Consider the following 54406-nt stretch of genomic DNA (forward strand, 5'->3'; position numbering starts at 1 on the left):
CCGGCCATCTGCACCAGGTGGCCCATCGTGGACTCACCCGAGTACGCCTGCCAGTTGGTGTTCGTCACGAAGCTGACCGCGGTGTTCCAGGCGACGTGGTCCGTCACTCCGGGAAAGCCGAGGCTCAGCAGTAGTTTGTCCTGCAGGCGCTGGAAGGCGTAGAGGAACAGGATCGAGACGGCCGAGAAGGCGAGCACGCCGCGGGCGTAGACGTTCCACCGCTGCTCGGCGTCCGGCCGGACACCGACGAGACGGTAGATCACTCGCTCGACGGCCAGGTGCCGCGTGCCGCTGTAAACGCGGTACATGTAGTCGCCGAGCGGCCTGTGCGTCAGCACCAGGGCGACGACGAGGGATCCGATGAACACGATCCCGGCCGTGGTCGGCGACATCAGAAACGCTCCGGGAACAGCAGGGCCGCGATCATGAAGATCACCAGGACGGCGGCCACGACCAGACCCACGGCGTTGACAGCGCTCACAGGCGCTCCACCGCCTTCACCACCAGCCCGCAGATCGCGAATATCGCGACCGTCAGGACGACGAAGATGACGTCAGCCATCTCACTTCCTCAAATCCGGATGCTTGCCTGACCGCCGGACAGACGGCCATGAATCAGCAAAGCGCCGGATTCAAGAAGTGTTGATGTTCCTGATGCCTCCCATACGACGGGTGCCGGAACATTTACGCCGTCTCTACGCGGCCGTTCGGGGACCAAGAGGGGTCGTGCTGTCCCGAAGACACGACCCGGCTGGCGGCGATCCATCAACGCCGCGTCAGCTTTCCGCGGCCCGGCGTCGAGATTCCGTAGCGATGGCGTTCCCGCTGGTCGCGCGGGTTCTAACGTCGCCTTCGTAGAAGTCCTCTGGAAGGCATGACATGCTCGAAGATCCGTTATATGTGCCGGTTCGCCGCAGTACGTTCTCCCTGGCGCTGCGCCTGTTCCGGACGGCCGCGGGCAAGCGGACGGCGGTGGCCTTCACCTCGCCGCTCCGGCTGAAGAAGGTGCTGGGCGGCGACCAGGACTGGATCCGTCTGAGCGAGCCCGCGCTGCGGAGCATGATCAATGATCTCAGCGGAATCGGCATCGTGATCGACCCCGCCGGCACGACGAGCCGGCCGATCTCCAGGACCGCGTGATGTGCATCCTCCAGCAGAACCTCACCGACCAGGATGACCGGTTCGGGCAGCCGCCGACGGCCGGGAACCCGCTCTCCGGCGAAGAACGGGGATCCCGGCGCTCACCTGCGCGTTCCCCGAGCGGGAAGCTTATGGCGCCGCTATGACGTCGTGCAGGGGTGCAGTTTGGGATTGTTATGACGCCATCATGATGTCATGATGGCGTCATGGATCTAGCGCCTTATGTCGATCACCTCCGGCGCGAACTCGCGATGGTCGCCGGGGCCGGCGGCGAGGAAGCCCGTGCTCTGGCCGAGCGCCTCGCCGCGACGCTCGAATCGGCCACCCGGCTCGCGCTGCTGGAGGCTCTGTCCGCCGCAGCGGACGAGATCACCCAGGACCTCGCACCCGGCTCGGTCGAGGTGCGCCTACGCGGGCGCGATCCCGGTTTCGTCGTGACGCCACCACCCCAGAGCGCCCGCTCGTACGAGGGGGAGGGGGAGATCGGGCAGGTCGAGAGACCGCCCGCCCCGCCACCACCGCCGGACGCCGACGAGGGCGGGACGTCCCGGATCTCGTTGCGGATCCCCGAGCACCTCAAGCCGCGTATCGAGGAGGCGGCCACACGCGAGGGGTTGTCGGTCAACGCCTGGCTGGTCCGCGCCGTCGCCGCCGCGCTCGACTCCGGCAACGCGGCCCGCCGTTCCGGGCGGCGGCCGGCGCAGCAGACCGGCAACCGCTACAGCGGTTGGGTGCGCTGATGGCCGGCGACAAGAAAGCCGGAGTGTGGACCTTCGAGACGGCACGCCCCATCCTCGCCGTCCTCGACATGGCGACCGCCACCGTCCGGATCAACGCGAGCGACCGCACCGACACCGTCGTCGAAGTCCGCCCGAGCGACGAATTCAACGACGCCGACGTCGAGGCCGCCCGGCACACCCAGGTGGACTACGCCGATGGCAGGCTCCTCGTGCGGGCCGACAAGGAGCACGCGGGCTCCGCCTCCGGCTGGGGCCTTTCGCTCGGCAAGCTCGTCGAATCGCCCACGAACTGGGCGCGTTCGCTGCTGCTCGGCCCGGGCTCGGCCGACGTGACGATCGACCTGCCGGCCGGCTCCCGCCTCGACGCCAAGACGGCGGGGACCGTCCTGTGCCGGGGACCGCTCGGCGAGGTGACGCTCACCACCTCCTATGGCGACATCCGGATCGAACAGGCCGGTCGGCTACGGGTGAAGAGCACCCACGGCGAGATCTCGGTCAGCCGCGCGTCCGGGCATGCCGAGGTCACCACGACCCACGGCGGCATCCACATAGGCGAGGTCGACGGCACCGCCGCGGTCAAGACCTCCCACGGCGCCGTCCGCATCCGCGAGGTGACCGGCGAACTGCGGCTGAACAGCGCCCACGGCGACATCACCGTCGACCGCGCCCTGGCCGGCGTCGCCGCCAAGACCGCGTACGCCAGCGTGCGGATCGGCGAGGTGGTGTCCGGCTCGGTCGTCATGGAGACGACGGGCGGCGGCCTGGATCTCGGGATCCGGGAGGGCACCGCCGCCTGGCTGGACGTGAGCTCCACGTACGGCACCGTGGACGTCTCCCTCGACCCCAGCGACGCCCCCGGCCAGACGGACCGGATCGTCGAGGTGCGGACCCACACCACCTATGGCGACGTCGTCATCCACCGTTCCTGACAACCGAGGAGAATCCCATGCCAGACGCGATCGTGGCCGAGGGCTTGGTCAAGAAATACGGCGACGTGGCCGCCCTCGACGGAATGGAGCTGACCGTCCCCGAGGGAACGGTGTTCGGGCTGCTCGGCCCGAACGGCGCCGGCAAGACCACCACGGTGCGAATCCTCACCACGCTGCTCAAGCCGGACGCCGGTCGCGCCACGGTGGCCGGGTTCGACGTCGTCCGTGACGCCCACCGGCTGCGTGCGCACATCGGCGCCTCCGGCCAGTACGCCGCCGTGGACGACCACCTCACCGGCGCGGAGAACCTGGAGATGGTCGGCCGCCTCTACCACCTGGGCACCAGGAGCAGCAGGCAGCGCGCCCGCGAGCTGCTGGACCGCTTCGACCTGGCCGACGCCGCCGACCGGCCGGTGCGAGGCTACTCGGGCGGCATGCGACGCCGGCTCGACCTGGCCGGCGCGCTGGTCGCCAACCCGCCCGTGCTGTTCCTCGACGAGCCCACCACCGGCCTGGACCCCCGGGCCAGGATCGGGCTGTGGGATGTCATCGCCGAGCTCGTCGCGGGCGGCACGACGGTGCTGCTCACCACCCAGTACCTGGAGGAGGCCGACCGGCTCGCCGACCGCATCGCGGTGGTCGACCACGGGCGCGTGATCGCGCTCGGCACGGCCGACGAGCTGAAGGACCAGGTCGGCGGCGACCGGATTCAACTGTCGGTGACCAGCACGGCGAACCTGGAGAGCGCCGCCAGGACGCTGGCGCCGCTGGCCGTCGGGGACATGCAGATCGACGCCGCCGCCTTGCAGGTGACGATTCCGGTGGCCGGCGGCGCGGCCACGCTGACCGAGGCGCTCGGCCACCTGGCCGCCGAGCGGATCACCGTACGCGATGCCGCCTGCGCAGGCCGACTCTGGACGACGTGTTCCTGAGCCTCACGGGACACCAGGCCGACGAGAACATCAAGGAGACCGTCCGATGAACACCCTGCGGCTGGCCGTCGCCGACGGCGTGACGATCACCAAGCGCAACGCCCTGAAGATCCGGCGAGCCCCCGACCTGCTGGGCGGCGTGGTCATGCTCCCGATCGTGTTCGTGCTGCTGTTCACCTACGTCTTCGGCAGCATGATCAGCCTGCCCGGCATGTCGTACGGGGAGTACCTGCTGCCCGGGATCTTCGTCATGACGATCGTCACCAGCGCCCAGATCACCGGCTACACACTGACCCAGGACCTGCAGAGGGGCATCTTCGACCGGTTCCGTACCCTGCCGATGTCGCCCTCGGCGGTGCTGACCGGCCAGACCGTCAGCGACGTGATCATGAACTTCACCAGCATCGCCACCATGGCGATCGTCGGACTGCTCGTCGGATGGCGCATCCACAGCTCGCCCTTCGAGGCCGCCCTCGGGTTCCTGATGCTGCTGCTGTTCGCGTACGCCTTCTCCTGGGTGACGGCCACGGTCGCGCTGGCCCTGCGCACGCCCGAGGTCTTCAACAACATCGCCACCATCCTGTCGTTCCCGCTGGTCTTCCTGTCCAACGCCTTCGTCGACAGCACGCGGCTGCCGGGGCCGCTGAAGCCGATCGCCGAATGGAACCCGGTCTCCACACTCGTCCAGGCCGCCCGCGAACTGTTCGGCAACACCAGCCCGGCCCTCCCGGTGCCCGGCGCCTGGCCGCTGCGGCATGCGGTGCCGGTGTCGCTGCTGTGGTCGGTCCTGCTCCTGGTCGTGTTCGTGCCGCTGGCCACGCGGCTGTACAAGAGAGCCGTCAGTCGATGAGCCACGCGATGGGACACGTCCCCGACCGGGAGCGTGACAGGGCGGTGGAGCTGGTCCAGCAGGCGTACGCGGACGGCCGGCTCGGCCCCGCCGAGCTGGAGCAGCGGCTCGAACTGGCGCTCACCGCCGTCTCCTCCCACGAGCTGGAGCCGGTCGTCGCCGACCTGCCGGACGAAGCGGTCCGCATCGCCGCCACTGGCGGGCGCATCACGCGGACGGGCGACTGGCACGTCCCGCGCCGGCTGCGCATCGACTCCGAGTACGGCAGAGTACGGCTCGACCTGTCCCAGGCCCACATCCCGTATACGCGAATCGACATCGAGCTGTGGCTCGCGTACGGCGGCGCCACGATCACCCTGCCCCCCGGCGCGAGCGCGAACGCCGACGGGGTGCGCATCGGCTGGGGCAAGATGACCTGCAAGGCGGCGGGCCGCCAATATCCCGGCAAGCTGCACGTCCAGATCACCGGTGAGCTCCCTTACGGCCGCCTCACCATCCGCACCGCGCGGAGATGACTCGGCAGGCCCCGCCGACGCGAAGCGCCACTAGCCGACGTGGACGTGGGGCCTGCGCTCGAGGTCCGGCTCCGCCTTGCGCAGCACCTCGCGGGTGAGCGGGGGTACGTCGCCGCCGCCGAACACCAGGTAGCGCAGCATGGCGAGCACCGGGTTCCCCTCGGCCCAGTGGAAGTAGATGTGCGGCACCGCACCGGTGCGGTCGCGGAGGTGGAGCAGGAGCGCGGCCAGCGAGTTCGGCACGGCGGAGCTCTCGATCCGCAGGATCCTGTGCCCGTAGCGCTCCTCGCCCCGGACGTGCAGTTCCGTCTCGAACTCCGAGGCGTCCGGCACGGTGACCTCGACGAACATCACCGGTTCGTCGCTGCGCAGCCGGTGGTTGATCCACTGCTCGCGGAGCTTGTCGTTGTACTCGTCCTGGTCACGTTGATGGGGCTCGTTGGCGATCAGGTGGATCAGGCCGCCGGCCCTGTTCACCCACTGCTCGGCCAACGGGTCCAGGTCGACCTCGGTGACCCGTAGTTCCGTGGAGCGGGTGGCGCGGGAGATCACCGAGGTGATGATGATCGCGGCGATGAAGAAGGAGGCGATCTTCACGCCGTCCGGCCGCTCGACCACGTTGTCCACCAGCGTGTAGGCGAGGACCGCCGCGATCAGCCCGAAGCCGATCGAGGCGGCCGTCTGGCCCTTCCTGAACGCCGACAGCGTCACCGCGACCGCCGCCGACAGCATCAGCACCAGCACCCCTGTGGCGTACGCGCCGCCCTGGGCGTCCACGTCGGCGTCGAAGATGATCGTGATGGCGAACGCGATCGCCGAGAAGACGAGCACCAGGGGCCGCACCGCACCGGTCCATTCCGGCGCCATGCCGTACCGGGGAAGGTAGCGCGGCACCAGATTGATCAGGCCCGCCATCGCCGAGGCGCCCGCGAACCACAGGATCGCGATCGTGGAGACGTCGTACACGCTGCCGAACCACTCGCCGAGGAACCTGTGCGCCAGATAGGCCAGCGCGCGGCCGCTCGCCTTGCCGCCCTCCCCGAACTCCTCGTGCGGGATCAGCATGGTCGTGACGAAGCTGGAGAAGATCAGGAAGACGCTCATGACGAGCGCGGCCACGGTGAGCAGCCGCTTGGTGCCCTTGATCCGCTCTCGTACGTCGCCCCTGACGACCGGCATCACGGCCACGCCCGTCTCGAAGCCCGACATTCCCAGCGCGAGCTTCGGCATCACCAGCAGCGACAGACCGATCATGGCCAGCGGACCGCTGTAGCCGGCGTCCAGCGCGTGCGTCCAGTCGACGACCACCTGGGGCGCCTGGAGCACGTGGATGATCGAGGTGACCACGACGACGGCGTTGAGCCCGAGGTAGACGAGGACGAGGATCACCGCGATGCCGATCGCCTCGGTGAAGCCCATCAGGAACACCCCGCCGAGCAGGGCCAGCAGGAACAGTGTGACGGGCACCCGCTGCCCCTCGAGCCAGTGCGGCGCGAACGGGTTCTCCAGGATGTGCGCGGTGGCGTCGGCGGCCGACAGCGTCATGGTGATGACGAAGTCGGTGGCCGCGAACCCGAGCAGGGCCAGGACGAACAACTTGCCCCACCACTGCGGCGCCAGCTTCTCCAGCATCGCGATCGAGCCCTGGCCGTACGGGCTCTCGGCGGCCACCCGGCGGTAGACCGGCAGCGCGCCCAGCAGCGTGAGCGCGACCAGGAAGACCGTGGCGAGCGGAGACAGGAACCCGGCCGCGAGCGCCGCGATCCCCGGCTGGTAACCGAGCGTGGAGAAGTAGTCCACACCCGTCAGGCACATCACCCGCCACCACGGGTGCTTCGTGTGCGGCCCGTGCTCGATCTCCTTGCGATCGGTCTGGAGACCCTCCAGCAACCAGGCGCGCACCGGACCCGCCGGCGTGGCGACAGAACGTGCCAACCTGGCCACCTCCGGCATCAAGGACGCGTAAAGCAACGGATGCACACTACTGGCGCATTCGCCGGCATCAGCGGGGACAGGGCGTCAAGAAGACGTCAAGAGCGGAAGTCGTTCGATCACAGAGCGTGACGGCAGGGCGCTCCCGGCTTCGACGTTCGAGGAATGTCAACCAGGCGTCAGATTCGGCGGCCCGCCGTAGGAATCGCGTCAGGATCGCCCGCCCATCGGCCGACCCGTGCTTAGCGTGTCGTGTGTCCCATTTCCGGGTTGTTTGCCCGTCCGGTGCGGCAGAGCGTTCAGGAGGCGTTGTGCGGTGAGATCTCTCGACGACGTCGACAGGTCGCTGCTCCAGGCGCTTGCACGAGACGGCCGCGCTCCGGTGCGGGCCCTCGCCCGAGACCTCGCGCTCGGCGACAGCACCGTCTCCGTCCGGTTGCGCAGGCTGCGCGACAGTGGAGCGCTGGCCGCCGTCCGCGTCGAGGTGGACCCGGCGGCGTTCGGCCGCCCGATCCAGGCCGTCGTACGCGTCCGGCTGCGCCACGACGTGAGATGCGGAGCCTACGAGCGGCGGCTGCGTGAGATGCCCGCGGTGTTGAGCGCGCTGGTCCTGCTCGGCGACGCCGACGTCGAGGTGCGGGTGGCCTGCCGGAGCATGGACGACCTCGAAGTGGCGGTGGCGACGCTCCGCGAGGCGGGCGCCGACACCACCTGCACCCAGATCGTGACCCGTACGGTCACCGGACTCGGCCAGGCGCTCCTGGCGGAGAGAAGAACGAAATGAGCCTGCTGATCACACCTTCGCCTGCGACGGAGACGGCCGACGGCCCCTGGCCGGCCGGTGCGCGCTTCGGCGCCGACGGGCGTGCGGAGGTCGGCGGCGTCGACCTGACGGAGGTGGCCGGGCGCTTCGGCACCCCGGCGTACGTCATGGACGAGGCGGACGTGCGTCTGCGCTGCCGCGCCTACCGCGCCGCGCTGCCCCGGGCCGAGGTCGCGTACGCCGCCAAGGCGTTCTGGTGCCGGGCCATGGCCGCCTGGGTCCGGTCCGAGGGGCTCGCCCTCGACGTGTGCTCGGCCGGTGAGCTGGCCGTGGCGAGGGCCGCGGGCTTCCCGGCGGACCGGATCATCTTCCACGGCAACGCCAAGACCCCGGCGGAGTTGCGCGCCGCGGTGGACGAGCGCGTCGGCCGCATCGTCATCGACGATCTCACCGAGATCAACCGCCTCGCCGCGCTCGTTCCCGCCGGGATGCGGCAGAAGGTGCTGGTGCGGGTGATTCCCGACATCGAAGCCGGGGCGCACGCCGCCATCCGCACGGGCGGGGAGGACCACAAGTTCGGGCTGTCGATCGCGGCCGGTGTGGCGAGGGAGGCGGTCAACCGGATCCTCCGCCAGCCGCGCCTGGAGCTGGTCGGCCTGCACTGCCATCTGGGGTCCCAGATCGCCGCCGCCGAGCCGTACGAGCAGAGCGCGCGTGTGCTGGTGGAGCAGCTCGCGCGGATCCGCGACGCGCACGGAGTGACGCTGCCCCAGCTCGACCTCGGCGGCGGTCACGCGATCGCGTACACGAGCGGGCAGGCCGGCCTGGCTCCCGCACGGCTCGGCTCACTGGCGGCGACCGTCGAGAGGCGCTGCGCCGGGATCGGCCTGCCGGTGCCGCGGCTGATCGTCGAACCCGGCCGGGCCATCGCCGGGCCCGCCGGCGTGACGCTCTATCGGGTGATCGCGGTCAAGAAGGGGCTGCGCCGTACGTACGTCGCGGTCGACGGAGGCATGAGCGACAATCCCCGGCCCGCGATGTACGGCTCGCGATATGAGATGCGCATGATCGGCCGGGCGACGCACGAGGGCGAGCGCGACTTCACGGTGGTCGGCCACCACTGCGAGAGCGGGGACACGCTGGCCGAGGCTGTCGCGCTGCCCGCCGACATCCGCCCCGGAGACGTGCTCGCCGTCGCCGCCACCGGCGCCTACAACCACTCGATGGCCTCCACGTACAACATGACCGGGCGCCCGCCGGTCGTCGCCGTGAGCCGGGGCAAGGCGCGCCTCGTCGTCCGCCGCGAGGGCCTCGACGACCTGCTGCGCCGCGACGTCGGCCTCTGAGAACTCATGGGGAAGATCGTGCACGTCTCGTCGGCGGAGCGCGTCCTGACGGCCGCGCTCCTGGTGATCGTCGCCTGCGCGACCAGCGCGATCGTCAGCGCGCTCCTGACCCGCGAGGCGGACGCCCACGCCGACGGCCATCGGCGGGTGACCGCCCAGGTCGTACGGGTGCTCCGGACCCCCGTCGCCGCGGCCCGGTCCGCTCCTCTGCCCGCTACGGTGGTGGAGGTCGTCTGGACCGGCCGGGACGGCCGTTCCCACACCCGTTCGCCGTCGGCGACCCTGTGTATCCGCTCGAACCGTGATTGATCAGGTGAACGTCCATGTGGTCTCAGCGACCTGCCCCTCTCCTGGGTCGGCGGGCGGCCAGCTCGACTCGGACGAACAGGACGGCCAGCACGGCCAGCACGACCGACGGGGCCACGAGCCACAGCCAGCGCTGCGCCCACCAGCCGGCGGTTGGCTGCGCCGGCAGGGTGCCACCCAGCCCTTCGTAGGCCCAGAGCACCACCAGGTAAGCGGTCATGTGCCAGAGAAAGATGGTCAACGCGCACACGTTGAGTGCCACCACCGGCTTCCAGACAGCCGGCCGGCGCAGTAGGCGCTCGGCGGCCGGCGTGACCAGGATCAGCAGCCCGAGTTGAAAGACGGCCAGGGCGGCGATGGCGGCGTTGGTGGGGAAGAGGTTGGATTCGGTGCCGACGGTGCTCACCATCGAGAGGGGGTAGCCCGCTCCCACCGTCAGCGCGACCAGCGCGGCCAGTCCGGCCCCGGCAACCGCCAGCCGCTGCGCCGGCGGACGCCGCCCCAGCTCCCAGCTGCGCCACGCGTAGCCGAGTTGATGGCAGAACAGCCACACCAGCGCGGCGGTCGCCCAGCCCGCCCAGTCCAGGCCGGCGCCGCGGTGCGCCACGCTGCCGAGGGCGATCAGCAGCACGAGCGCTACCAGGACCCAGGCTCCGTAGCGGGCGTGCAGGCTCGTGGTGATCGGCACTGCGGCGATCAGCAGGCCGTACACGCCCAGGAACCACAGCGGCGTCAGGTAGCCGGGGAACCACTCCCACATCCACCGGTGCGGGCCGGGCAGGGCGGACGCGATCAGCTCGCCGGCGAGCCAGACCAGAGCCCAGACCGCAGTCGGCCAAAGCAGCCGGCGCAGCCGGTCTCGGACGAACTGACCGGCGGTCGTCCCGCGCGTCTGGGCCCGTTGCCAGCCGACCAGGTTGGCGTACCCGCCGACCAGGAAGAACACCGGCATGATCTGCAGCACCCAGGTGGCCAGCCAGCCACCAGGCACGGCATGGATGGGGTTGGGCATGGTGAGGCTGCCGTCGGCGGTGCGGTGGGTGACCGAAAATGTCCAGTGCCAAAGGGTGACCACCACGATGCACAGCGCGCGGGCGGCGTCGACCACCCGGTCGCGGGACGCCGGCGTGGCCGCCACCAGCCGGTCCAGCGTCGACCGCTTGTCCGCGACCCGGCGGGTCTGCCGGTCTTGGCGCCTGGGGCTCAGCGGTAAAGCTCCTCGATGTCGGCTGCGAAGTCCTTGTGGACCAAGGCACGCTTGACCTTCAGGGTCGGGGTCAGATAACCGTTCTGTTCGGTCAGGTCGACGGGAAGGATCCGGAACCTGCGGATCGATTCAGCCCGGCTCACCGCCGTGTTGGCCTCGTCCACGGCCGTCTGCAGCGTGGCCAGCAGATCCGGATCGTCGCGAAGCTCGGCCGGGCCGGCCTGCTCGGGCCTGCCGACGGCCCGCTTCCATGACGCCAGCGCCTCGGTGTCCAGGGTGATCAGCGCGGCGGTGTACGGCCGCCGGTCGCCGACGACCACCGCCTGGCTGATGAGCGGATGGGTGCGCAGGCGGTCCTCGAGCGGCTCGGGGGCGAGGTTCTTGCCGCCGGCGGTGACGATGATCTCCTTCTTGCGGCCTGAGATCGTCAGGAACCCGTCCTCGTCCAGAGCGCCGACGTCGCCGGTGCGCAGCCAGCCGTCGGCGGTCCGGCTCTCCCTGGTCGCCTGCTCGTTGCGCCAGTAGCCCTGGAACAGGATCGGGCCCTTGATCAGGATTTCGCCGTCGCCGGCGATCCGGATCTCGACCCCGGGCAGGGGTGGCCCCACCGTGCCGATCTTCATCGCGTGGGGCAGGTTCACGGTCGCGGCGGCGCTGGTCTCGGTCAGCCCGTAGCCCTCCAGCACGGTGACGCCGATTCCCCGGAAGAAGTGGCTCAGCCGTGCGCCCAGCGGTGCTCCGCCGGAGATCGCGTAGCCGACTCGGCCGCCGAGCGCGGCCCGCAGCCTCCGATACACCAGCCGGTCGGACAGGCGATGTGCCAGGCGCAACCGCCGGCTTGGCCGCCCGTCGTCCAGCGCCTGGCTGTAGGCCACGGCGGTCCGGTCGGCCCAGGCGAAGATCCTGCCCTTGCCCCCGGCCCGGGCCCGCTGCTGAGCACCGTTGTAGACCCGCTCGAACACCCTGGGCACCGCCAGCAGGAACGACGGTTTAACAGCGGCCAGGTCCTCGGTCAGCCTGGACTGGTCGGCGCTGTGCGCCAGGCAGATCCCCTGCTCCACGCAGGCCACCTGGATCACCCGCGCGAACACGTGCGCCAGCGGCAGGAACAGCAGGGTCGAGGCGTTCTGGCCGAAGATCCGCCCCAGTCTGTCGATCGCGATGCGAGCCTCGTACAGCAGGTTGCCGTGGCTCAGCATGCAGCCCTTCGGGCGGCCGGTGGTGCCGGAGGTGTAGATGATCGTCGCCAGGTCGTCGGCCGACACCGCCCGGCGGCGCTCAAGTAGCCGGGCGTCGTCCATGTCTCGCCCGTCCTCGCGGAGACGGTCCAGCCCGCCGCCGTCGATCTGCCACACCCGCAGCGGCCCGGACAGGCTCGCGGCCACGTCCTCGATCAAGCGGCGATGCGACTCGCGCTCGACCACCGCGGCGACCGGCCCGGCGTCCTCCAGCACCCAGCGGACCTGCTCGGCCGAGGAGGTCTCATAGATCGGGACCGGCAGCGCTCCCACCGTCCACAGGGCATAGTCCACCACCGTCCACTCGTAGCTGGTGGCGGCCAGCAGGGCGATCCGATCGCCCGGCTGGATCCCGGCGGCGAGGAAGCCGGCAGCCAGGCTGCGAACGTCGGCCGCGAACTGCCTGGCCGACACCGGACGCCAACTTGCGGCCGACCGGCGCTGGAACAGAACCATGTCGCCGTCCACCCGGTCGTCGGCGAACACCACGTCGGCGAGCTGGGCGTCTGGGGCGACGGTCACCGGGGGCGGGGCCATATGGACACGCATCGTCCATCCTCCTGTGAGGAAAGGCCAACCAGGCGGACTGCGGCACCGGGCGCCGCGTGTACTGCTGCGAGAAGCCGTCAATTGTGTTGGTTTCCGCACGTCATCCGGCACAAACGTGGAAGGCCGCACGACGGCGCAGCCCACCGCGTCCCAGGCCGATGACCCCAACCGGAAAACAAGCGACACGTGGACTGACAAAACGCCCACGATCCAGGGAATCACCTGATCAGAGCCCCCTGGGAAACCGTAAGCAGGGACACCCTGGTGGATGGAGTCTCTCGTGGCAACCACCGAAACCGGGCGCCGCACCGTCACCGCGGACGTGGTGAACCGGCTCGCCCGTCCCACCGACGCCGACATCGCTGCGGTAGACGCGTGGTGGCGTGCCAACAACTATCTGACCGTCGGCCAGATCTACCTGATGGCCAACCCACTGCTACGCGAGCCGCTGGCCGGCGAGCACATCAAGCCGCGGCTGCTCGGACACTGGGGCACCAGCCCTGGCCTGGCGCTGGTGTACGCGCACGCGTCCCGGCTGATCCGGCACACCGGGCAGCAGATGATCTACCTGGCCGGTCCCGGGCACGGCGGCCCGACGCTGGTCGCGGCCGCCTACCTGGAGGGCGCGTACACGGAGATCTACCCGCACATCACCCTGGACGAGGTGGGGCTGCTGCGGCTGTTCCGCCAGTTCTCCACGCCCGGCGGAATCCCCAGCCACGCGTCGGTGCCGACCCCGGGCTCGATCCACGAGGGAGGTGAGCTCGGCTACGTGCTGCTGCACGCGTTCGGCGCGGTGATGGACAACCCGGATCTCATCGCCCTGGCGATGGTCGGCGACGGGGAGGCGGAGACCGGTCCGCTGGCGGGGTCGTGGAACGGGATCTCCTTCCTGAACCCGATCCGCGACGGCGCGGTGCTGCCGGTCCTCCACCTGAACGGCGCGAAGATCGCCGGGCCGACCCTGCTGGCCCGGAAGGACCGCGACGAGGTCCGGTCCCTGCTGACCGGGCACGGGTATGAGGTGATCGAGGTCGAGGGTGACGACCTGCCCGGCATGCACTATCGGTTCGCCGACGCGCTGACGCGGGCGTGGGCGTCGATCAAGGCGATCCAGGCGGCGGCCCGCGGCGGCGACTGGGACGGCACCCGCCCCCGGTGGCCGATGATCGTGCTGCGGACGCCGAAGGGCTGGACCGGACCGGACGTGGTGGACGGGGTGCGGGTGTCGGGCACATGGCGCTCTCACCAGGTGCCACTGACCGGAATCAAGAACAACAAGGAGCACCTGCGGATCCTTGAGGACTGGATGCGCTCCTACCGGCCCGAGGAGCTCTTCGACGACCGCGGCGCGCCCGAGGCGCTGACGCTGTCGATCAACCCTGAGGGAGAGCTGCGGATGAGCGGCAACCCGCACGCCAACGGGGGCCTGCTCACCGTCGACCTTGACCTGCCCGACTTCCGTGACTACGCGGTGCCGGTGCAGGCGCCGGGCAGGGATCGGCTCGAGTCGACCCGCAAGCTCGGCGAGCCCATGCGCGACATCTACCGACGCAACCCGGATCGGTTCCGGCTCTTCTGCCCCGACGAGACCAACAGCAACCGGCTCGGGGCGGTGTTCGAGGTGTCCGACCGGGCGTTCGCGGAGCGCGTGACCGAGGAGGACGTCGCGATATCACGGGACGGCCGGGTGATGGAGGTGCTCTCTGAGCACGCCTGCCACGGCTGGCTCGTGGGCTACACGCTGACCGGCCGGCACGGCTGGTTCGCCACCTACGAGGCGTTCGGCATGGTGTCGGCCTCGCAGACCGTACAGCATGCGAATCGGCTGCAGGAGGCGCACGACCTGGCGTGGCGGGTTTTGGTGCCGAGCCTGAACATCCTGCTGACCTCGACCGCCTGGCGCCAGGACCACAACGGTTTCAGCCACCAGGGGCCCGGCCTGATCCAGAACGCGATCACCCAGCGCGGCACGATCAGCCGGGTCTACCTGCCGCCGGACGCGAACACGCTGCTGTCGGTGGCCGACCACTGCATGCGGTCGCGGTCGCGCGTGAACCTCGTCGTCATCGACAAGCAGCCGCAGCTGCAGTGGCTGCCCATGGATGAGGCGGTGGTCCACTGTGCCCGGGGTGCCGGGGTGTGGCCGTGGGCGGGCACCGAGGACGGGCGGTCGGACCCGGACATCGTGCTTGCCTGCGCCGGGGACGTGGTCACCATGGAGACCGTCGCGGCGGCGAACATCCTGCGCCGGCGGCTGCCGCACTTCGCCACCAGAGTGGTCAACGTGGTCAATCTGATGACGTTGCCACCGCGCACCGTCCACCCGAACGGCATGGACGACATCCTGTTCCGGGAGCTGTTCACCGACCACGTCGACGTGCTGTTCGCCTTCCACGGCTACCCGGGCGCGATCCACCAGCTGGTGCACGGCCGGCCGGACCCGGAAAGGTTCCACGTGCGCGGGTTCGTGGAGGAGGGGACGACCACGACCCCGTTCGACATGGTGGTGCGCAACCGGGCATCCCGGTACCACCTGGTGATCGACGCGCTGAAGGCCGCGCGGCGGACCCCCACCGGGGCGAGCGAGCTGAAGGCGTGGTGCGAGCAGCAGCTCCTCCGCCACGAGCGGTACGTGGTCGAGCACCTGCAGGACATGCCGGAGGTGCGGGACTGGTCACTGGGCGACTGGGCAGAGCAGGGCTGAGGGCGCTCCCGAAGGCCGCTGACCAGGGAAGACAGGCGGCTCGTCGAAATGGGGTCGCCCCTACCGGCGGGGGCCCGCGCAAAGGGCTCCTGCCTACGGAGGTGAGCGCGTCATGGTGTTCGACCATACAGATCTATACGAGCTGGCAACCTTCGGCGACGAGGTCGGTGTGCTGTCGCTCTACACCACGATGGAGCCGGGCACGCAGGCCGGGCGGACCCGGCTGCGCAACGAGATCGCCGCGCTGCGCCAGGAGCTGGCCGCAGGCCCCGACCAGGATCTGGCCAGGCTCGTGGGCCTCCGCCTCGACCTGCTGGAGCCGCAGATCACCGAGCTGCTCGACCCGGCCGGTCCCGGCCTCGGGCGTGCCCTGTTCGCGCAGGTGGCCGGTGACGAGGTACGCACCGAGTGGCTTCAGCTCCCGGTGGGTGACCTCGCCATCCTCAAGGAGCACGCTTACCTGCTGCCGCTCGTCACCGCCGTACAGGCCAACAAACCCGCCGGGGTGGCCAGGGTGGGGCGTGACGGCGTGCGGCTGTTCGACTGCCGGTACGGCCTGGCCGAGGAGCTGGAGCCGGTCACCTTCGACCTGGCGACCGCGGGCTCGTCCGGAGAGGAGCCGACGACGCTGCCCGGGCTCTCCCAGCGGGACATCCACCCCAGCCGCTTCGACCAGCGCGTCGAGGAGCACCTGACCAAGTTCCTACGCGAGTCGGCCCCGCACGTGGCCGAGCAGGCCCGGCGGCTGGACTGGGAGACGCTGCTGCTGGTGGGCGACCCCCGCGACACCTCCGTGCTGGGCGAGGCGCTGCCGGTCGGCCCGGAGATCGTCCAGGTGGACGCCGTGCTCGATCCCGCCCTGTCGCCGTCGGAGGTGCTGGAGTTCGTCCGCCCCACTCTCGACGAGGTGCGGGCCAGGAATGACGCCGCCCTGGCCGTACGCGCCCGGGACCTGGCCCTGTCGGGCGGTAACGGCGCGGTCGGCCTCGACGACATCCTCTCCCTGCTGCGGCAGGGCCGGGTCGAGCACCTGCTGCTCGACGAGGCGGGCCAGTGGAACGCCGAGCCCATGGGCGTCACCCCCGAGGAGCTGGAGGAGGAGATGATCGAGCTCACCTACGAGCACGGAGGCGACGTCACCGTGCTGGAGACCGGAGCGGCGGAGGAGCTCGCCGAGGCGGGCGGAGTGGCCGCGATGCTGCGCTGGTGAGCCCACCGGTTGCTGCGGCGATCACTTTCGTCGCTACCGCATGGTCATGGTCAGGCGGTAGCGCGCGGGCGGGATGCCGTACCGATCGAGGAAGCTCTGCCGGAGGCTTTCAGTCGTGCCGAAGCCGCAACGGGCCGCGATGGCGGCCATGGGCAGGGATGTGGAGACGAGGAGATGGGCGGCGGCCTCGGTGCGGGCCCGGCGTACGTACCGGCCTGGGCTCTGGCCCAGGTGCTTGAGGAACAGGCGGGTGAGATGCCGCTCGCTCACGCCCGCGTCGGCCGCCAGGGAGGCCGTGGTCAGGTCGCCGTCCAGGTGGCCCGTGATGTGGTCGACGACGCGCTTGACCAGGCTGTCGCTCGGCGGCGGGCTTTCCGTGAACATGCTCATCTGGGCCTGGTTGCCGGGTCGCTGCAGGTAGGCCACCAGGTAGCGGGCCACCTCCCGGGCGAGCGGGGCCCCGTGATCCTCTTCGATGAAGGCGAGCGTGAGGTCGAGGGCGCTCGTGACCCCGGCGGCCGTGGCGACGTTGCCGTCGCGGATGAAAATCGGCTCGGCGTCGACGGTGATTTCCGGGTGACGGGTGGCGAGTACGTACCCGTACTTCCAGTGAGTGGTGGCCCGGCGCCCGTCGAGCAGGCCGGCGGCGGCCAGCACCGCCGCGCCCGTGCACACCGAGGCGACGCGGCGACTCTCCCGGGCCAGACGGCGGACGTGGCCGACGATCACTTGGCTGGCGGCGGCGTCCTCGTGCCCGATTCCCCCCGACACCACGAGTGTGTCCAGCGGTCCGGTGATGTGCTCGAGGGCCTGCTGCCCCTGCAGCGTCAACCCGCTCGCGCAGGTGATGGGCAGGCCTGACGGGGTGGCCAGGCACACGTCGTAGAGCGGCACGGCGCCGTGCAGGTTCGCCATTATCAGGCTGGACGTCACGCATGAAATGTCCAGCAACTCCGCCGCATGGTATCCGAGCACGACCACACGTCGTTGAGTCATGGCACGACTCTACGTCGGGAAGACACACAGCCAAGGTTTCCGGACCTGTTTCCGGCCCCCTCGTTGGCGCTTTCTCACACCGCCGGGACAGTTGAGCCAGGCCTCGGACGGAGCTCAATACGCGCCCTGGTTCCGGGGCTATGGAACGGGATATTCCAAAACCCTCCGAGAAAGGACCGGAATGTCAGCCGAGCCACGATTCCACAAAAGTACTGGATCCGCACGCCGCGCTCTTCGTTTCAGTGTCGCCGCCGCGCTGGGTCTGGCCGTACTCCTCAGCGGCCCTCCTGCTGCCACGGCGCAGGGCGACCCGATCGCGGATGCGCTCGCCCGAGTGGCGGACGGGACCTACACGAACGAGGATCTGGAGTTGCTCAAATCCGATCCGGAGATCGCCGCGCAGGTCCCGGACCCCACGAAACCCGATGAGTCCAGTACAACCACGAACGACGACGCGAGCACGCACGCCGTTTGCGGTGCGTACGCGGACGTCTGGTTCCGTAAGCGGAGCCTGCTCGGGTCGAGCATATACGTGTGGCATCACCGCGTCGTCTACTGCCGCGACGGCTCTCGGGTGACCTCCTGGCAGAATCGCTACGACTACCTGAGCGACGCTCAGAGCATTGTTTACATGCGAGAGTTGCAGGTGAACCAAGCAGGCGGAGTCGGGACGACATCGGCATGGTCGCATCTGCAACGCCATCTGGAGTACTGCGTGGCGAAGTACGGATGCTATGCCAGCATGAAGCCGTGGTCGCGTATCACGGTCCACGGCAACGCGACGTACAGCTACACAGGTTCGGCAGGATGAGCCGGCGATCGTCCGGGCTCGACCGGGTGAGCTTCCGGCCGTGAGCGGCGCTCCTGGCGGAATCGCGACCGGTCAGGACATCGGGCGCAGGCGAACGCCGGCTGCCTTTGTTCGCTTCGCGGCGGACCTCGGCAGCCGGCGTTTCCGCTCGTCCCGGGAATGGGTCCCGGAGGACGTGGTTGAGCGTGCGGGCTATCGGCTGTCCGTCGCCAGGCGCACCGCCAGCGCGGCGAAGACGGTGCCGGAGATCCGGTGGAGCCATCTCTGGACGGCCGGGCGCCCGCGGACGAGGTCGCCCAGGCGGCCGGCCAGCAATCCGGCGGAGGCGTCGACCGACAGGCCCACGACGATGAACAGCGCGCCGAGGAAGAAGAACTGCGCGGTCACGCTGCCCCGGGCCGGGTCGACGAACTGCGGGAAGAACGCCAGGTAGAAGGCGATCACCTTGGGGTTGGCGAGGTTCGTCAGCACGGCCTTGCCGTACACGCGTCCCAGCGGCGCCCTGGGCTCCTGCCCGGGGACGTCCTGGTCGCGGCGGGCGGCGAGGAACGACGTGACGGCCAGGTAGACCAGGTACGCGGCTCCGGCGACGCGGATGACGTCGAAGACCGTGGGAAAGGCGCTCAACAGCGCCCCCAGGCCCAGCGCCGCCAGTGTGGTGTGCACGGCCAGTCCCGTGGACATGCCGACCGCCGCGAGCACGCCCGCCCGGGGCCCTGATGCCAGGCCGGTGGCGGCGATGAACAGCATGTCGGGGCCGGGCACGATGGAGACGACGAGGGCTGCCAGGCAGAACGTGACGACGATGTGGGGATCGACAATCATAGGTCGACCCTAGTGCTCGGCTCCATGAGCTCCTCGAGGGTGAGGCCGGGGACGTCGGCGCGTCTGCTTCTGCGGGGCCGGCTCCTTCTTCGGCGGTTCCGGACGTTCGATGCGGGTGGGGTTGCCGCGTACGAGGTCGTCGTGGACGCGCCAGCGGCCGGTGACGGCGGCGCGTTCCGCCGCCTCGTCGCCGCGCTCGACGGTCTGTCGCAGCAGCCGTATGGCGATGCGGCGATTGAGGCTGAACTGCCGCTCGGCGTCGACAACGACGACGATCCCCGTGGGCCGGTGGGTCGCCCGTACCGCCGTGCTGGCCTTGTTGCGATGTTGACCGCCGGGGCCGCCGGTGCGGCAGGCGACGATGTCGACGTCTGCTTCCGCGAACGTCGTGCGCGGGGTGTCGACCTGGCACGGTTGCGCGATGACGTACCAGTTCTTCCGGCCGTGCCGGCCCGGTATGGGCTGGGGGCCTGCCAGCACAGGGTTCCGGTCCACGAGGCGGCGAATGCCTCGGCGCCGTCTCCGACGATCTGGATGAGGACCGATCGGTAGGTGCCGGCCCGGTCACCGGGGACGGTTCGGGCCCGATGGGTCTCCAGATTGTGCCGGGTGGCGTCGGCTTCGAGGCGGTGCAGCAACTGGGCCAGCGCCCAGGCACACTCCTGTGGGCCACGCCCGGCTGACAGGAGCAGGTGGACGCTCACGGCCGGCCTCGCTTGCGGTGGCGGTCCCGGTGGTCTGTTTGGGGTGTGGACCCGAGGTCGGGCGTCTTGTAGGTGACCAGAGGAACGGTGGTGGCCACGGGCGTGGCCAGGTCATGGTCGACGAGGTCGGCGATGACCTGCTCGATGCGCTTGTAGGCCGTCGGTGCCTCCTCGAAGAGGAGTTGGCGGTCGCCGCACACCACCAGCGACCCCATCGGTGTGCGGCGCAGCTCTTCGACCGTGTGCTTGGCCCGGCCCCGGCGCAGGGCGTCCGCACGGGACATCTTGCGGCCCGCGCCGTGCGCCACGGAATGGTTGGCGTGCGGCCCGGCGTGGCCGGCCACCAGGTAGGAAGGGGTGCCTCGCGTACCGGCGACGAGCACATCGCGGCCGTCGCCCGGTGCCGCCCCCTTGCGGTGCAGGTAGATCCCGTCGCGGACCTCGACCAGGTTGTGGCACTGGTCGAGGATCGGCTCGGTGGGCTCTGTCCCCAGCGCGTGGGCGACCCGGGCGGCCAGCAGCCGCCGGTTGAGTGATCCCCAGCGTACGGCGTCGTCATGCATCGCCAGGTAGGCACCGGGATCGGGGGCGGGGCCCGCGCCATGGACCGTAGTGTGGGCCCGCAGGATCCGTTCGCCCAGCCCTCGGGAACCGCTGTGGACGATCAGGACCGTGTCGCCGGCGGCGAGTCCGAGACGGCTCGCGTGGCCCGGCTCGAAGACGGTCCCGATGCGCGCCAGCTCGACGAAGTGGTTGCCTCGGCCGACCGTCCCGAGGCCCTCGACGTGACCGGCGGGAATATCGCCCTTCACAACGGCCCAGGCCGGGTCGTCCGCATCCTGCTCAGGGTCCAGCGCGCGATCGAGATCGGGGAACCGGGCGGCGAGCTTCTCGGGTACGGCGCGCTTGAGCTTGACGGGGAACACGGCGATGCCGCAACCGATGTCGGAGCCCACCAGGAACGGGTACAGCCTGGTCGAGGCCATGGCGGCGCCGATGGGGGCGCCCTTGCCCGGGTGCAGGTCCGGCATGGCGGCGACGTGCATCATGCCGTCGAGGGCGGCCACCTGGTGGCACTGCGCAACGGCATCGGACTCGATCCAACTGGTGGGGGAGGCGAACACGGCGACGGTGGCCGACCCCGTGGCCGGGATGGACGGCGGCGGAAACTCCTGCCGGGAGTGTTGCTGAGACAAAGACGCTCTCTTCGCTGAACAGGTAATGGACGGGCGGCATTACGGCGGGAGTCGGCGCCGTGGCATCTCGAAAAGCAGCGGGGTGCTGTCCGTCAGAGCATCATGGACACAACGTTTCCTGAGCCCTCCGCGCGAGGCAAGCGATTTTCGGCCGTACGGACTTGCACGCCTGCACACCCTCACTCAACGACATGCGGGTGCGCCGTGGTCGACACGCTGAGGCCGCCGTCCCTCCTCGTCAGCCACTGTGCGAGCAGGGTCCAGAGTGCGCGGACGTCTTCGTCGGCCTTGTCTCGAAGTTCGCTCAGGGTTGGCTGTGCAATGGCGGACTTGGCGGAGGCGGCTGCGGTGCGTCCGTACACGGCCGGGGCGAGTGCACGATTGCGGTTCCGCCGACGTCGCGCCACCGCAATCGTGCCGGCCATCCTCCTTGATGTCAGGCCGGGTTGCTCGTATCTTCCGCCCGGTCAGGTCGGAAGATCTCCTCGATGGTCAGGCCGAAGACGTCGGCGATGGTGAACGCCAGAGGCAGGCTGGGGTCGTACCGCTCGGTTTCGATGGCGTTGATGGCCTGCCGGGAGACGTGGCATCGATCGGCCAGGTCGGCTTGGCTCCATCGGCGAGCTGCACGCAGTTCGCGTAGTCGGTTCTTCATATTGCGCCCTCACCGGTGCAGGCGGGTACGCAGGTCCGCGATCAGCAGCCAGATCGCCACGCCACCGAGGAGGATCAACTGCGCGAGCTGGTGGAGCCGGATGATGCCTGCGGCATCGAGCAGGGTGGCCACCTGCAGCCCCACGAGGACTGCGGCGAACGCAATGGCCATGCTCTCCAACTGAATCCTGCGCAGGTATTCGTCTGCGCGCCGGAATGCCCGCAGCAGCACCCAGGCCACCGCGAGGGTGAACACGGTGGTGGTCGCGATCCACCAGGCCTTCTGGGCGGTGCTCTGATCGGGGGTGCTGCCCAGCGCCAGGGCTATTACGCCCAAAGTAGACACGGGTATGCCGTCGATGAGCACAGCGCGGCGGGCCGCACGCGTCACCTGGTCCTGCTGCACCTGTTTTGTCATGCGATGAATGTAAGGTTTCCCTTCCATAAAGTAAAGCGCTGTTGACGCAACGGAAGGGACACCTTACATTTTGGGCCCAACTCAGCGTAGAACCTGCAGGCCATGCCCCGTCCGGCGGTCACCTCCGGGCACCGGTCGGTATGACCGCTCCGGCGTACAGGGCGCGATCACACGCGCAGCAGGGCCTTGACGGCGCGGCGCTCGTCCATGGCCTTGTAGGCGTCCGCGGCCTGGTCGAGCGGGAGGCGGAGGTCGAAGACCTTGCCGGGGTCGATCCGGCGGTTCCAGATCAGGTCGATCAGCTCGGGCAGGTACCGGCGCACCGGGGCCGGGCCGCCGTGCAGGTGGACGTGGGAGAAGAACAGCTCCGTGCCGTCCAGCCGGACACTATGGGCCACTCCCACGTAGCCGACGTGCCCGCCGGGACGGGTGGCGCGGATGGCCTGCAGCATCGACTCCTGGGTGCCGACCGCCTCGACGACCGAGTGCGCGCCCAGCCCGCCGGTCAGCTCCTTGATCCTCGCCACGCCGTCGTCGCCGCGCTCGGTGACGATGTCGGTCGCCCCGAACTCCAGGGCGAGCTTCTGCCGCGGCTCGTGGCGGCTCATGGCGATGATCCGCTCCGCGCCGAGCTGCCTGGCCGCCAGCACCGCGAGCAGGCCGACGGCGCCGTCGCCGACGACCGCCACAGTCTTGCCGGGGCCGGCCTGAGCGGCCACCGCGCCGAACCAGCCGGTGCCGAGCACGTCGGACGCGGCCAGGAAGCTCGGGATCAGGTCGTCGCCGGGGACCTCCGGCGTCGCGACGAGCGTGCCGTCGGCGAGCGGGACGCGCAGCCGCTCCGCCTGGGCGCCGAGCGGCCCGATGGGTTCGCGCCGGACACAGGAGGGCTGGTAGCCGGCCCGGCAGATCTCGCAGGTGTTGTCCGAGGCGAAGAACGAGCCGACCACGAACTGGCCGGGCCTGACCGACGTCACCTCGCTGCCGACCTCCTCCACGATGCCCGCGTACTCGTGGCCCATCGGGGACGGGCCGCCGACGGCCTCGATCCCGCGATACGGCCACAGGTCGGAACCGCAGACACAGGTCGCCGACAGGCGGATGACCGCGTCGGTCGGTGCGATGATCCTCGGGTCCTCGCGCTGCTCCACCCGGACATCGCCGGGGGCGTGCATCACGACACCACGCATTCGACTGCTCCTTACGTGCCGGGGTCGTACGGGTCCGTCACGGACGGACCGGACAGGGGCACACCTCCGCACTGCGGTCACGGCCGGGAGGGAAGTGCCACGCCATCCAGGTAACCGGCTTCCCGCCCGACCAGGGAGTGCCTGGTGAGGGGTGTACTGGCAGTACATCCCTTCCACCGGGCGCGAGCGCGTACGGTCGAAGAGTGGACAACCGCGAAGAAGTCCGCGAGTTCCTCGTCTCGCGGCGCGCCAAGATAACCCCCGAGCGGGCCGGGCTGCCCGCCGGCACCAGGCGTCGCGTACCCGGGCTGCGCAGGAGCGAGGTCGCGGCGCTGGCCGACGTCAGCGTCGAGTACTACGCCAAACTCGAGCGCGGCAACCTCGCCGGCGTGTCCCCCAGCGTTCTCGAAGCCGTCGCCCGCGCACTCCAGCTCGACGACGCCGAGCGGGCCCACCTGCTCAACCTCGCGCAGGCCGCCGACGGCTCGGACGCGCTCGCGCGGCCCCGGCAGCGCGCCACCAGGCAGTGGGCGCCGCATCGGAGCCTGCAGTGGACCCTGGACGCGGTCACCGCCGGGCCGGCGTTCGTCCGCAACGGCCGGATGGACCTGCTGGCCGCCAACCGGCTTGCGCGCGCCTTCTACTGCGACATGTACGCCACCGGTCAGCGGCCGCCGAACCTCGCCCGCTACACCTTCCTGGACCCGAGTTCCCGCCGCTTCTACCCGGACTGGGACCTGGCCGCCGACATGACCGTCGCCATCCTTCGCACCGAGGCGGGCCGCGACCCTCACGACAAGGACCTCCACGACCTGGTCGGCGAGCTGTCCACCCGCAGCGACGCGTTCCGCACCCGGTGGGGCGCCCACAACGTCCGCCACCACGGCACCGGCGTGAAGAGGTTCAACCACCCTGTTGTGGGCGACCTCACCCTCGCCTACGAGGGCCTGGAGATGGCCGCCGCTCCGGGCCTCACCCTCACCGTCTACACCGCCGAACCGGGCTCGCCATCGGAGGAAGGCCTGTGCCTGCTCGCCTCCTGGGCCGCCACCCAGGAAGCCGGTTCCCGCACGCAGCCGCTGCCCTCCGGCTGACGTCAGGAGCCGCCGGACACGCACGCCGTACGATTCATCCTGGTTCGCCGGGCGGAGTATCGTGCTGCGCACGTGTCACCGATCTTCCCCCGCACCTCTCGGGGCCCGCCGCGTGGCAACGCACGGTACGGAGTCCGGCGCGGGTGGGCTGGGCTCGGGTGAACGAAAGGGTGTCAAGTGGCGCGCCGTGAGGACGCTGAGCAGGGGCCGCTGACGGCGGCAGGATCCGGGGTGTTCGCCGCCGACGACGAGGTCGGCCGGGATCTGGCGCTGGTGGACTGGCGGGCGACACCGCTGGGACCGCCGGAGGAGTGGCCGCAGAGCCTGCAGACGGCGGTGAGCATCCTGCTGTCGTCCCGGTTCTCCATGTGGATGGCGTGGGGGCCGGAGCTGACCTTCTTCTGCAACGCCGCCTACCGCCGCGACACGCTGGGCCGGAAATACCCGTGGGCGCTGGGTCGGCCGGCCAGCGAGGTCTGGGCGGAGATCTGGGACGACATCGGCCCGCGGATCGACACCGTGCTGGCCACGGGGAAGGCGACCTGGGACGAGGCGCTCCTGCTGTTCCTCGAACGGGCCGGCTACCCGGAGGAGACCTACCACACGTTCTCCTACAGCCCCCTCCGGGACGACTCCGGCACCGTGGTCGGCATGTTGTGCGTCGTCAGCGAGGAGACCGAGCGGGTCATCGGCGAGCGGCGCATGGCGACCCTGCGGGATCTCGGCTCCGATCCCAGCGTGGTCCGCACCGAGCAGGAGATGCTCGCTTTCGCCTGCCGGCAGCTCGGCCGCAACCTGCGCGACCTTCCGTTCACGTTGACCTACCTGTACCAGGACGGCGGCGGCGCACGGCTGGCAGGGGTGACCGGAATCTCGGCCGGGCATCCTGCCGCACCTCTCACGCTGCCGGCCGACGACCGGGACGCGGTGTGGCCCGCGGCGGCGCTGGCTCGGGGAGAGTCGGTGGTCGTGTCGCTCGACCCTGTCCCTGACGACCGGGCCCCGTTCGCCGGTCTCCCGGCCGGAGACTGGCCGGAGCCGCCCACGCAGGCGCTGGTGGTGCCGCTGCTCCAGCAGGGCAGTGCGCCGTACGGGTTCCTGGTGGCCGCGCTCAATCGATACCGCTCGCTGGACGAGGCGTACCGCGGGTTCGTCGAGCTGGCCGCGGGGCACGTCGCGGCGGGCGTCGCGAGCGCCCGCAGCTACCAGGCCCAGCAGCGGCGGGCGGAGGAACTGGCCGAGCTCGACCGTGCGAAGACCGTCTTCTTCTCCAACATCAGTCACGAGTTCCGCACTCCGCTGACCCTGATCATGGGGCCGGTGGAGGAACTGCGCGGCCGCCTGCAGGGAGCCGACGCGCAGGTGCGGGAGGAGCTGGAGGTCATCCGCCGCAACGGGTTGCGGCTGGGCAAGCTGGTCAACACCCTGCTGGACTTCTCCCGCATCGAAGCCGGCCGCATGCAGGCCAGCTACGAGCCGGTCGATCTGGCCGAGGTCACCGCCGAGCTGGCCAGCCTCTTCCGCTCCGCCATCGACAAGGCGGGCCTGGCCTTCCGGGTCGACTGCCCTCCCATGGACGAGCCGGTCTACATCGACCGCGGCATGTGGGAGAAGGTGGTGCTCAACCTGCTCAGCAACGCGCTCAAGTTCACCTTCGAGGGCTCGATCGGCGTCACCGTGCGCGGGGAGGACGACCACGCGGTGGTGACCGTCACCGACACGGGCATCGGCGTCCCGGCCGACGAGGTGCCGCGGCTGTTCGAGCGGTTCCACCGGATCGAGAACGCGCGCTCGCGGTCGAACGAGGGAAGCGGCATCGGGCTGGCCCTCGTGCAGGAGCTGGTCGGCCTGCACGGCGGCACCATCACCGCCGACAGCGCCGAGGGCGAGGGCACCCGCTTCACCATCCGCCTGCCGTACGGCTCCGCGCACCTGCCCGCCGAGGCGATCACGGCGGCCGGAACCGGCGCGGGCGCCACCGCCGCGGACCCGTACGTCGAAGAGGCGCTGCGCTGGCTGCCCGCGGACGACGGCGGCGAGCCCGCCGGGGACACGATGGGCATGTCGTCCCGCGAGGGCTCCGCCGCCCGGTCCGGCGGCTCGGCCGCGCCGGCGCGTGTGCTGGTCGTCGACGACAACGCCGACATGCGTGAGTATCTCGTGCGTCTCCTCAAGGGCGCCGGCTACCAGGTCAGCACCGCGGGCGACGGGATGGAGGCCCTGGACGCCATCCGCGCGGACGCCCCCGACCTCGTGGTCAGCGACGTGATGATGCCGCGACTGGACGGCCTGTCCCTGGTCGCGGCGCTGCGGTCCGATCCGCGCACCGCCGCCGTGCCCGTGGTGCTGCTGTCGGCCCGGGCGGGCCAGGAGGCGTCCATCGAGGGCCTGCAGGCCGGAGCCGACGACTATCTGGTCAAGCCCTTCGCCGCCGCGGAGTTGCTCGCGCGGGTGCGGGCGAACATGGACATGGCGCGGCTGCGCCAGCACCAGGCGCGCTGGCGCACCGCACTGGTGGACTCGCTGCAGGAGGCGTTCTTCGTCTGCGACGAGCAGGGCGCCGTCGTCGAGATCAACAGCGCCTTCACCGACATCCTCGGCTACGGTCCCGAGAACCTGCCCTACACGCCGATCCACCCATGGTGGCCGGACGCCGCCACCGATCCCGAGGCACACCGGCAGGTCGCCGACGCCTTCGGCGGCCTTCTCGGCCCGGGCCAGGGCAGCTACACCATCCCCGTCACGCATCGCGACGGGCACCGGATGTGGGTCAGCGTCACCTTCAACCAGGCGCAGGATCCCGACACCGGGCGCCGGGTCGTCGTCGGCACCTTCCGCGACGTCACCGCCGAGCATTACGCCATCCAGCGCGAGAGCGCCCTCGCCTCGCTGAGCACCAGCCTGTCCCAGGCCGGGAGCCTCTCCGACGCGCTGACCGGCGCCCTGCGGGAACTGCAGAGCCTGTGGCGCGCCCGGTCCGTGCTGGCCGCCGTCTTCGACCACGGCGACGAGCCGACCCTGACCGCCACCGGTGAGCCGGTGGACTGGCACGGGCTGCCCGAAGAACGCCGCCGTACGCTCACCGATCTGCTGCAGCGGCCTCTGCTCACCCCCGTCGCCGGCGACGACGGGGTCGGCATCATGCTGGAGCACCCCGAGGGCCAGCTTGCCCTGTGGGTCGACCTGGGCGGCCACCGGCCTTTCACCGGTGAGGACCAGGTGCTGCTGTCGCTGCTGGCCGGGCGGCTCGCCCAGGGACTGGTGCGCGCCCACCAGATCGACCAGCAGCGCGAGACCGCCATCGCGCTGCAGCGCGCCATCCTCGGCCCCGCCCAGCTGCCCGAAGGGTTCGCCGTACGCTACGAGCCCGCCACCCGGCCCCTGGAGGTCGGCGGCGACTGGTACGACACGGTCGCCCTGCCGGGGGGACGCATCGGCATCGTCGTCGGCGACTGCGTCGGGCGAGGGGTGGAGGCCGCCGCCGTCATGGGACAACTGCGCAGCGCGTGCCGCGCGCTGCTGCTGCAGGACGACAGCCCGGCCCGCGTGCTCATGGCCCTGGACCAGTTCGCCGCCGGCGTCCCAGGCGCCAAGTGCACCACCGTCTTCTGCGCCGTACTCGACCCGGAAACCGGGCGCCTGTCCTACTCCAGCGCCGGGCACCCGCCGGGGATCCTCGCCCACCCCGACGGCAGCACGGGCCTGCTCGACGGCGGACGTTCCTTTCCCCTGGCCGTACGCCCGGGCGCGACCCGCCCGGAGAGCGAGACGGTCATCCCGGCGCGCGCCACGCTCATGCTGTACACGGACGGCCTGGTCGAGCGCCGCCGCCGCCCGCTGTATTCGGGCATCGACCAGGCAAGCCAGGCCGTACAGGACGGCAGGAACGTGGCCGTCGACGACCTCGCGACACAGGTGATGATCCGCCTGGCGCCCGCCGACGGCTACGACGACGACGTCGCTCTGCTGCTCTACCGGCACCCGGCCCCGCTGGAGATGACCTTCCCCGCCGAGTCGTCCCAGCTGGCGCCCGTCCGCAAGGCGCTGCGGAGCTGGCTCGGCCAGTGCGACCTGCCGACCCAGATCGTCCAGAACATCCTGGTCGCCGCCGGTGAGGCGTGTGCGAACGCCATCGAACACGGCCATCGCCACACCCCGGGCGACATCGTCCGCCTGCGGGCCGAGGCGTCGGTCGACAACCTGCGCCTCACCGTCGCCGACAGCGGCCGCTGGAAGTCCCCCGAGCCCGAGGCCAACGCCCACCGCGGGCGCGGGGTCGCGCTCATGCGCGCCATGATGCAGCAGGTCACCATCACCCCCGGCCCGTACGGCACCACCGTCGACATGCAGATGAGGATCGCCTGATGACCACGCCCCTGACCCTCACTCCTGGGGTTCGCCCGGACGGCGTCGCTCTCCTGACCGCGGCCGGTGAGATCGACATGAGCAACACCGACACCCTCGCGGCCGCTCTCGAGAGCACCCCGGGGCCCGTCGTCATCGACCTGACCTCCGTCGAATACCTCGACAGCGCGGGCCTGAGCGTCCTGTTCGCCCACGCCGACCGCATCACCCTCATCGCCAACCCGCTGCTGACCCCCGTCCTGACCATCTCCGGGCTCGCGGACCTCGCCACCGTCCACGAGGGCGCCCCCGACGTCCGTTAGGGCAGGCGTTTCGGCCTTCTTTGCGGTTCCATCGCCTCAAGTGAGATTTTGCTCTCGCTTGCGTTGATCTCTTTACACGAGTCATGTGATAGTTGACTATCAAGTGGCGACTCGACGGCTCGTGGTGAACGACGATCCGCTCTGGAGGCATCATGACCACTGTCGAACCCCGGACCTTCCCCTTCGGTCAGGTGGAGCGGCTGGAGGTGGACCCGCTCTTCTCCCGGTTGCGGCAGGAGGAACCGCTGTGCCGGGTCCGGCTGCCCTACGGTGAACCCGCCTGGCTCGCGACCCGATACGAGGACGTCAAGGTCGTGCTGGGCGACGCGCGGTTCAGCCGGGCCGCGGCGATCGGCCGCGACGAGCCGCGGATGCGGCCCCACCAGTCCCGCTCCGGGAGCATCCTCAGCTTCGACCCGCCCGAGCACAGCAGGCTGCGCAGGCTGGTCTCGAAGGCGTTCACCGTACGGCGGATCGAACTGCTGCGGCCACGGACGCAGGAGATCGCCGACGATCTCGTCGGCGCGATGCTGGCCAAGGGCGCCCCGGCCGACCTCGTCGAGGACTTCGGGCTGCCGCTGCCGATCACGGTCATCTGCGAGTTGCTGGGCGTGCCCGTCGAGGACCGGGTCGACTTCCGCACCTGGTCGGACGCGCTCCTGTCCACCACGCGGTTCACCCCGGAGCAGGTGGTGCAGTGCATGGGCCTGCTACGGGAGTACATGGCGGGGCTCATCGCCCAGCGCCGGCAGGCCCCGAAGGACGACCTGCTCAGCGCGCTCGTCGCGGCCCGCGACAACGAGGAGCGGCTGTCGGAGGAGGAGATGCTGTCGCTGGCCGAGGCGCTGCTGGTCGCCGGTCACGAGACCACGGCCACGCAGATCCCGAACTTCGTCTACGTGCTGCTCACCCACCCCGAGCAGCTCGCGGCGCTGCGCGCGGACCTCGACCTGATCCCCAGGGCGGTCGAGGAGCTGATGCGCTTCGTCCCGCTCGGGAACGGCGCTTCCATCGCCCGCTACGCGCTGGAGGACGTCGAGCTGGGCGGCGTGACGGTGCGCGCCGGAGAGCCGGTGGTCGTGAGCCTGGTGTCGGCCAACCGCGACGAGTCGGTCTACACGAACCCCGACGACCTCGAATTCGACCGTCAGCAGGCCTCGCACGTGGGGTTCGGGCACGGGGCGCACCACTGCCTCGGTGCGCCGCTCGCCCGGATGGAGCTGCAGGTCGCCCTACGTACACTGCTCACACGGCTGCCGGGACTCCGTCTCGCCGGCTCGCAGGACGACGTCGTGTGGAAGACGGGGTTGTCCACCCGGGGCCCCGAGCACATGCTTGTCACCTGGGACCAGCCCTGACGGGCGTACGGAGCTAATCGATAGTCACCTATCACTTGGTTATCCTGTGGTGGTGACCACCGAGACCTCGCGGCGGCTGCGCGCCGACGCCGCACGCAACTCCGGCAGGATTCTGCGCGCGGCCCGGGAGGTCTGGGCGGAGCAGGGGCCCGACGCGCTGCTCGAAGACATCGCCCGCCGCGCCGGGGTCGGCATCGCGACGCTCTACCGCCACTTCCCCGACAAGGCGGGCCTGGTCAGGGCGGCCCTCGACCAGAGCTTCGCCGAGGACATCGCCCCCGCCATCGAACGGGCGCTCGGCGACGACGATCCCCGGCGCGGCCTGGCCACCGTGCTCGAGGCGGCGATGTCCACGGCGGCCCGTGAGCACAACACCCTGGCCGCCGCCCGGAACTCCGGCGCCGTCACCGCGGAGGCCAGCAGTCCGTTCATCGAGTCGCTGACCCTGCTGGCCCGGCGCGGGCAGCAGGCCGGGCTCATCCGTGCCGACCTCGTCCCCGACGACCTGCCCAGGATCATGGTCATGCTAATGGGCGTGCTGTGGACGATGGATCCCGGCAGCGACGGCTGGCGGCGCTACCTCGCGCTCGTCCTCGACGCCCTGTCACCTGACACGGCTTCCCCGCTGCCGGCCGCCGTGCCGCTCAGGTCACCGCGCAAACGGGGCGGGTGGCCCGTGTGACGCGCCGGGCGCGGGCGTAGGGTGCGTGAGCGACGGCCTGTGTCGGAACAGTGCTCGGAAGGACTCCGGGTACCCACAGGCCGTCGCCGGTCGCGGACGGCCCCCTGCCGGGGGCCGGTGGTTCAGGCCGCGGCGCGGGCGGCCTCGAACCGGGCGATGACGTCGTTCCAGTCGACCAGGCTCCACAACTTCTCGACGTAGTCCGGCCGGACGTTGCGGTACTGCAGGTAGTACGCGTGCTCCCAGGCGTCGAACACCAGCAGCGGTGTGGTGTTCATACCGACGTTGCCGTGGTGGTCGTACACCTGCTCGACCACCAGGCGCCGGCCGAGCGGCTCCCATGCCAGCACACCCCAGCCCGAGCCCTGCACCGTGCTCGTCGCCGTGGTGAGCTGCTTCTGGAATGCCTCGAACGAGCCGAAGTGCTCGTCGATCGCCTCGCCCAGCGCGCCGTCGGGCCGGTCACCGCCGTCCGGCGACAGGTTCTGCCAGAAGATCGAGTGCAGGACGTGGCCGGACAGGTTGAAGGCGAACGTCTTCTCCAGCCCGACCAGGCCACCGAACTCGCCCTTGTCCCTGGCCTCGGCGAGCCGTTCGAGGGTGTCGTTGGCACCCTTCACGTACGCCGCGTGGTGCTTGGCATGGTGCAGCTCCAGGATCTCGCCCGTGATCGCCGGCTCGAGTGCCGCGTAGTCGTAGGGCATGTCCGGCAGCGTGTACCGAGTCATCAGACAGCTCCTTATTGCAAATGACTTGCAACTACGAGTCTGATGCAAGTGATTGCGGCCGCGCAAGGGTGCCCGGCTCTTGTGGTCGGGGAGGCCGGCGGGCGGCCTACGTCAGCCGGAAGCTCTCGTCGCGATCGGGCGCGGACGCGGACGCGGTGAGCCTGGCGAGGGCGGCGGCCGAGGGGGTGTCCGGCTCGGCCTGGTAGGCGATGACGACCTGGCCGTCCGCCCCGCCGACCGTCAGGCTGTGACGCCGCAGGACGAGCGGCCCGACGACGGGATGGCAGAACTCCTTCGTCTCGTCGCGCGTCGGGCGGACGTCGTGGCGTTCCCACAGGCGGCGGAAGTCGTCCGAGGCCGCCGACAGCTCCCCGACCAGCTCGCGGAGGGCCGGGTCGTCGAGGTCGGCGCCGGCCACGGCCCGCAGCGCGGCGACCGAGTCGGCCGCGACGGCGTCCCACGTGGGGAACAGCGCCCGCGCGCCGGGGTCGAGGAAGACGTCTCTGACGAGGTTGCGGCCGGGCCGATACATGGGCGCCAGGGCGATCGCCGTCGCGTTGGCGGCCAGCACGTCGAACCGCCGTCCCCGCAGGTAGGCGGGCGTGCCCACCCACGCGTCGAGGAGCCGCTGGGTGCCCGGGGCCGGTCGTTCCTCCGGCCGGTGGGGTGGCTCGCCGCTCCGTCTCGGCGCTTCGCGCGCCAGGGCGTGCAGGTGGGCCGTGAGGTCGGCGTCGAGACGCAGGGCGGCGGCGAGCGCGTCGAGCACCTGCTCGGAGGGGTTGCGGTCGCGACCCTGCTCGAGCCGGGTCAGGTAGGCGAGGCTGACGCCCGCGAGCGCGGCGAGCTCGTCGCGGCGCAGCCCGGCCACCCGGCGCCGCCCGGTCTCGGGAAGCCCGGCGTCCTTCGGGCGTACGAGCGCGCGGCGGGCCTTGAGGAAGCTGCCGAGAGCGTTGTTGCCGGCCATGTCACCCGCCACTGTAGGCAGGGCCCACCGGCGATGGTGACCCTGTCACGGTGATGGCTGTTCCATCCCGCGTCGGGCAGGGTGATCGGTATGAGTACCGAACACACACGCACCTGGTTCATCACCGGAGCATCCCGCGGCTTCGGGAACGTGTGGACGCGGGCGGCGCTACGGCGCGGCGACCGGGTCGTCGCGACGGCCCGAGACGTTTCCACGCTGAAGCCGCTCGCCGACGAGTTCGGCGACGCCGTCCTCCCGCTGACGCTCGACGTCACCGACCGGGAGGCCGCCCTCACCGCGGTGGCCCGGGCGGGTGAACGCTTCGGCGGGATCGACGTCGCCGTCAACAACGCGGGGTACGGCCTGTTCGGCGCGGTGGAGGAGGTCACCGAGGCGCAGGCGAGAGCTCAGCTGGAGACCAACCTGCTCGGCGCGCTCTGGGTCACCCAGGCCGTGCTGCCCGGCATGCGGGAGCGCGGGCGGGGTCACATCCTCCAGGTGTCGAGCATCGGCGGCATCGCCGCGTTCCCCATGCTCGGGCTCTACAACGCGTCGAAGTGGGGCCTTGAGGCGTTCAGCGAGTCGCTCAACCAGGAGGTCGCCCCGCACGGGATCAAGGTGACGATCATCGAGCCCGGCCCGTACGGCACCGACTGGAGCGGATCGTCGGCCGTCCACGCCGAGCCGCTTCCCGCGTACGAGCACGTCCGGGAGGCCCGCCGGGCCGCCGCGGCGGGGAGGGTCCCGATCGACCCCGAGGTCACGGCCGAGGCGGTCCTCGCCGTGGTGGACGCGGAACGGCCCCCGCTGCGCCTGTTCCTGGGCGGCTACTGCCTGCCGATCGCGGAGCGGGTCTACACCGAACGCCTGGACACCTGGCGGGAGTGGCGCTCCCTCTCCGAGTCCGCCGACGGCTGACCCTCGGCGGCTCACCACGGCCCGCCGGCGCTGCTCGCGATCACCGTATGCCGCCGGGAGGACCGCCGCGAGGACGGCTGAGCCGACGGCTACCCGACTCGGGCCGCTCCGGCATGGAGTTCGGTGAACAACCGCTCCCAGGCCAGTCGTATCCCGTCCATGTCGTACCGCCTGACCGACGTCCTGGCCGCCTCGCCCAGCGCGTGCCGTAGGGGCGCGTCGCCGATCAGCGACTTCATGGCGGCGGTGAGCGCGCCGACGTCTTCGGGGGGAACCAGCAGCCCGTCCCGGCCGTGCGTGACGATGTCCGAGGGTCCGTGGGGGCAGTCGAAGCTCACGACGGGCAGACCGTGAGCCATCGCCTCGATGAGCACCATGCCGAAGCCCTCGTATCGCGAGCTGAGGACGAACATCGCCCCCTTGGCCAGCTCCTGTTCGAGGCTGGTCGTGCCGCCCATCAGGAAGGCGTGGTTGTAGAGATGCAGGCGGTGGATCAGGCGCCGTAGGCTGCCGTGCTCCCTGCCGTCGCCGTAGATGCGCAGCCGCCAGTCGGGGTGTTCCGCGACGACCTCGGCGAACGCCTTGATCAGCAGGTCGAACCCCTTCTGCCGGGTGAGCCGCCCCGCCGCCACGATGATCCTGCCGTCGAGCGCGGCGGGAGGCCGGTCGGCGGGCGTCAGGCCGTTGGGGATGGTCGCAAGGCGGGTCCGCGCGCCGTCGAGCAGCGCCGCGTACTCGCCCAGGTCGGCGTCGGTGAGGCTGACCACGGCGTCCAGCCGCGGGTACCAGCGGGCGATCTCGGCGACGAGCTCGGGCTTGTGGGAGCGCAGATACATGTGTTCCTGGCCGACCCGTACGACGTTCTCCGGGGCATAGCGGGCGGACAGCAGGTTGAGCGCGGGGCGGGTCGTGACCAGCACCCCGCCGTCGAGCGAGCGCAGAAATCTCACGATCTTCTGGTCGCTCAGCCGGTTGAAGGTGGCGTACCGCACCTCGGTGGGCGGAACGAGCAGGCTCGGCCGGCGCCGGAGCCAGTGGCGGGCGGGATGCCGCCAGCGCGGGCCGCGCAGGTCCGCCAGGGTGCGCATGCGGACCCGGGGATCGACGGGGAACCTGGGCCGGTCCCTGGTCTGGAAGACGCTGATCAGCTCCACGTCGTGATCGGCGGCGGCCATGACGTTGACCTGGTTGATCACGGTGCGGATGGTGCCGCCGACCCCGTAGGCGTTCATGATGAGGTAGCGGAGCTTCATGCGTGGACCGGCCTGGAGATCAGCGACAGGTTCTGCATCACGGTGTAGTACGGCTTGACGCTGACGGCGCCCGTCAGCGCCCCGCCCGTCCGCGCCTCGCCCGTCTGTGCCGGGAAGGTCATGACCTTCTTCTTGTCGGAGATGTCGTCCAGGTGGCGTCCCAGCCGAAGCGGCTCCGGATCGCCGGGCAGCGTGAGATGGAGATCCCAGACCTGGCGGCCGTCGATTCGGCGGGATGCCACGGCCGAGACGACCAGTTCGACGGGGAAGGCCGCCTCGAACCGGTCGCCGTCCACAGTCGCCGGGCAGCTCAGCACGAGACCGGGCCGGTCCCGGTTGGTGAGGGTGAGGATCGCGGTCGTCCCCGGGGGCGGAGCGGGGGCCGCGCCGACGATGCGGCCCATCACCAGGACTCTTCCGTCTCGCGGCCAGACCTGCTCCACCTCGGCGTGCCTTGATGTCATCGGCCCTGCTTCCTGTGCGTTCCGCTTTCGCGGGGTAGCCTCGACCTACTAGCTCGATAGTAACTACTATTCTGATAGTAGTTCGTACTCAGGGAGGCTGGATTGACCGACACGGGACATGGCGACAGACGCCCCGCGGGCATGCTGGAAGACGAGGTGCTCGCGGTGTTGTGGTCGAAGACGGCGCCCGTGAGCCCGGCCGAGGTGCAGGCCGAGCTCGGCGGCTCCCTGGCGTACACCACGATCATGACCACGCTCGCTCGTCTGGAGCGCAAGGGCCTGGCCAGCCGGCGGCGCTCGGGCCGGGGGTTCGTCTACGCCCCCGCGGTGGACGAGGCGTCGCACACCGCGGAGGCCATGAACGAACTGCTCGCCCGCAGAAGCGACAGGGCGGCGGTGCTCGCCCAGTTCGTGTCACGGCTCAGCGCGGACGACGAGCAGATCCTGCAGAAGCTGCTCCGGGAGATGGACGACTGACATGCACACCATCGTCTACCTGCCGTTCGTCGTGTCGGCGCTGCTGGGTCTCGCGATTCCGCGGTGCGGGCGCCGGCTCGCGCCGGCCACCGCCACCCGGCTCCTGGTCGCGGCCGGCGTGGCGTGCGCCGCCAGCTCGGTCCTCGCACTCGTCTTCCTGGCCAGCACCTACCTCGGTCAGGTGCCGCTCGTCGCGTCCTTCGGCGACTGGTCCGCCGGCCTGTTCGAAGCGCTCGATCCGGTGCCGCGGCCCGCCGCGCAGCTCGCGCTGCTGGCGCTCGCGGTCGTGGGAGCTCTGGCGGTGAGGACCGCGGCGCGGCAGGCCCTCGCGCTGCGGCGCGCGTCGCGGACCTGCCGCCGCGCGCCCGCCGCCTCCGGCGGCCTGGTGGTCGTCGACGACCCGGTTCCGCACGCGTACGCCGTGCCGGGGGGCTTCGGCGATCCCGGCCGTGTCGTGGTGACGACCGGGATCCTGCGTGCCCTCGGCGCGGAGGAGCGAAGGGTCCTGCTCGCCCATGAGCGCGCTCATCTGCGCCACCGCCATCACCTCTACCGGACGGCGGCCGCCGTGGCCGCCGCGCTGAACCCGCTGCTGGCGTCCCTGCCGCGGGCGGTGGAGTACACCACCGAGCGCTGGGCCGACGAGCGGGCGGCCGAGGAGGTGGGCGATCGGAAAGTCGCGGCCCGCGCCATCGTCAAGGCGGCGCTGGCCGGTGGGGAGCGTCAGCGGCGGGCGGGCCTCGCCGCCCTCGCCTTCGGCCACGGCGACGTGCTCCCCCGGGTCAACCATCTGCTGACCGCGCCGCCGCGCCGCCGACCTTTGACGGCGGCCGCACTGATCGTGGCCGTGGCCGCCTGTCTCGTCGCGACCAACGAGTCCCGCGCCGACACGGAGTCCTTGTTCGAAAAGGCGGAGACTTCTCCGCCGGTCGTGCACGTGGTCGCCGGCGGGCACCACGCGGGCGCGGCGGGGGTGCCGGTTCTGCGTGGCGCGCCGCTTAGGACGGGATGCCCGGCCGGACGTCCGTGCGTTTCACTGATCAAGGGAGTTCCGTGATCCTCAGGCGCCTTCGCCTGCCCGTCCTGCTCGTCGTCGCCACCGGTCTCCTGGGAGCCGCCGCCAGGACCGCCACGGTGACGGACGTGGACCTGAACGCCGACCTGGCGGTGGAGGCGCTGCGCACGCCCGACCTGACCCGGGTCGCCGGCATCCTCGACGTCGTCTTCGGGCCGGTCGCCGGTGTCCTGATCGTCGCGTTTCTCGCGGCCACGCTCGCCCTCACGGGACGGGTGCGCGCGGCCGTTATGGCGACCCTGGTGGTCGCGGCCGGCTGGACCACCAGCGCGATCTTCAAGCAGATCATCGCCCGGCCCCGGCCACCGGTCGCGGACCAGCTTCTGCTGGAGACCGGCCACGACAGCTTTCCCAGCGGGCATGTCGCGCTCACGCTGTCCCTGGCGGTCGCCGCCGCCTTCCTCGCCGTCCGTACGCGCTGGTTCGCCCTCGTGGTGTGCGCCGGAGGCGTTCTGGTCGTGGCGCAGGCGTTCGCCCGCATGTACCTCGGGGTCCATTACCCCACCGACGTGGTCGGCTCCCTGCTGTCGGCCACCGCGGGCACCACGGCCATCATCGCTCTGCGGAGTCCTGTCGGCAGCGTTGCCGACCGCCTTCCCTTCCTCTCCGGACGCGGCGCTCGCGACCACAGGTGAAATGCCGCCGCGCTCTTCGTCCTTCCGTACGGGCAGCTCTGGCTGCGAAGGTACGCGACTTTTGCCGAAAGCGGAAGCAGTAATCTCGCGCTGTCGGCCGCTTTTGTCGGTACGGATGGAAAGTTGAGCTGATCGTTGACAAAGTTCTGAGGTGCAGCTCACACTTCCCTGAGTCATCGCGTTGGGCTGGGATGGGGCTCGTGGGTCGGCGTCGCAGCGCGATGGGCTTCTGTCCGACCGACAAGAGGAGTGACATGCCATCCTCTCGACCACGTCCCAGGCCGCGATCTCGTTCCGCCCTGGCCTCCGCCGTGCTCACGGTGCCGGCCCTGTTGCTCGGCGCGCCGGGTGTGGCCCTCGCCGCGGAGTCCGGAGCGGCGCCCGTCCTCGACACGGCCACGCTGTCGCCGGTCGCCGAGGTGCTGAACTACAACGGCGCGACCACCACCGCGTACACGCCGTCGAGCACGACCGGGACCAACGGCTGGTTCACCGGCGGCGAGGTGACGTTGCGTCTGTCCGCGACGGACGACGACGCCGTCGCGTCCTTCCGGGTGACGGTCGGGTCGGACCCCGCCGTGGAGGTGCCGGCCGTACGGAACGGCGCGCGCGGCACGGCCGACTACGTCATCAAGGGCGATCGCAACAGCACCGTCCGCTACAGCGCCGTCGACGCGGCCGGCAACGCGTCGGCCGCCAAGACGGTCACGGTGAGGATCGACACCAAGCCGCCGGTCGCCGCCTGGCCCGGCGTCGCGAACGGCAAGGTGCCCCACAGCGCGCTCGCCTCCTCCATCACGCCGACGCGTACTGACCCCACCCCGGGCTCGGGCGGCGCCGCGGTGCGGGACATGTGGATCGACGGCACGTGGACCTACCCGCTGCCGCTGGACCCGGCCACTCTGTCCGTCGGCGGGCACACGTGGGCGGTCAACCTCGGCGACTCCGCCGGCAACGGGGCCAAATACACCCTGACCTTCCAGATCACCACCTCGGTCGCGGACCTGCGCGCCCTGGTCCAGCGCTACGTCGCCGCGGGCAAGGTCTCCTCGCCGAACGGCGACCGCCTGCTGGCCCTGCTCGCCGAGGCGGACGGCGGCGACGCCCAAGCCGCGCTGACGCGCTTCGGCCGGCTCGCCGGCGAGGTCGTGCCCGAGGGCCACATGCGCGACTCCCTCGTGAAGGACGCCGCCTACCTGGTGGAGGAGCTCCGGGGAGTCAAGCACCCCGACATCGCCACCGGCGTCACGGTGAGCGAGGGGCAGGGCATGGCCCGGTATCCGTTCCGGGTCCCGGCCGAGCCGGTGCGCAACGAGAAGCCGAAGTTCAAGATCCTTCTCTTCGGGCCGAAGCCCGGCGCCTTCCGGCACGAGCACATCCCGCTGACCATGTCCGTGATCCAGGACATGGGCCGGGCCAACAACTTCGACGTCGACGTGTACGACTACCTGAGCCCCGACGTGTCGGTCCCGAACCCCTTCGAGAGCATCGAGCGCCTGTCGCAGTACGACGCGATCGTGGGCGTCTCCAGCGTCGGCAACGACACGTTCTCCACGGCGCGTCCCTCGGGGGCCGACCCGAACGTCAAGGTGAACGAGCAGGCCGTCCTCAAGCAGTACATCAACAACGGCGGCGGCTTCGTCGCCCTGCACGGCGCCACCGACTCCATGCACCAGTGGGACTGGTACAAGGGCCTGGCCGGCGGCGAGTTCGACAACCACGGGTCCAACGGCGGCGGCATCCAGAACACCTGCGGAGCCTGCAACATCGGCGAGCTGGTGACCGAGGACGGCACCAACCCGGCCACCCGGCAGTTCCCGGAGAAGTTGAAGATCGTCGACGAGCTGTACAACTGGACCTTCCTGCCGCGCGAGAAGGTGCACGTCCTGCAGACGCTGAACGAGTCGACCTACGTCGGCAGCATCGGGGCCGGCGCCGGCCGGATCGAGGGCGCCGACCACCCGATCTCGTGGTGTCAGAACTACGACGGCGGGCGCTCGTTCACCCAGGCGCTCCTGCACAACTGGGAGAACACCCTCGAGCCGCTGTTCCAGCAGAACATCCTGGAGGGCGTCAAGTGGGCGGCCGGTCAGACCGAGGCGAACTGCGTCACCCATGACGAGCTGCGCAAGCTCGTCGCCGCCGGTGCGGCGGACGGGTCCGTCGGCGCCGACCTGGCCTCCGGGCTGAGCCAGGCGCTCGGCGCGTCGTACGACGCGTACCTCGTCAAGGACTACGCCGGCGCCCTCGCGCAGGCGAAGACCTTCCGCCATCTGGTCGACGCCAATCTCCACGGGCCGGGCCAGGCCACGCTCCGCACGCGGGCCGACGAGCTGGTCTCGTGGATGAAGGTGCTCGACGACAAGGGCGCGACGCTGCGGTTCACGTCCCAGCCGAAGTCGAGGTCCGTCGGCGCCGGCGAGGACGCGGTGTTCTCCGCTCCCGCCGAGGGCCGGAACGTCGCCTACCAGTGGCAGGTGAAGTCGCCGGGCTCGGCGGAGTGGACCGACGTGGCCGGGCAGACGTCCTTCGCGATCGTCGTCACGGCGACGCCCGAGCTCTCCGGCTCCGAGTATCGGGTCCGCGTGTCCGACCCGACCGGCGAGCTGTTCTCCCGCTCGGCGTCCCTCAAGGTCAGCGGCCGCTGACCAGGACCTGTCGCAGTGGCTCGGGCGTGATCGGCGCCCGGGCCGCCGCGACGGCGGTTCCGCCGGCCCGAGCCGGCCACGGAAGGCCGTCCCGAGCCGCCGAGTGAGCCCGGGCGGGGTGCCCGCCCGCCGACCGGACAGGAGTGGATCGATGCGTCACGCCCTCACACGGGCCGCACTCGCCCTGACGTCGCTCGTGTGCTGCGGCGCGTGCGGTGCGACGTCCGCCGCCGCGCTCGGTTCCCGGCCGGACGGCTCACCGCAGGCGGCGGTGTCGTCGCTCTCGGCCCCTGCGTCCATCTCGGCGTCGGGCCCTGCGCCGGGCTCGGCCGGGACGGTGTCGTCGCCGGTCGACTGCCGCACCGGGCCGCGCGCGCCCGCCGGCGAGGCCGGTCCGTGGACGCATCCGGCCCAGTCCTTCTACGGCCCGTCCGACAAGGACAGGCCGACGAGGGCCAGCCTGGAACACCTGCTGGTCAGTGACAACGCCGTAGTGATCGAGTACTCGCCGCGGCTGCCGGAGGCGTCGATCCAGGCGCTTCGCGAGTGGACGTATCTGCAGACCGCGACGGTGGCCGTGCCGGGCGGACGCGAACCGGCCCTGCGTGCCGCGACCGCCTCGACAGAGCTCACGTGCGACGGCGTGGACACGATCCGGCTCTCGGCGCTGGCCGGGACGAGAACCTTCGGCCGGGTGACCGAACACGGCGACACCGACGAAAAGTGATCCCCGTGTCTTCCGCGGGCCGCGGAGTTCGGCCGAGTTGTCAATGAAAGTTTCATTACCGGGCGGTGTCGGGATCCGGCCGGGCTTCCTCACAAATCCTTCTCCGATGAGCGGTCGCGGCGAAATTCCGGGCGGTGCCGGGGTTCGTAAGGATGACGGCTCGGGCGTCCCCCGGTGAGAAACTTGGGAGATGGAGACTTCGGTGCCAGGGCGAGCCGAAACGCGGCTCCAGGCCAAAATACTTACGCGATTGCGTGACGGTGGTCCGCAATCTCGCATTCAGCTGTCGGAACACTTCGAAGTGTCACGTACGACGATCGGGGCGGAACTCGGCCGGCTCAAGGCGCTTCAACTCGTCGAGGAAATCGGCCCGGCCGCGTCTCGTGGAGGCCGCCGGTCGACCGTCATCGATCTCGCCGGCCGGGTTCGATTCGTCGGCATCGCCGTCGGCGCTACCTCGGTCTCCACGGCGGTCACCGACGGCAGGCTGCGGGTTCTCGCGTTCGAACGCACGGAATGCGACCTACGCCAGGGCCCCGAGCCCGTGATCGAACTCGCCATGGAACAGAGCCGCCGGCTGCTCCTGAAATTGGGAGTGGACAAGCCGATGGGAGTCGGCGTCGGTGTGCCCGGCCCCGTGGACTTCTCCCGCGGTATCCCGGTGTCGCCACCGATCATGCCGGGGTGGGACGGTTATCCGGTCCGCGATGTCCTCGGCGGGCAGTTCGATTGTCCGGTCGTACTGGACAACGATGTCAATGTAATGGCCCTGGGCGAACAACACGCGGGTGCGGCGAGCACGGTCGAGAACTTCCTGTTCGTCAAGGTCGGCACGGGCATCGGCTGCGGAATCGTCGCCAAGGGCGAGCTCTATCGCGGCGTGGACGGGTGCGCGGGGGATATCGGGCACATACCGGTCGCCGACTCTGGCGAGATCTGCGCCTGTGGCAATACGGGCTGCCTGGAGGCGACCTTCGGCGGCGACGCGCTGGCTCGTGACGCGCTCGCCGTGGCCCGCTCGGGGCGCTCGCCCCTGCTCGGGGAACTCCTCGAACGCGACGGCACGCTGACCGCCGCGCAGGTGGGCGAGGCGGTCGCCGCCGGTGACGCGGCGTCCGTCCAGATGGTGCGCGACGGCGGACGACGCGTGGGGGAGGTGCTGGCGGGCCTGGTGTCGTTCTTCAACCCGAGCCTCATCGTGCTGGGCGGTGGGCTCACGCTGCTGGGCCACGTCCTGCTCGCCGAGATCCGCGGCGCGATCTACCGCCGCTCGCTGCCCCTCGCCACCAGGAATCTGCCGATCATGATGAGCGACCTCGGCCCGCAGTCCGGCGTCATCGGCGCCGCCAGGCTCGTGAGCGAGGAGGTCTACGACTTCCCCGGGTGATCGGCGCTCGCATCCGGACGGCTCACCGGCGTGGACACCCGGCCGCATGGGATTGCATGATCATGCATTCCCGTGTATATATTCTACTCGTGTCCAAGGTGCTCACTTCTCTGCCTGTCGGCGAGCGTGTCGGGATCGCCTTCTCCGGCGGCCTCGACACTTCGGTAGCGGTCGCGTGGATGCGGGAGAAGGGTGCAGTGCCGTGCACCTACACCGCCGAAATCGGCCAGTACGACGAACCTGACATCGCCTCGGTGCCGGGGCGTGCCACCGCGTACGGCGCGGAGATCTCCCGGCTGGTCGACTGCCGGGCGGCCCTGGTCGAGGAGGGGCTCGCGGCCCTGGCCTGCGGGGCGTTCCACATCAGGTCCGGCGGCCGCACGTACTTCAACACCACCCCGCTCGGGCGGGCCGTCACCGGCACCCTGCTGGTGCGCGCGATGCTCGAGGACGGCGTGCAGATCTGGGGAGACGGCTCCACCTTCAAGGGCAACGACATCGAGCGGTTCTACCGCTACGGCCTGCTCGCCAACCCCTCGCTGCGGATCTACAAGCCGTGGCTGGACGCCGACTTCGTCAACGAGCTCGGCGGGCGCAAGGAGATGTCCGAGTGGCTGCTCGCCCACGGGCTGCCCTACCGCGACAGTGTGGAGAAGGCCTACTCCACCGACGCGAACATCTGGGGCGCGACGCACGAGGCCAAGTCGCTTGAGCACCTCGACACGGGCATCGAGATCGTCGATCCCATCATGGGCGTGCGCTTCTGGGACCCGGCCGTCGAGATCGTCACCGAGGACGTCACGATCGGCTTCGAGCAGGGACGCCCGGTGTCGATCAACGGCAAGGAGTTCCCCTCCGCCGTCGATCTGGTGCTGGAGGCCAACGCCATCGGCGGCCGCCACGGCCTGGGCATGTCCGACCAGATCGAGAACCGGATCATCGAGGCCAAGAGCCGGGGCATCTACGAGGCGCCGGGCATGGCGCTGCTGCACGCGGCCTACGAGCGGCTGGTCAACGCGATCCACAACGAGGACACCCTCGCCAGCTACCACATCGAGGGGCGGCGGCTCGGCAGGCTGCTCTACGAGGGCCGCTGGCTGGACCCGCAGGCGCTGATGCTGCGCGAGTCGCTGCAGCGCTGGGTCGGCATGGCGGTGACCGGACAGGTGACCCTGCGGTTGCGGCGTGGCGAGGACTACTCCGTGCTGGACACGTCCGGGCCGGCGTTCAGCTACCACCCGGACAAGCTCTCCATGGAGCGCACCGAGGACTCCGCCTTCGGCCCGGTGGACCGCATCGGGCAGCTGACGATGCGCAACCTCGACATCGCCGACTCTCGCGCCAAGCTGGAGCAGTACGCCAGGCTCGGCATGGTCGGCAGCCAGCAGCCGGCGTTGATCGGCGCCGCCCAGGCGGCCTCGACCGGGCTGATCGGCGCGATGCCCGAGGGTGGGGCAGAGGCGATCGCCTCTCGCGGCGAGGCCTCCACCGAGGAGGAGCTCCTCGACCAGGCCGCCATGGAGCTCGGCACCGACTGACGGCCACGACCGGGCGCCCGCTGTTGACGGGCGCCCCGGCACGTGCGACACGGGCGAGGTTGCGATCCGCGGGCCGGACGCGCGAACCGGCGGTCGCGACCACGGCCCTGCTCCACCGCTCTGATCGAGGCCGATCATGAAGAGCGGCTATCGGCGGCGACCTCGGCAGGTCAGACGTGGGCGCGGGGAGTCAGGAGCTCGGTGATCCGGATGAACCCGTCGGCGCCGTGGCCCTGCTCGATGACGCGGCGGGCCCAGCCTTCGGCCGCGCGCATCACGCTCGCGTCGATGCCGTGGGTCTCGGAGGTGTGGACGATGTGGGCCATGGACGAGGCCGCCGAGGTGATCGGGTTGCCCTCGCCCGAGAACCCGCCGCCGTCCACCTCCTCCGCCGCCGCCTCGAAGATGGGCGGCAGGATCGCGCCGATGCCCTTGGCGAACGGCGCCAGTTCCCGCGCGGTCACCCCCTCGGCCCGCGCCACCGCCAGCGCGTGCGCGTAGCCCGCCATCGCGGTCCAGAAGACGTCGAGCAACGCGATGTCGTAGGCCGCGGCCCGGCCGGAGTCCTCCCCGAGATGGGTGTGCGTGCCGCCGAGGGCGTCCAGCACCGGCCGGTGCCGCCGGTAGAGCTCCTCCGGACCGCTGTGCAGGAACACCGCGGCCGGGGTGCCGATGGTCGTGGTCGGCGTCATGATCGCGCCGTCGAGATATCCGATGCCCTGCTCTGCCGCCCAGGCCGCGGTGCTCCGGGCGCGGTCGGGCGTGTCGGCGGTCAGGTTCACGAGCGTGCGTCCCCGGAGCGCGGCGGCGACCGCGTCGCGCCGCACGACGGCGTCCGCCGCGTCGTAGTTCACCACGCAGATCACGGTCAGCTCGCTCGCGGCGACCGCCGCCTCCGGCGTGGGGGCGGCGTACGCGCCGCGCTCGGCCAACTGGCGATCTCTGCCCGGCGTCCGGTTCCAGACCGTGGTCCGGACGCCGGCGTCCAGGAAGGCCCCGGCCAGGGCCCGGCCCATCGGCCCCAGGCCGAGCACCGTGACGGCAGACTGGTGGGCGTGCCGGCTCATATCTCAACTCCTGTGTGCATGACAGCGATGGCGCTGAACGGGATGGAAAAGTGACGCGCAGCCGCGCCAGAGACCTGAACGTCTGCGGGGTCACCGCCGCGATCGCCGTGATCGACGGCAAGTGGAAGACGATCCTGCTCTGGCTCCTGGAATCCGCTCCACGTCGTCCCGGCGAGCTGGTCCGGCGGCTGCCGGGCCTCACCGAGAAGGTGCTGACTCAGACGCTCCGGGAGATGGAGGCCGACGGGCTGGTGCACCGTGAGGTGCACGACGGCCGTCCGCTGAAGACCGTGTACTCACTGACCGATTTCGGCCGTGAGCTCTCCGAGGCGCTGGCGCCGCTGTCCGACTGGGGACATCGCCGCCTGGAGAAGCTGGCCCGGGAGACGCCGGCCCGGGAGAAGCCGACGGGAGAGGCGCAGCCAGGGTCTCTGCCGGTCTCCTGACACACCGCCGTCACCCCCGTTCCGTTCCCGCCTGGAATCCAGCGGCCTTCCGGCCGCCGGGAACCAAGCTTCACGCCGCTCCGGCCCGGCGGACAAGTACCCACAAAAAGGTGGGTAGCCGCGAAGCTCGCGGACGACTTCGCCGCCCTGCTGGGCGACGAGCGGGCGGGGTTCTGGCGCCTGGCCCCCGCGGCCGGCGGGCTCCACGAGCACGTTGGAGGTGAGCGCTGATGCTCGCTCTCACCGTCGTTCCGCTGCGGAAGGACTCCCTGGCCGTCACCGAGGTCCCCGATCCCCAGCCGGGCGAGGGGGACCTGCTCGTCGACGCTCTCGCCGTCGGCGTCTGCGGCACCGACAAGGAGATCGCCGCCGGGGAGTACGGCTGGGCCCCGCCCGGCCGCGACCGCCTGGTCATCGGCCACGAATCGCTGGGCAGGGTGCGGCAGGCGCCCTCCGGTAGCGGCTTCGCCCCCGGCGACCTGGTCGTCGGGGTGGTCCGGCGGCCCGACCCGGTGCCGTGCGGCGCCTGCGCACACAGGCAGTTCGACATGTGCCGCAACGGCCGCTACACCGAGCGCGGCATCAAGGAACTGGACGGATACGCCGGCCAGAGCTGGGTGGTCGAGCCCGATTACGCCGTCAGGCTGGACCCCGGACTGGCCGACGTCGGGATGCTCCTCGAACCCACCAGCGTCGTCGCCAAGGCCTGGGACGAGGTCCAGAAGGTCGGCGCCCGGGCCTGGTTCGCGCCGAAGACCGCGCTGGTCACCGGTGCCGGGCCGATCGGCCTGCTCGCCGCGTTGCTCGGGGTGCAGCGCGGGCTGGAGGTGCACGTCCTCGACCGGGTCACCGACGGCCCCAAACCGGCTCTCGTGCGGGACCTCGGCGCGGTCTACCACGCCGGGGACGCCGGCGAGGTCGCCGCGAAGGTGCGCCCCGACGTGGTCATCGAGGCGACCGGCGCCGGACCGGTCATCTTCGCCGTGGCCGCCAACACCGCGCCGTACGGCATCGTCTGCCTTACCGGCGTCTCCTCGGCCGGGCGCCGGATCACGCTCGACGCGGGCAGTCTCAACCGCGAGATCGTGCTGGAGAACGACGTGCTCATCGGCTCGGTCAACGCCAACCTCGGCCACTACGCCGCCGCGGCCGACGCCCTGGCCAAGGCCGATCTCGCCTGGCTGAACCGGCTGATCACCCGCAGGGTGCCGCTGGAGTCGTTCCGCGACGCCTTCACCGCCGGGCCGGAGGACGTCAAGGTCGTCGTCGAGCTGTGACGCTTCTCATAGCAAGAAGATCAGCATGGCGGTGAGGCCGAGGGTCACCGCCACGAAGCCGCCCGTCCTGGGCTGCCGGGCGGCCTCCCGGCGGGAGGAGATCACCAGAACGGCGCCCACGGCGAGCGCCGCCAAGAGGTGCAGGCCGTACCAGACGGGGATCGGCACCCTGGCCAGGAAGGTCCCGGACAGCAGGTCGTCGGCTGACCCGTAGCCGCCGAGCGCGGCGGCCGCGGCCAGGCCCAGCACCGGGAGCGCGTACCGGAACCGGCCGAGCAGGGCCCAGACGACGGCCCCCAGGCCGAGCAGGATCGCACAGCGGTGGTGCAGTTGCCGCATGAACAGGCCGCCGCGCACGTCCATGCTGATGTCGAGGATCGAGTGGTAGGCGGCGCTCATCTGCACACCGCGCAGCGGCTCGTAGCCGCCGGTGTAGGCGACCGTCCCGCCGCTCGGCACGTAGGAGAAGGCCAGGATGCCGCCGGTGACCAGGAAGACCGCGAAAGGTAGACGAGCATCTCACCAATCGCCTGCCTCGTCCGATCCATCGGCACATTTCAGCACATGCGCCCGCTTCAGAGCGGTGGAAACAGGTGGACCGCCTTGTCGGGTGTTTCGCGGATCGTGAGCGGAACCGGGCTGAGAGCGTCGAGGCGCTCGGCGAACTCGGCCGCGAGTCCGGTCAGGACCAGCATCCCCGCCGGGGTCTCCGATACGCGCTGCTGCGCCGTGATCAGAGCGGTGATGCCGGTGCTGTCCCAGTGGGTCACCGCCGAGAGGTCGATCACCAGCCCCGGCGCCGGTGTGCCCGAGACGAGCTCGCCGACCGTCGCGATGATCTGCGGGGCCGCCTGCTCGTCGAGGGCGCCGTCCAGCTCCAGAACGGTGTGCGATTCGAGACGGCGCAGCCGTGGAGTGGCGGACCGGCGCGACGCGGGCCCGGGGAGGGTGAAATGGGCCGGGGGCGACGGTGCCGTCGGGACCGGAGTCGATCGTGAACCGGTCGGACAGGTAGCGGGCGAGCCACAGCCCGTGCCCGTGCCTGACCGGCCATCCGGCGGCGTCGTGCCGGGACGAGCCGGGGTCGGCGACCTCGCACCGCAGCACGCCGTCGAACTGCCAGATCCTCGCCTGTCCGGTTCCCGAGCCGTGGAAGATCGCGTTGGTGGCGAGTTCGTGGACGGTGAGCACCAGGTCCACGGCCCGGCCGTGGGGAAGCCCGGCGTGGACGGCGTGTGCTTCCAGCGTCTCCCGCAGGGCGTAGAGCGAGCCGCGGTCGAACGGCTGGTCGAGGATCAGCACCGGCGTCGCGGCGGTCCGCTTCCCGCTGCCGGAGCCCGGGGCGACGTGCGTCGCATCGTTGGTTCCGTCATCACTCATGCGCGGTCACCAGGCTGATCCCGGGAATGCCCTGAGCGCCGAGCAGCACGAATCGCGGCGCGATGGCGGGGTTGCATCGCAGGACGACCGTACGGGCCGGCGCCAGGCTCCGCGCCACGTCGATGATCGTCCGGGTGCAGGAGAGGTCGATGAAGGACAGCTCGGCCATGTTGATCGTGAGCGGGCCGTCCGTCCTGATCGCCTCGGTCAGCGCCAGGGCCAGGGCGTCCTCGGCCGCCCGGTCGATCTGTCCCGCCATCCGGATGCCGGGCGGCGCGTACTGGCGGCAGATCCGCAGCAACGGGTCGTCGTAGTAGGTGGCCGCGGCGACCGCCCGCGTGTGGAACGGGGAGACCGACGCGAGGGTGACCGGGTCGAAGCGTTCCCGGTCGTACTGGCACAACACCGACACGCTGCTGTCCGACAGGATCGTCGCGATCTTCTCCTCGAAGGCGGGCAGTTGCTCCACACCGTGGACCGGCCGCAGCGCCCAGCCCATGTCGAGGGCCACCCGCAGTCCCGCGTAGCCCTCGTGCGTGGTCAGCTCCATCTGGGAGCTCAGCCACCCCATCGCGTGATCCACGTTGAAGGCCTGCCCGGACAGCAGGCCCTCCTGAGATGCGACGACGTCCATCCGGCCGCTCGCGGTGGCGGACTGCACGGCGATCCCGCGGCGGCTCAGCTCGGCCAGCGCTCCCTGCGGCTCCTCGCACAGCCAGACGACGCGCAGCCCTCCCGCCAGCCCGTCCCGTACGTACGCGGCGGTGAGGTCGAGCAGCTCTTCCGGCTCGCCGAAGGTCAGGCACGCGTGATCGTTGATCGCCAGATCTGTGATCTGCACTTCAGCACTGACGGTCACCACGCCACCATCCCCAGGCGATCCCCGCCGCCCACCGCCTCATCTGGCTACCCATCCTAGTGACGGGCATTCGTCAAGAACGGGTCTCGGCTGGGCGGGAGGAGCTACAGGTACGTTGGCGTACGGCCGGCCCGGTCGCGGAACATCCACCAGTTCCAGATCTGGGAGAGCGCCATCAGCGGCACCATGACCGCGGCGAAGCCCGCCAGAAGCCGCAGGGTGCCCGGCTCCGCCATCGCCTCCGCCAGTCGCAGGCCGGTGCCCGGAGCGCTGGAGGAGACCAGTACGAAGGGGTGCAGGCCGGCGCCGAGGGCGGCGACGGGCAGGGCGGCCGCGCACGAGGTCGCGGCGAAGGCACGGCCCGTACGGCCCGCGCGCAGCAGAGCCGCCCCGGCGAGGAGCGCGACCACCAGGGCCGCACCGGCCGCGAGGGCGGGCCAGGGGTTGACGAGGGCGTGCCGCGCCGAGGACAGGAAGCCGGTGACGAGGACGGCGGTCGCCGCCACGGCCGCCACGAGCAGGGCGCGACGGCCGGCCCTCGCCGCCCGCGCGCTGGGCTCGCCGCCGGTCCGCCACGCCAGGAAGGACGCCCCGTGCGCGAGGAACACCGCGGTGGTCGTGGCGCCGCACAGCAGCACGAAGGGATGGAGCAGATCGGCCGTTCCGAGCGAGAAGGCGTTCCGGGCGTCCAGCGGCACCCCGGCGAGGAGACGGCCGGTCACCAGCCCCCATCCCACGGCGGGCACCAGCCCGCCCAGGAAGATCAACCCATCCCAGAGACGGCGCGCCGGGGCGCCCCGGTGGCGGCTGCGCAACTGTACGGCGGCGTTGCCGACGACGATCCCCGCCAGGATCGCCGCGAACAGGAAGTACATGCCGGACAGCAGCCGTCCCTCCAGGAAGGGGAAGGCGCCGAACAGCACCCCGGCCGCGGCCACCAGCCAGACCTCGTTGCCGAGGAAGAACGGGCCGAAGGCGTTGAGCAGCGCCCGCCGCTCGCCGTCGTCACGGCCGAGCCAGGGGGTGAGCATCTGCACGCCGTAGTCGAAACCGGCCAGGACGAAGTAGCCGGCGAGCAGCAGCCCGAGCAGGGCCGGCCACACGAGTTCGAGAGTCACGAGGGCTCCTCATTCACAGGGCGAGCGACGCGGTGGGCTGCTCCGCCTGCCCGTCGCCGGGTGATCCGCCCAGGTCGGTGTCGGCCGGGCCGCGGCGGGCGTACCGGGCGATCAGCGCCCAGTCGGCGATCGCCAGCGCGAGGAACACCCCGCAGAACAGGACCAGGGACGCCGTCATCGAGCCGACGGGCGACCGTGCGGCGGCCGTCGTGAGCTCGCCGTACACCGCCCACGGCTGGCGCCCCACCTCGCGCAGCAGCCACCCGCCGAACGCGGCGACGAAGGGCAGGGGAACCGCGACCAGCATCAGGTACGCCGCCGGGCGGAACCGGAGGTACCAGTCCCGGTACAGCAGGACGAGGGCCACGACGACCAGCAGGAAGATCAGATAACCGACGCCCTGCATGACGTCGAAGGCGGTGGCGATCCAGGAGGGTGGCCGGTAGTCGCCCGCGCCGAACCGCTGCGCCAGTTGCGCCTGCACGTCCTCGACCCGCAGGGAGCCGATGTCGTCGATGTGGCCCCGCAACGTCGCCGCCTTCATCGGCTGGGTGTCCACGAGCGTCGGGATCTGCACGAAGCCGTAGTAGAGCGCGACGAACGCCGCGGGCGTGGCTGTGAACAGGCCGAGGCGCAGCGACGCGCGGAAGAACTCCCGCTCCGCCGTGCGCTTGAGGAAGTGGTAGGAGCTCACCCCGGCCACGAAGACGCCGCCGGTCATCAGCGCGGCGGTGGCGGCGTGCACCAACGCGTTGATCGCGTTGGGGTTGGTGAGCATGGCGCCGAAGTCGGTGAGGTGGGCGACGCCGCCGCGCACCTCGTGCCCCACGGGGTGCTGCAGGAAGCCGTTGGCCACCATGATCCAGTATGCCGAGGCGTAGGCGGTGAGGGTGACCAGCCAGATCAGCGTGACGTGCACGGCCTTCGGCAGCCTCCCCCAGCCGAAGATCCACATGCCCAGGAAGGTGGACTCGGCGAAGAAGGCGACGATCGTCTCGAGTGCGAGCGGGGCGCCGAAGACGTTGCCCGCGTACTCGGCCAGCCCGCTCCAGGCGAGCCCGAACTGGAACTCCATCACCAGGCCGGTGACGATGCCCAGCACGTAGTTCACGACGTAGATCTGGCCCCAGAACCGGGTCATGCGCTCCATGAGCGGTGCGCCGCCGAGGGCGTGCCGGGTGTGCATCACCGCGATCAGCGGGGCGAGGCCGAGGGTGAGCATCACGAACAGCCAGTGGAAACCGGCCGTCGTCGCGAACTGGAGGCGCGCCAGCGTCTCGTCCGTCATCGGCGGCCGCCCGTCACCCCGCGAGGAGAGGTCCGGAGCGCGTGGTGGAGCGACAAATCAGCCCTTTCCTCGCAAAGTCCGCAAGAGTGGACGGATCATATCCTCACAACCACGTCTCGCGGCAGGTGATCGGGGCCGCGGCCCGATCAGGAGGATGAGGGGCTCGTGCCGGCGGAGCCGAACAGGATGCCGTCGAGCGTCATGGTGAGGTAGCGGGTCAGTTCGTCGGCGGACATGGCCGCGATGGGACCGTCCGCCAGGACGTACCGGCTGAACGTCACCCCGATGAGGTGCGCACCGAGCAGGTCGACCCGCAGTGCGACGTCCGGGCCGGTGAGCACGGTGCGGTAGGCGGCGATGCTCTCCTCGCGCATGGCCCGCAGCAGTGCCTTGGCGGCTTCCTGATCGCCGGCGGCGCTGCGTACGAGGGCGATGAAGGGATCGGCGCTGTCGGCCGACTCCATGCGGGCGACGTAGGCGCGGGCGACCCGCTCGGCCAGTCCCTCGGCGTCCCCCCGGACGCTGTCGGCGAGGTCCCGCGTCCCCGGCACGGCGGCGAGGAACAGTTGCTCCTTGGACGAGAAGTGCATCACCACGAGCCCGTGGGTCACCCCGGCCCGCTGCGCGATCTCCCTGATGGTCGCCTTCGCGTACCCGCGCTCGGCGAAGACCGAGCGGGCCGCGGCGAGGATGGCGGCTCGTCGTGCCTCGGGGTCGCGCACCCGCTTCCTCGCGGGCGCCGGCTCCGCGGCGTTCGACTGCGACGCGTCAGACACCATGCGCCTTACTGTACACGTGGACAGTAGCGGCGAGGCAGGCGTAGATTAATGACCAGATGGTCATTAGGGACCTTGCAAACCAGGAGTGATCGCGATGAATCTCGCCCCGCTTTCCCCCGACGACACCACCGTGGTCCTGGTCGACTACGCCGTCGGTTTCGCCAACCTGCTCCGCTCGCACGACCTGCGCGAGCACATCGCCAACGTCGTGGGCCTCGCCAAGACCGCCACGTTGTACGGCAGCGGCCTGGTCGTGACCAACGGCGAGGCGTCCAAACCCTCGGGCCCGCTCTATCCGGAACTGCTGGAGGTCATCGGCGACCGGCCGGTCATCGAGCGCACGACGGCGTTCAACTCCTTCCTCGACCCGGCCTTCGCCGAGGCCGTCCGTGCCACCGGCAGCCGCAGGCTGGTCATCGGCGGCATCGCCACCGACGGCTGCGTGCTGCAGACCGCGCTGGGCGCGTTGCGCGAGGGCTACGAGGCGTACGTCGTGGTGGACGCGACGGCGAGCCTCAGCAGGGAGGCGCACGACGCGGCGGTGCAGCGGATGACGATGTCCGGCGTCGTGCCGGTCACCTGGTGGTCGCTGGCCGCCGAGTTCCAGTTGGAGCCGCGCTTCGCCGACGCGCCGTACCGCACGCAGTTGATGGCCGAGTTCCAGCCGGCCATGACGATGGCGGGCCGCACGTTCTTCGCCGGTGTGCACCAGGGGCGGCTCGCACCCACGACGGCCTGAACACGGCGTTCAGCGGCGGAGCCGGGTCACGGCGGCGTACAGGGCCAGGGAGAGGGCCGCCCAGGTCAGGGTGGCGATCGTGAGGGACAGCCACAGCGGCCAGAGGGTCACCGTGAGCGCCACGACGACGGCGAAGCCGATAAGGCCGAGGGTGCCGAAGGTCGCGCCCGCCACGTCCTGTCCGGCCTGGCGCACGCCCTCCTCCTTGGCGATGAGGGTGACACTCGCCAGCAGGATCGCCGGGAACGCGAGGAAGAGCCCGCCCGCGCGCGGGCCGGCCAGCACGGACACCACCCCGGCGAGCGCCGACACTCCGGCGCCGAACGCGAACCGGACCGCCCAGTCGCGCCGGGGTGGTCGCCTCAGCTCACTGAGCCGCAGCCGCACCTTCCGGCCGTCGCCGGGAGCCGGGCCGTCGTCACGACGGGCGCTCATGACGGGTGCACCGGTGGCGGGGAGAGTTCCGGAGCCGCCGGCCATGGGAGCGGAGCGGGGACCGCCGTGGTCCGGATGCCGAGCAGGCCCTGAGGCGCCAGCGCGTACCCGGCGGCCACGGCGGCGCCCCAGACGGCGAGCGCGGCCAGGGCCCCCCACCAGGCGCCCCACCTGCGCAGCAGGGGAACGGCGATCAGGCAGTAGAGGGTGAAACCGACCGCGCCGATCTGCATGCCCCGGGCCGAGGCGAGGACGTCGGGGACGCCCGCGATGCCCGCGGTGACGATGAGGCTGGCCAGGGCCACAGAAGGGGCGGCGCAGAACACCCCGGCGAGCCGTTTCGGCGTCAGCATCTCGGCCAGAGCCGCGAAGGCCAGCACGAAGACGCCCCCGGCCAGCGCCTTCAGGACGACCTCCACGATCTGGTCGGTCACCTCGCCCACGCCGCGTCCCCTCCCCGGAACCGACACAGATGTTCGGGGGGCGCCGCTCGCCGGTTGAACCGCGTTGATTTCCGGCGCGGGAACGCCCGAAACCCCCGGCGTGGGCCGCGTACAGAGCCCGTCAATACTCGGTTCGAACCCGTATGAAACCCGTCAAGAGCGGCCAAATGCCCCCGATCTCGGACTTTGCTTGTGCTGAGACGCCGTAGGCCTGCGGACGTAATCACAACCGAGGAGTGAGGATGGCGGACGTCATCTTCGTCGCTCTGACGATCGCGGTGTTCACGATTTTCGGGCTCGTCGTGAGGGCGGTGGAGCGACTGTGAGCGTGATCAACGCCGTCGGTCTCGGCGTGGCCGCGGCGCTGCTGGTCTTCATGGTCGCGGCCCTGCTGTTCCCGGAGCGCTTCTGATGGGCGCGGCAGCGGCAGGGGCCGTGCTCGCGCTGTCCGTCGTCGCGGTGCTCGCCGTGGTGTACCTGCTGCTGGGCGACTACCTGTACCGGGTCTACACCGGCACCCGCCACAGCGCGGCCGAGCGCCTCGTCTACCGCCTCGTCGGCGTGCGGCCGGACGCCGAGCAGCCCTGGGCGGTCTACGCACGCGCCCTGCTGGCCTTCTCCGCGGTCTCCGTACTCGTCGTGTACGGCATACAGCGCCTGCAGGACAGGCTGGTCCTCGGTCTCGGACGGCCACCGGTCCCGGCCCACGTCGCCTGGAACACGGCCGTCAGCTTCGTGACGAACACCAACTGGCAGGCGTACTCGGGTGAGTCCACGATGGGCCACCTGGTGCAGATGGCCGG

The 54406-nt window shown here is 70.8% G+C and carries 55 protein-coding genes and 1 pseudogene; 30 read left to right on the plus strand and 26 right to left on the minus strand.

The features are described 5' to 3' along the window. On the minus strand, window positions 1-392 hold a 392-nt coding region (locus tag B1L11_RS27085; protein ID WP_179155343.1), incomplete at its 3' end, for a potassium-transporting ATPase subunit KdpA. After that, window positions 392-481 carry a potassium-transporting ATPase subunit F gene (locus B1L11_RS27090; protein ID WP_079317355.1) on the minus strand — a complete coding sequence of 30 codons (90 nt, stop codon included), beginning with the start codon at window positions 479-481 and terminating at the stop codon, window positions 392-394. The genes B1L11_RS27090 and B1L11_RS27085, both read right to left, overlap by 1 nt. A 397-nt stretch (window positions 482-878) precedes the next feature. Between B1L11_RS27090 and B1L11_RS27100 the strand changes: the two genes are divergently transcribed. The 6 genes from B1L11_RS27100 to B1L11_RS27125 all read left to right on the plus strand — a co-directional run bounded on the left by B1L11_RS27100 (window position 879) and on the right by B1L11_RS27125 (window position 5105). After that, entirely contained in the window at window positions 879-1139 is a 261-nt protein-coding gene (locus B1L11_RS27100) for an SAV_915 family protein (protein ID WP_079317359.1), read from the plus strand. A gap of 206 nt (window positions 1140-1345) precedes the next feature. After that, entirely contained in the window at window positions 1346-1879 is a 534-nt protein-coding gene (locus B1L11_RS27105; RefSeq protein WP_079317361.1) for a toxin-antitoxin system HicB family antitoxin, read from the plus strand. Then, on the plus strand, window positions 1879-2808 hold the full coding sequence (locus B1L11_RS27110) for a DUF4097 family beta strand repeat-containing protein (protein ID WP_079317363.1): 930 nt from the start codon (window positions 1879-1881) through the stop codon (window positions 2806-2808). Before B1L11_RS27105 ends, B1L11_RS27110 begins: the two co-directional genes overlap by 1 nt. 17 nt (window positions 2809-2825) lie before the next feature. Then, window positions 2826-3740 (plus strand): ATP-binding cassette domain-containing protein, encoded by a 915-nt coding sequence (locus tag B1L11_RS27115; RefSeq protein ID WP_306291717.1) that lies wholly within the window; start codon window positions 2826-2828, stop codon window positions 3738-3740. 46 nt (window positions 3741-3786) lie between these two features. Continuing rightward, complete coding sequence (locus tag B1L11_RS27120) at window positions 3787-4590, plus strand: ABC transporter permease (protein ID WP_079317365.1); 804 nt, start codon at window positions 3787-3789, stop codon at window positions 4588-4590. An 8-nt stretch (window positions 4591-4598) separates the two neighbouring features. Next, the gene (locus B1L11_RS27125; RefSeq protein ID WP_256862919.1) at window positions 4599-5105 is read left to right on the plus strand and encodes a DUF1707 domain-containing protein; all 507 of its coding nucleotides are present in this window, start codon (window positions 4599-4601) and stop codon (window positions 5103-5105) included. A 30-nt stretch (window positions 5106-5135) separates the two neighbouring features. On the opposite strand, the gene B1L11_RS27130 is transcribed toward B1L11_RS27125, so the two are convergent. Beyond that, window positions 5136-7049, minus strand: coding sequence for an amino acid transporter (locus B1L11_RS27130; protein ID WP_372974732.1), 1914 nt, complete (start codon window positions 7047-7049; stop codon window positions 5136-5138). A 304-nt stretch (window positions 7050-7353) separates the two neighbouring features. On the opposite strand from B1L11_RS27130, the gene B1L11_RS27135 reads away from it, so the two are divergent. Genes B1L11_RS27135 through B1L11_RS27145 form a run of 3 tightly spaced genes read left to right on the plus strand, consistent with a single transcriptional unit; the run spans window position 7354 to window position 9455 of the window. Continuing rightward, window positions 7354-7821, plus strand: a complete 468-nt coding sequence (locus B1L11_RS27135) for an Lrp/AsnC family transcriptional regulator (RefSeq protein WP_143737588.1) — start codon at window positions 7354-7356, stop codon at window positions 7819-7821. Further along, window positions 7818-9146 (plus strand): diaminopimelate decarboxylase, encoded by a 1329-nt coding sequence (gene lysA, locus B1L11_RS27140; protein WP_079317372.1) that lies wholly within the window; start codon window positions 7818-7820, stop codon window positions 9144-9146. The genes B1L11_RS27135 and lysA overlap by 4 nt, the downstream gene beginning before the upstream one ends. Window positions 9147-9152: 6 nt before the next feature. Then, the gene (locus B1L11_RS27145) at window positions 9153-9455 is read left to right on the plus strand and encodes a hypothetical protein (protein WP_079317374.1); all 303 of its coding nucleotides are present in this window, start codon (window positions 9153-9155) and stop codon (window positions 9453-9455) included. 22 nt (window positions 9456-9477) lie between these two features. On the opposite strand, the gene B1L11_RS27150 is transcribed toward B1L11_RS27145, so the two are convergent. Then, window positions 9478-10590 carry an acyltransferase gene (locus B1L11_RS27150; RefSeq protein ID WP_256862921.1) on the minus strand — a complete coding sequence of 371 codons (1113 nt, stop codon included), beginning with the start codon at window positions 10588-10590 and terminating at the stop codon, window positions 9478-9480. Between the two features lie 65 nt (window positions 10591-10655). After that, a complete protein-coding gene (locus B1L11_RS27155) occupies window positions 10656-12446 on the minus strand; it encodes a long-chain fatty acid--CoA ligase (protein WP_079317376.1) in 1791 nt (596 codons plus the stop codon). 322 nt (window positions 12447-12768) lie between these two features. On the opposite strand from B1L11_RS27155, the gene B1L11_RS27160 reads away from it, so the two are divergent. Together B1L11_RS27160 and B1L11_RS27165 are read left to right on the plus strand one after the other, a co-directional pair. Beyond that, a complete protein-coding gene (locus B1L11_RS27160) occupies window positions 12769-15153 on the plus strand; it encodes a phosphoketolase (protein ID WP_372974733.1) in 2385 nt (794 codons plus the stop codon). Between the two features lie 112 nt (window positions 15154-15265). Next, the gene (locus B1L11_RS27165; protein ID WP_079317381.1) at window positions 15266-16363 is read left to right on the plus strand and encodes a VLRF1 family aeRF1-type release factor; all 1098 of its coding nucleotides are present in this window, start codon (window positions 15266-15268) and stop codon (window positions 16361-16363) included. A gap of 33 nt (window positions 16364-16396) precedes the next feature. Here the strand turns inward: B1L11_RS27165 and B1L11_RS27170 are convergent, their stop codons facing one another. After that, a complete protein-coding gene (locus B1L11_RS27170; protein WP_143737589.1) occupies window positions 16397-17359 on the minus strand; it encodes a GlxA family transcriptional regulator in 963 nt (320 codons plus the stop codon). Between the two features lie 181 nt (window positions 17360-17540). Between B1L11_RS27170 and B1L11_RS27175 the strand changes: the two genes are divergently transcribed. After that, entirely contained in the window at window positions 17541-18170 is a 630-nt protein-coding gene (locus B1L11_RS27175; protein ID WP_143737590.1) for a hypothetical protein, read from the plus strand. A 192-nt stretch (window positions 18171-18362) separates the two neighbouring features. On the opposite strand, the gene B1L11_RS27180 is transcribed toward B1L11_RS27175, so the two are convergent. The 6 genes from B1L11_RS27180 to B1L11_RS27205 form a co-directional block, all read right to left on the minus strand. Then, window positions 18363-18995, minus strand: coding sequence for a LysE family translocator (locus B1L11_RS27180; RefSeq protein WP_079317385.1), 633 nt, complete (start codon window positions 18993-18995; stop codon window positions 18363-18365). Between the two features lie 9 nt (window positions 18996-19004). After that, window positions 19005-19490: a peptide chain release factor-like protein gene (locus B1L11_RS27185; RefSeq protein ID WP_256862923.1), complete on the minus strand. Its 486-nt coding sequence runs from the start codon at window positions 19488-19490 to the stop codon at window positions 19005-19007. A gap of 205 nt (window positions 19491-19695) precedes the next feature. Then, a complete protein-coding gene (locus tag B1L11_RS27190) occupies window positions 19696-20895 on the minus strand; it encodes an RNA ligase RtcB family protein (RefSeq protein WP_079317387.1) in 1200 nt (399 codons plus the stop codon). A gap of 436 nt (window positions 20896-21331) precedes the next feature. Next, complete coding sequence (locus B1L11_RS27195; protein WP_079317389.1) at window positions 21332-21550, minus strand: helix-turn-helix transcriptional regulator; 219 nt, start codon at window positions 21548-21550, stop codon at window positions 21332-21334. 9 nt (window positions 21551-21559) lie between these two features. Next, window positions 21560-21967, minus strand: coding sequence for a hypothetical protein (locus B1L11_RS27200; RefSeq protein ID WP_079317391.1), 408 nt, complete (start codon window positions 21965-21967; stop codon window positions 21560-21562). A gap of 167 nt (window positions 21968-22134) precedes the next feature. Continuing rightward, window positions 22135-23157: a zinc-dependent alcohol dehydrogenase family protein gene (locus tag B1L11_RS27205; protein WP_079317393.1), complete on the minus strand. Its 1023-nt coding sequence runs from the start codon at window positions 23155-23157 to the stop codon at window positions 22135-22137. A gap of 203 nt (window positions 23158-23360) precedes the next feature. Here B1L11_RS27205 and B1L11_RS27210 point away from each other — a divergent pair, with 203 nt between their 5' ends. From B1L11_RS27210 to B1L11_RS27230, 5 genes are all read left to right on the plus strand, one after another. Continuing rightward, entirely contained in the window at window positions 23361-24251 is an 891-nt protein-coding gene (locus tag B1L11_RS27210; protein WP_079317395.1) for a helix-turn-helix transcriptional regulator, read from the plus strand. A gap of 177 nt (window positions 24252-24428) precedes the next feature. Next, window positions 24429-28616 (plus strand): SpoIIE family protein phosphatase, encoded by a 4188-nt coding sequence (locus tag B1L11_RS27215; RefSeq protein WP_079317397.1) that lies wholly within the window; start codon window positions 24429-24431, stop codon window positions 28614-28616. Continuing rightward, window positions 28616-28918: an STAS domain-containing protein gene (locus B1L11_RS27220; RefSeq protein ID WP_079317399.1), complete on the plus strand. Its 303-nt coding sequence runs from the start codon at window positions 28616-28618 to the stop codon at window positions 28916-28918. The genes B1L11_RS27215 and B1L11_RS27220 overlap by 1 nt, the downstream gene beginning before the upstream one ends. Window positions 28919-29070: 152 nt before the next feature. Next, the gene (locus tag B1L11_RS27225) at window positions 29071-30276 is read left to right on the plus strand and encodes a cytochrome P450 (protein ID WP_079317401.1); all 1206 of its coding nucleotides are present in this window, start codon (window positions 29071-29073) and stop codon (window positions 30274-30276) included. A gap of 52 nt (window positions 30277-30328) precedes the next feature. Further along, a complete protein-coding gene (locus B1L11_RS27230; protein ID WP_256862924.1) occupies window positions 30329-30958 on the plus strand; it encodes a TetR/AcrR family transcriptional regulator in 630 nt (209 codons plus the stop codon). 122 nt (window positions 30959-31080) lie between these two features. On the opposite strand, the gene B1L11_RS27235 is transcribed toward B1L11_RS27230, so the two are convergent. Beyond that, window positions 31081-31686: a superoxide dismutase gene (locus B1L11_RS27235; protein ID WP_079317405.1), complete on the minus strand. Its 606-nt coding sequence runs from the start codon at window positions 31684-31686 to the stop codon at window positions 31081-31083. A gap of 106 nt (window positions 31687-31792) precedes the next feature. Further along, complete coding sequence (locus B1L11_RS27240; RefSeq protein WP_079317451.1) at window positions 31793-32650, minus strand: helix-turn-helix domain-containing protein; 858 nt, start codon at window positions 32648-32650, stop codon at window positions 31793-31795. 90 nt (window positions 32651-32740) lie between these two features. Here B1L11_RS27240 and B1L11_RS27245 point away from each other — a divergent pair, with 90 nt between their 5' ends. Then, window positions 32741-33568, plus strand: a complete 828-nt coding sequence (locus B1L11_RS27245) for an SDR family NAD(P)-dependent oxidoreductase (RefSeq protein ID WP_079317407.1) — start codon at window positions 32741-32743, stop codon at window positions 33566-33568. Between the two features lie 89 nt (window positions 33569-33657). Here B1L11_RS27245 and B1L11_RS27250 read toward each other — a convergent pair whose 3' ends face one another. After that, entirely contained in the window at window positions 33658-34821 is a 1164-nt protein-coding gene (locus tag B1L11_RS27250) for a glycosyltransferase family 4 protein (RefSeq protein ID WP_079317409.1), read from the minus strand. Beyond that, a complete protein-coding gene (locus tag B1L11_RS27255; protein WP_079317411.1) occupies window positions 34818-35285 on the minus strand; it encodes a hypothetical protein in 468 nt (155 codons plus the stop codon). Before B1L11_RS27255 ends, B1L11_RS27250 begins: the two co-directional genes overlap by 4 nt. A 102-nt stretch (window positions 35286-35387) precedes the next feature. On the opposite strand from B1L11_RS27255, the gene B1L11_RS27260 reads away from it, so the two are divergent. From B1L11_RS27260 to argG, 7 genes are all read left to right on the plus strand, one after another. Beyond that, complete coding sequence (locus tag B1L11_RS27260) at window positions 35388-35762, plus strand: BlaI/MecI/CopY family transcriptional regulator (RefSeq protein ID WP_239109122.1); 375 nt, start codon at window positions 35388-35390, stop codon at window positions 35760-35762. A gap of 1 nt (window position 35763) precedes the next feature. Then, complete coding sequence (locus tag B1L11_RS27265; RefSeq protein WP_079317415.1) at window positions 35764-36819, plus strand: M56 family metallopeptidase; 1056 nt, start codon at window positions 35764-35766, stop codon at window positions 36817-36819. Beyond that, window positions 36816-37472 carry a phosphatase PAP2 family protein gene (locus B1L11_RS27270; RefSeq protein WP_179155345.1) on the plus strand — a complete coding sequence of 219 codons (657 nt, stop codon included), beginning with the start codon at window positions 36816-36818 and terminating at the stop codon, window positions 37470-37472. Before B1L11_RS27265 ends, B1L11_RS27270 begins: the two co-directional genes overlap by 4 nt. 254 nt (window positions 37473-37726) lie before the next feature. After that, window positions 37727-40120 carry a ThuA domain-containing protein gene (locus B1L11_RS27275; protein WP_143737591.1) on the plus strand — a complete coding sequence of 798 codons (2394 nt, stop codon included), beginning with the start codon at window positions 37727-37729 and terminating at the stop codon, window positions 40118-40120. A gap of 151 nt (window positions 40121-40271) precedes the next feature. Next, a complete protein-coding gene (locus tag B1L11_RS27280) occupies window positions 40272-40847 on the plus strand; it encodes a hypothetical protein (RefSeq protein WP_079317421.1) in 576 nt (191 codons plus the stop codon). Between the two features lie 301 nt (window positions 40848-41148). Next, window positions 41149-42234: an ROK family protein gene (locus tag B1L11_RS27285; protein ID WP_256862925.1), complete on the plus strand. Its 1086-nt coding sequence runs from the start codon at window positions 41149-41151 to the stop codon at window positions 42232-42234. Window positions 42235-42323: 89 nt separating this feature from the next. Continuing rightward, entirely contained in the window at window positions 42324-43772 is a 1449-nt protein-coding gene (gene argG, locus B1L11_RS27290; RefSeq protein WP_079317425.1) for an argininosuccinate synthase, read from the plus strand. A gap of 170 nt (window positions 43773-43942) precedes the next feature. Here the strand turns inward: argG and B1L11_RS27295 are convergent, their stop codons facing one another. Next, window positions 43943-44839, minus strand: a complete 897-nt coding sequence (locus B1L11_RS27295) for an NAD(P)-dependent oxidoreductase (RefSeq protein WP_079317427.1) — start codon at window positions 44837-44839, stop codon at window positions 43943-43945. A gap of 50 nt (window positions 44840-44889) precedes the next feature. Between B1L11_RS27295 and B1L11_RS27300 the strand changes: the two genes are divergently transcribed. Further along, on the plus strand, window positions 44890-45285 hold the full coding sequence (locus tag B1L11_RS27300; RefSeq protein ID WP_079317429.1) for a helix-turn-helix domain-containing protein: 396 nt from the start codon (window positions 44890-44892) through the stop codon (window positions 45283-45285). A gap of 230 nt (window positions 45286-45515) precedes the next feature. Then, window positions 45516-46562, plus strand: a complete 1047-nt coding sequence (locus B1L11_RS27305) for a glucose 1-dehydrogenase (RefSeq protein ID WP_079317431.1) — start codon at window positions 45516-45518, stop codon at window positions 46560-46562. A 6-nt stretch (window positions 46563-46568) separates the two neighbouring features. On the opposite strand, the gene B1L11_RS27310 is transcribed toward B1L11_RS27305, so the two are convergent. The 7 genes and pseudogenes from B1L11_RS27310 to B1L11_RS27340 all read right to left on the minus strand — a co-directional run bounded on the left by B1L11_RS27310 (window position 46569) and on the right by B1L11_RS27340 (window position 51986). Beyond that, complete coding sequence (locus B1L11_RS27310; RefSeq protein WP_079317433.1) at window positions 46569-47021, minus strand: hypothetical protein; 453 nt, start codon at window positions 47019-47021, stop codon at window positions 46569-46571. Window positions 47022-47137: 116 nt separating this feature from the next. Further along, window positions 47138-47470 (minus strand): STAS domain-containing protein, encoded by a 333-nt coding sequence (locus B1L11_RS52040; RefSeq protein WP_079317435.1) that lies wholly within the window; start codon window positions 47468-47470, stop codon window positions 47138-47140. Window positions 47471-47540: 70 nt separating this feature from the next. Further along, a pseudogene (locus tag B1L11_RS55185) lies at window positions 47541-47942 on the minus strand (ATP-binding protein); the annotation flags it as partial. After that, the gene (locus B1L11_RS27325) at window positions 47935-48801 is read right to left on the minus strand and encodes an MEDS domain-containing protein (RefSeq protein ID WP_179155346.1); all 867 of its coding nucleotides are present in this window, start codon (window positions 48799-48801) and stop codon (window positions 47935-47937) included. The pseudogene B1L11_RS55185 and the gene B1L11_RS27325, both read right to left, overlap by 8 nt. Window positions 48802-48905: 104 nt before the next feature. Continuing rightward, entirely contained in the window at window positions 48906-49919 is a 1014-nt protein-coding gene (cydB, locus tag B1L11_RS27330) for a cytochrome d ubiquinol oxidase subunit II (protein WP_079317439.1), read from the minus strand. Window positions 49920-49932: 13 nt separating this feature from the next. Next, window positions 49933-51207: a cytochrome ubiquinol oxidase subunit I gene (locus tag B1L11_RS27335; protein ID WP_079317441.1), complete on the minus strand. Its 1275-nt coding sequence runs from the start codon at window positions 51205-51207 to the stop codon at window positions 49933-49935. Between the two features lie 146 nt (window positions 51208-51353). Continuing rightward, window positions 51354-51986, minus strand: coding sequence for a TetR family transcriptional regulator (locus B1L11_RS27340; RefSeq protein WP_079317443.1), 633 nt, complete (start codon window positions 51984-51986; stop codon window positions 51354-51356). A gap of 94 nt (window positions 51987-52080) precedes the next feature. On the opposite strand from B1L11_RS27340, the gene B1L11_RS27345 reads away from it, so the two are divergent. Beyond that, the gene (locus B1L11_RS27345; protein WP_079317453.1) at window positions 52081-52725 is read left to right on the plus strand and encodes an isochorismatase family protein; all 645 of its coding nucleotides are present in this window, start codon (window positions 52081-52083) and stop codon (window positions 52723-52725) included. Between the two features lie 9 nt (window positions 52726-52734). Here B1L11_RS27345 and B1L11_RS27350 read toward each other — a convergent pair whose 3' ends face one another. Both B1L11_RS27350 and B1L11_RS27355 read right to left on the minus strand, forming a co-directional pair. Further along, on the minus strand, window positions 52735-53160 hold the full coding sequence (locus B1L11_RS27350; RefSeq protein ID WP_179155347.1) for a DUF3147 family protein: 426 nt from the start codon (window positions 53158-53160) through the stop codon (window positions 52735-52737). Next, on the minus strand, window positions 53157-53603 hold the full coding sequence (locus B1L11_RS27355) for a hypothetical protein (RefSeq protein WP_079317447.1): 447 nt from the start codon (window positions 53601-53603) through the stop codon (window positions 53157-53159). The genes B1L11_RS27350 and B1L11_RS27355 overlap by 4 nt, the downstream gene beginning before the upstream one ends. A 322-nt stretch (window positions 53604-53925) precedes the next feature. Between B1L11_RS27355 and B1L11_RS27360 the strand changes: the two genes are divergently transcribed. Next, window positions 53926-54015 (plus strand): potassium-transporting ATPase subunit F, encoded by a 90-nt coding sequence (locus B1L11_RS27360; RefSeq protein ID WP_051762707.1) that lies wholly within the window; start codon window positions 53926-53928, stop codon window positions 54013-54015. Continuing rightward, window positions 54015-54406, plus strand: a 392-nt coding sequence (locus B1L11_RS27365; protein ID WP_143737592.1) for a potassium-transporting ATPase subunit KdpA, incomplete at its 3' end; no start/stop codon positions are given. The genes B1L11_RS27360 and B1L11_RS27365, both read left to right, overlap by 1 nt.

This window comes from Microbispora sp. GKU 823 (assembly GCF_002027145.1).
Lineage (GTDB): Bacteria > Actinomycetota > Actinomycetes > Streptosporangiales > Streptosporangiaceae > Microbispora > Microbispora siamensis.

Bases quoted from the DNA above. Each gene is read 5' to 3' on its own strand.
- B1L11_RS27100 (WP_079317359.1), top strand. From the start codon at position 879: ATGCTCGAAGATCCGTTATATGTGCCGGTTCGCCGCAGTACGTTCTCC.
- B1L11_RS27105 (WP_079317361.1), top strand. From the start codon at position 1,346: ATGGATCTAGCGCCTTATGTCGATCACCTCCGGCGCGAACTCGCGATG.
- B1L11_RS27110 (WP_079317363.1), top strand. From the start codon at position 1,879: ATGGCCGGCGACAAGAAAGCCGGAGTGTGGACCTTCGAGACGGCACGC.
- B1L11_RS27115 (WP_306291717.1), top strand. From the start codon at position 2,826: ATGCCAGACGCGATCGTGGCCGAGGGCTTGGTCAAGAAATACGGCGAC.
- B1L11_RS27120 (WP_079317365.1), top strand. From the start codon at position 3,787: ATGAACACCCTGCGGCTGGCCGTCGCCGACGGCGTGACGATCACCAAG.
- B1L11_RS27125 (WP_256862919.1), top strand. From the start codon at position 4,599: ATGGGACACGTCCCCGACCGGGAGCGTGACAGGGCGGTGGAGCTGGTC.
- lysA (WP_079317372.1), top strand. From the start codon at position 7,818: ATGAGCCTGCTGATCACACCTTCGCCTGCGACGGAGACGGCCGACGGC.
- B1L11_RS27145 (WP_079317374.1), top strand. From the start codon at position 9,153: ATGGGGAAGATCGTGCACGTCTCGTCGGCGGAGCGCGTCCTGACGGCC.
- B1L11_RS27155 (WP_079317376.1), bottom strand. From the start codon at position 12,446: ATGCGTGTCCATATGGCCCCGCCCCCGGTGACCGTCGCCCCAGACGCC.
- B1L11_RS27165 (WP_079317381.1), top strand. From the start codon at position 15,266: ATGGTGTTCGACCATACAGATCTATACGAGCTGGCAACCTTCGGCGAC.
- B1L11_RS27170 (WP_143737589.1), bottom strand. From the start codon at position 17,359: ATGACTCAACGACGTGTGGTCGTGCTCGGATACCATGCGGCGGAGTTG.
- B1L11_RS27175 (WP_143737590.1), top strand. From the start codon at position 17,541: ATGTCAGCCGAGCCACGATTCCACAAAAGTACTGGATCCGCACGCCGC.
- B1L11_RS27180 (WP_079317385.1), bottom strand. From the start codon at position 18,995: ATGATTGTCGATCCCCACATCGTCGTCACGTTCTGCCTGGCAGCCCTC.
- B1L11_RS27195 (WP_079317389.1), bottom strand. From the start codon at position 21,550: ATGAAGAACCGACTACGCGAACTGCGTGCAGCTCGCCGATGGAGCCAA.
- B1L11_RS27200 (WP_079317391.1), bottom strand. From the start codon at position 21,967: ATGACAAAACAGGTGCAGCAGGACCAGGTGACGCGTGCGGCCCGCCGC.
- B1L11_RS27205 (WP_079317393.1), bottom strand. From the start codon at position 23,157: ATGCGTGGTGTCGTGATGCACGCCCCCGGCGATGTCCGGGTGGAGCAG.
- B1L11_RS27220 (WP_079317399.1), top strand. From the start codon at position 28,616: ATGACCACGCCCCTGACCCTCACTCCTGGGGTTCGCCCGGACGGCGTC.
- B1L11_RS27225 (WP_079317401.1), top strand. From the start codon at position 29,071: ATGACCACTGTCGAACCCCGGACCTTCCCCTTCGGTCAGGTGGAGCGG.
- B1L11_RS27235 (WP_079317405.1), bottom strand. From the start codon at position 31,686: ATGACTCGGTACACGCTGCCGGACATGCCCTACGACTACGCGGCACTC.
- B1L11_RS27240 (WP_079317451.1), bottom strand. From the start codon at position 32,650: ATGGCCGGCAACAACGCTCTCGGCAGCTTCCTCAAGGCCCGCCGCGCG.
- B1L11_RS27245 (WP_079317407.1), top strand. From the start codon at position 32,741: ATGAGTACCGAACACACACGCACCTGGTTCATCACCGGAGCATCCCGC.
- B1L11_RS27250 (WP_079317409.1), bottom strand. From the start codon at position 34,821: ATGAAGCTCCGCTACCTCATCATGAACGCCTACGGGGTCGGCGGCACC.
- B1L11_RS27255 (WP_079317411.1), bottom strand. From the start codon at position 35,285: ATGACATCAAGGCACGCCGAGGTGGAGCAGGTCTGGCCGCGAGACGGA.
- B1L11_RS27265 (WP_079317415.1), top strand. From the start codon at position 35,764: ATGCACACCATCGTCTACCTGCCGTTCGTCGTGTCGGCGCTGCTGGGT.
- B1L11_RS27275 (WP_143737591.1), top strand. From the start codon at position 37,727: ATGCCATCCTCTCGACCACGTCCCAGGCCGCGATCTCGTTCCGCCCTG.
- B1L11_RS27280 (WP_079317421.1), top strand. From the start codon at position 40,272: ATGCGTCACGCCCTCACACGGGCCGCACTCGCCCTGACGTCGCTCGTG.
- B1L11_RS27295 (WP_079317427.1), bottom strand. From the start codon at position 44,839: ATGAGCCGGCACGCCCACCAGTCTGCCGTCACGGTGCTCGGCCTGGGG.
- B1L11_RS27305 (WP_079317431.1), top strand. From the start codon at position 45,516: ATGCTCGCTCTCACCGTCGTTCCGCTGCGGAAGGACTCCCTGGCCGTC.
- B1L11_RS27335 (WP_079317441.1), bottom strand. From the start codon at position 51,207: ATGACGGACGAGACGCTGGCGCGCCTCCAGTTCGCGACGACGGCCGGT.
- B1L11_RS27340 (WP_079317443.1), bottom strand. From the start codon at position 51,986: ATGGTGTCTGACGCGTCGCAGTCGAACGCCGCGGAGCCGGCGCCCGCG.
- B1L11_RS27345 (WP_079317453.1), top strand. From the start codon at position 52,081: ATGAATCTCGCCCCGCTTTCCCCCGACGACACCACCGTGGTCCTGGTC.
- B1L11_RS27350 (WP_179155347.1), bottom strand. From the start codon at position 53,160: ATGAGCGCCCGTCGTGACGACGGCCCGGCTCCCGGCGACGGCCGGAAG.